Origin of the sequence: Bacillus cereus group sp. MYBK14-1, assembly GCF_051916885.1 — a bacterium.
GTDB lineage: Bacteria > Bacillota > Bacilli > Bacillales > Bacillaceae_G > Bacillus_A > Bacillus_A cereus.
This window is the reverse complement of record NZ_JBQAHM010000003.1, coordinates 343990-400461: the sequence shown is the minus strand read 5'-3', so window position 1 is coordinate 400461 and position 56472 is coordinate 343990. Positions and strand designations below refer to the sequence as shown.

Below are 56472 nucleotides of genomic sequence, written 5' to 3'. Positions count from 1 at the left end.
AACCGTAGCGGGTGTCATTTTATCAGGTTGCAAAGAATGTGAAATGGAAAGAGTGCAAGAAAATAAAGAGATGATTGAAGAGCTGAGCGGGGTACCAGTTTTAGGATTATTACCATTCTTTGCAGGTGAGTTTACGAAAGAAGAAGTATTAGAATCTGCAAAAGAACATATTATGATTTCAAAATTAGAGGAGTTTATCCAAAATGAATCAAACGTGGCGGGCGCACCTTCAATGTAAATTACAACAATTACATGAGGAAGGGCAGTATCGTGATTTGCATGTAACAGAGAAGGCAGAAGAGACTTGGCTTATTCGAGATAAAAAAAGGATGTTAAATTTAGCGTCAAATAATTATTTAGGGTTAGCTGGAGATGAAAGGTTAAAAGAAGCTGCTATTGCCTGTACAAAAAGATATGGAACTGGAGCGACTGCCTCTCGTCTCGTTGTAGGAAATCATCTATTATATGAAGAGGTTGAGAGAAGCATATGTGACTGGAAAGGTACTGAAAGAGCTTTAATTGTAAATAGTGGGTATACGGCAAATATAGGTGCCATATCTTCTTTAGCCTCTCGGCACGATATTGTTTTTAGTGATAAGTTAAATCACGCAAGTATTGTTGATGGAATCATATTAAGCGGGGCAGAGCATAAAAGGTATCGTCATAATGATTTGGATCATTTAGAGAAGTTGTTGAAAATGGCTTCGCCTGAAAAAAGGAAATTAATCGTAACAGATACCGTTTTTAGTATGGACGGTGATACTGCGTATTTGAGAGATTTAGTACAGCTGAAAGAGAAATACGGGGCAATCATTATAGTCGATGAAGCACATGCGAGTGGAATATATGGAATCGGCGGAGCTGGGTTATCTCATATAGAAAAAAATCTTTCTCAAAAAATTGATATACATATGGGGACGTTTAGCAAGGCTTTAGGGTGTTATGGTGCGTATTTGACAGGTGATGAAATTTATATAGAGTATTTACAAAATATGATGAGAAGCTTTATTTTTACTACAGCCTTACCACCAAGTACGTTAGGAGCAGTGCAAAAAGCAATTGAAATTGTAAAAGAAGATAACGAAAGAAGAGAGAACCTTATAGCAAACGGAGAATACTTCAGAACTAAATTAAGGGATGCTGGTTTTGATATTGGAAATAGTTCAACTCATATTGTACCGATTGTAGTCGGTTCAAATGAACATGCTTTACGGTTTAGTAAAAGGTTGCAAGAGGCAGGGATTGCGGCTATTGCAATTCGTCCGCCAACTGTGCCGGTTCATAGTTCTCGAATTCGCTTTGCAGTTACATCGCAACATACAATAGCTGATTTAAAATGGGCTATTGACCGAATTATCCACATTGCGAAAGAAGAGGAGCTTTTCGTATGAATGAGCTAAAGATTATTTTTATCCCCGGATGGGGAATGGAAGAGAATATTTGGGATTTAGTACTTCCGTATTTTAAAGGATATTCTGTTCAATGCATAGATTGGCGTAATGTGAAAGAACGAAGTGAATTTGCGGAACGAATTATAGATGTAGCGCATAACGACAACGTAATTTTAGTTGGATGGTCACTAGGAGCGTTAGCAGCAGTTGAAGCTTATAAAAAGATTCAGGCAAAAGGCATCGTATTAATTGGTGGTACTGCTAAATTTACAAATACGAGCGATTACAGTAACGGATGGAATGCTTTGCATGTAGAACGGCTGAAAAGGAATTTGGCGAGAAGGAAAGAAGATACGCTCAAGCGGTTTTATGAAAATATGTTTACGAAAGATGAGCTAAAAGAGAATAAAAACTTTGAAGACATTGTAGACCGTTTTAAAGGTGATTCTATTCAGTCTTTACAACTAGGTTTAGATTATTTAATAGAAACAGATATGAGAGAAGAACTAAAAGAAATTAAAGTACCTATACTACTTATTCACGGAGAACAGGATGTAATATGCCCATTGTCTGCGGCACGTAGTATGACGGAGAATAGCAGCAGCGAGCTGAAAGTAGTAAGTGAAGCAGGGCATGCATTATGTGTGACGAATTTTGAATATTGCGCAAATGAGATAATTCAATTTGTAGAGGGGATACGACATGATCAACAAAACGTTACTACAAAAACGGTTTAATGGGGCAGCCGTATCTTACGATCGATATGCAAATGTACAAAAAAAGATGGCACATTCATTACTTTCAATCTTAAAGGAACGATATAGTGAAACGGCATCAATACGTATTTTAGAACTAGGATGCGGGACGGGGTATGTAACAGAGCAATTATCAAAGTTATTTCCGAAATCACATATTACAGCAGTTGATTTTGCTGAAAGTATGATTGCGATTGCGCAAACTAGACAAAATGTAAAAAATGTAACGTTTCACTGTGAAGATATTGAGCGATTACGATTAGAAGAATCATATGATGTCATTATTTCAAATGCTACATTTCAATGGTTAAATAATTTACAACAAGTGTTAAGAAATTTATTTCAACATTTGTCTATAGATGGGATATTACTCTTTTCAACGTTTGGACATGAAACATTTAAAGAATTGCATGCTTCGTTCCAACGTGCGAAAGAAGAAAGAAATATAAAAAATGAAACATCGATTGGTCAACGTTTTTATTCAAAAGATCAGTTGCTTCATATATGTAAGATAGAAACAGGGGATGTGCATGTTTCTGAAACATGTTACATAGAGAGTTTTACAGAAGTTAAGGAGTTTCTGCATTCTATTCGAAAAGTAGGAGCAACTAATAGCAATGAAGGATCATATTGTCAAAGTCCCTCACTCTTTCGTGCGATGCTACGCATATACCAAAGAGACTTCACGGGAAATGAAGGGATAATGGCAACGTATCATGCTTTATTTATACATATAACAAAAGAGGGGAAGAGATGAAATGAAACAAGTACAAACAAAAAGGGATTGGAAAAAACTTGCATACGACGTAGTGGAAGAGAAGATGATTACAAAAGAAGATGCAATAGCGATATTAGAAGCTGATGATACAGAAGTTTTAGAAATTATGAATGCGGCTTACATTATTCGCCATCATCACTTTGGTAAGAAAGTAAAATTGAATATGATTATTAATACGAAATCTGGATTATGTCCTGAAGATTGTGGATATTGCTCACAGTCTATTATTTCAGAAGCACCGATTGATAAATATGCATGGTTAACGCAGGAGAAGATTGTAGAAGGGGCACATGAAGCAATACGCCGTAAAGCAGGTACATATTGTATTGTAGCGTCTGGTCGTCGTCCGACGGATAAAGAGGTAAATCACGTAATTGGAGCAGTTAAGGAAATTCGTGAAACGACAGACTTGAAGATTTGTTGTTGTTTAGGTTTCTTAAATGAAGATCAAGCAGGACGTTTAGCGGAAGCAGGCGTGCACCGTTATAACCACAACTTAAATACACATGCAAATAATTACGATAGTATTTGTTCAACTCATACGTATGATGATCGTGTTGATACAGTTCAAAAAGCAAAACAAGCGGGCATTTCCCCATGCTCTGGAGCGATTTTTGGCATGGGAGAAACAATTGAAGAGCGTGCTGAAATTGCATTTGAATTACAACGTATAGATGCAGATTCTATCCCTTGTAATTTCCTTGTTGCTGTAAAGGGGACACCTCTTGAAGGGCAAAAAGAGTTAACGCCAGTAGAATGTTTAAAAGTACTGGCAATGATGCGTTTTGTAAACCCGACAAAAGAAATTCGTATTTCAGGAGGACGTGAAATCAATTTACGTTCTGTACAGCCAATCGGTTTATTTGCAGCAAATTCTATTTTTGTCGGGGACTACTTAACGACAGCTGGACAAGAGCCGACTGCAGACTGGGGTATGATTGCAGATTTAGGATTTGAAATTGAAGAGTGTGCATTATAAGATAGATGAAAAAGCAAACTTGTAAAAGGGTTTGCTTTTTTTGTAAATAAAATGTAATAAATAGTTGTGAACGCCTGTTACTATTGGTTTTTGAACGAAAAAAAGAATTTTTGTGAACGAATTTTCCAAGCCCTAGTTGTACATAGTAAATATGTAATTTATATTGGGTTGGAGGATTTTACATGTACAAATACATATTAGCGATTATGACTTGTTTAATTTTAATAAAAGCAATAAGTTCTGATCCAGTTAAGGCTGCTGAAAATCCTGAACAAAAAGAGATGCAACAAAGAATCGAACAACACTTTCGAACGAAAGCTGAACATTTTGGATTGAAAACGGAAGGAAAAGATTTAAAGGAAGTTAGAAAAGAAATTACTATTATAGAAGAAGCGAAAAAAAGAGAGAATGTATGGAGAACAGCACAAGCTCTTCATATAAAAACAGAAGGAAAAACGATGAATGAATTAATAAAAGATGTACAAAAAAAGGTGAAAAAATAAAAAGAGGCCGTAGCCTCTTTTTTTATGCCCATTGTTTTGATAAGTGAGCCATTTCAATTGCAGCAACAGCTGATTCATATCCTTTATTACCAGCTTTCGTACCTGCGCGTTCAATCGCTTGTTCAATTGTTTCTGTCGTTAATACGCCGAAAATAACTGGGATGTCCATTTGTAGTGATAAAGACGCAACACCTTTTGCTACTTCATTACAAACGTAATCGTAGTGAGTTGTAGCACCTCGGATTACAGTACCTAATGTAATAACAGCATCATACTTTCCGCTACTAGCCATCTTTTTAGCAATTAAAGGAATTTCAAATGCACCAGGAACCCAAGCAACATCAATATCATTTTCTTCTACACCGTGACGCTTTAATCCGTCTAAAGCGCCGCCAAGTAACTTACTTGTAATAAATTCGTTAAAACGTCCAACAACAACTCCAACTTTTAATCCTGTACCAACTAAATGACCTTCGAATACCATAATAAATCTCTCCTTTAATTATAAGTTTAGTAAGTGTCCTAATTTGTTTACTTTCGTTTGTAAATACGATTTATTCTCTTCTTTTGCTGGCATTTGCAACGGTACACGCTCGACTACTTCTAAATCGTAACCTTGTAAGCCAGCAATTTTTCTTGGGTTATTCGTTAATAATCGTAAACTTTGTAAACCTAAATCTTTTAATATTTGTGCTCCGATACCGTAATCACGAAGATCAGCAGGGAAGCCGAGTTTTTCATTTGCTTCTACAGTATCGAATCCTTCTTCTTGTAATTTATAAGCACGAAGCTTATTAAGAAGCCCAATGCCTCTTCCTTCTTGTCTCATATAAAGAAGAACACCTTTTCCTTCACGCTCAATTTGAGCAAGTGCTGCATGGAGTTGTGGTCCGCAATCGCAGCGATGTGAACCGAATACATCTCCTGTTAAGCATTCAGAATGAACACGCACAAGTACCGGTTCACCTATTGAAATATCACCTTTTACAAGTGCGATATGTTCTTTCGTATCTAATGAGTTAGAATAGCCAATTGCGTGGAAAGTACCGAAATCTGTAGGTAATGTAATTTCCACCTCTCTCGTCACAAGTGTTTCATGATGGCGGCGGTAAGCAATTAAATCTTCTATTGTAATCATTTTTATATCAAATTGTTTTGCGCATTCTATTAAATCAGGTACACGTGCCATCGTGCCGTCCTCGTTTATAATCTCGCAAATAACTCCAGCTGGTTCGGCACCGCATAGCTTCGCTAAATCAACAGCAGCTTCTGTATGACCTGCACGACGCAGGACACCGCCTTCTTTCGCAATTAATGGAAAGATATGTCCAGGTCGATTGAAATCAGCGCCTTTTGATGCGGGGTTTAACAATTCTTGTATCGTAGTTGCACGTTCGTGAGCGCTAATCCCTGTTGTTGTAGAAACATGGTCAATGCTCACTGTAAACGCAGTATGATGTGAATCTGTATTATGAGATACCATTGGTTCTAATTGTAGACGTTCTGCGTACCCTGCTGTAATCGGTACACAAACGAGACCACGGCCATGTGTAATCATAAAATTAATTGTTTCTGGTGTAATGTACTCTGCTAAAGCAATAAAATCGCCTTCATTTTCTCGGTTTTCATCATCACATACGATAACGACTTTACCTTGTTTTAAATCTTCTAGAGCTTCTTCAATACGATGAAACATTGTGCTTCCCCCTTATAGAAATCCGTTTTCTTGTAAAAAGCTTTCGGTCATTGAACCTACTCGTTTTGTAGGTTTAGTAATAAAGCGTTCGATATATTTACCAATCATGTCACACTCAATGTTTACGATATCTCCGGCATTTTTTTCTCCAATGACAGATTCGCTTACTGTGTGCGGGATGAGTGAAATCGTTATGGAAGATTCGTCTATATCAAATATCGTTAAACTCGTTCCATCAACAGCAATGGACCCTTTCTGCAAACAATAGCGCAGCAGTTCATCAGAAATTGCTATTTTGTAATAGACGGCATTGTAATGTTGTTTTTTATTTAAAATCGTTCCGATGCCATCAATATGTCCTGAAACGAAATGTCCACCGAATCGTCCATTTGCAGCCATTGCTCGCTCTAAATTTACTTTAGAGTGCGGTTTAAGCATGCGAAGTGATGTCGACTGCATCGTTTCAGGCATTGCATCAACTGTAAATGAAGTAGTTGTAAAGCTTGTTACAGTTAAGCAAATACCGTTAACCGCGATACTATCACCTAAGTGAACATCTGATAAAATTTTCTTTGCATGAATCGTTAATTTCATCGCTTCTCCGCTTTGTTGCATGTTTGCTATCGTTCCTAATTCTTCTACAATTCCTGTAAACATTTCGTCACCTCGTTTCGGGCATTCGCAACGATTTTTATATCATCACCAATTTGTTTCATCTCTTGAATTTTCAAGGAAAGCGCATTTTGTAATTTTGAAAAACCATTTCCTCCAAATAAAGTAGGAGCATCTTTCCCACCAATTAATTTCGGACTTATATAGGTTACAATTTCATTAAAATTGTTTGTTTTTAAGAAACTTGCATGAATCGATTGGCCACCTTCAACGAATAGAGAAAGAATTTGTTTCTCTCCAAGAAAGGAAAGAAGGTCCTCGATTTCTATATGTTTCGTTTCCATTTGGAATATAGCTATATTTTTAGATTCATAAGAAGATATCTTCTCTTCCTTTACATCCTTACCGACAATAATCCATGTCGGTGCTAAACCATCTGTTATAACATGAGAAGATGGTGGCGTTCGTAAATGGGTATCTAAAACAACGCGAATAGGATGTTTCCCACCATTTGGAATTCTTGTTGTTAAATGAGGATTATCAGCTATAACTGTATTCACTCCAACAAGAATTGCATCATGTGTATGGCGATATTGGTGAACATCAGCACGTGCTTCTTCACCTGTAATCCACTTACTTTCACCAGTTACAGTTGCTGTTTTTCCATCTAAGCTCATCGCTGTTTTGATTGTTACAAAAGGGCGCTTCGTTTTCATGTAGTGAAAAAAGTAGCGATTTAATAAAACTGCTTCTGCTTCAAGAACACCGGTCGTTACTTCAATTCTAGCTTCCTCTAATCTTCTTTTTCCGTTACCAGAAACGAGCGGATTACAATCGAGAGTAGCAATTACAACACGCTTAACTCCTTTTTCGATGAGCAATTCACAACAAGGTGGTGTTTTTCCAAAGTGGCTACACGGTTCCAGTGTTACATAAACGGTAGCGTCTTTGGCGTTCTGACCAGCCATTTGAAGGGCATGAACTTCTGCGTGTTCTTCACCAGCTCGTAAATGAGCCCCCATACCAACGATGTTTCCATCTTTTACAACAACAGCACCAACCATAGGATTTGGACTTGTTTGTCCTGATGTCCCTTCTGCTAACTGCAGGGCAATCCTCATATATTCTTGATCTGTCATTTTCTTCACCTCTCCTAAAAAAATCAAAAAACCCCAAGGATTTAATATCCTTGGGGTTTGGGAGACGTGATTTCTAGAAATATAGTTTGAATACGAAAGCATAGGAAAGAAACCTAACGATAATTGATATTTCTGCATAAGGAAAAAACCTAGCAAAATATCGAATTTTTAAACGCTAGTTGTCTCTTTTTATTTCAGTATAAAAAATAAGTATAGAAAATTAAACATATATAAAGAATCAAAATGAATCTTTAAAAATATGCATACTGAAATAAAAGTGTATTCACTATATAAAAAACTAGAAACATATCCTTCTCCCATCCAGACTATACTGTCGGCCCTAGAGTTTCACTAGATCCACCGTTTTCGAGTTGAAAACGGGTCACGGACTTAGAAGTTTTCACTTCATCACCGCCGGTTGGGAATTTCACCCGACCCCGAAGGATGCTGTTTGCTCAAATTATAGCACAAAAAAAATAAAAGGCTAGTAAAAAATATTCGAATGTGAAGAATTGTGTGAAAATATATGCAGGCTGGAATGGAAATAAAAGTATTAGAAATGTTGTAAGGAGAAGGGATATAACGGAGTTGCTAAAAAGAAAAAACATGCACAAAAAAATGTGCATGTCACATGTAAAATTATTCTGCCTCTGGTGCTCTAACAACAGACTCGAATTTACCTTTATGCGAAGCGTCGCAATAAGGCATATTTTTTGATAAACCACAACGGCATAAAGAAAATGCCGGTTTTGCTGGGAATACATTCCCTTGTGAGTCGACTAATTCCACGTCCCCTGTAACGCGAAAAGAGCCATTATCATTTACTTTAATTTGTACTTTTGCCAACGTTATCCCTCCTTCCCAAACGCTTAATTTCATCATATAATCAAGGGAAGTGCTTGACAATATAAAAAGAGCACTTTGTTTGAGAAAGAAGAGAGTGTTATAATAGTTTTCATAACTGACTAGAGTAAGGTGACGAGAGATGGATAAACAATTACATACATTACGAAACATTGCAAATGAGCGCACGTGGGCATCATTTTTGAATGATAATCATCCATATAGTTTGTTACATTGGTCCATTGCAGGTGTAGGGCAAGAGGCAAAGGATGTTTGGTTACTTCAAGATGAAGTAACATTTCAAACGACAGAATTCCCAACGTTAGATGATGCAATGCAATGGATTTCTGAAAATATGGAACAAGTTACAGACGTTTTAGCGCAATAAAAAACAGGCTTATGCAAGCCTGTTTTTTGTTTCTTTCACATATGTGTTTAAAAATTGATCGACGGCTGCTTCGTACTCTTCTTTATTTTCGTTATAAGAGCAAGCGTGTGCACCGTGTTCTGCAATATAAAGCTGCTTATTATTTTCTTTCGCTTCATATAACGCTTTTGTCATATCAGCTAAAATATAGTCGTCATCTTTACTATGAATAAAGAGAACGGGATTGTTAATGTTTTTTATACAGTCGATTGGTGAAACTTCACGAATTGTATAACCGTCACGAACTTTCAAAAATGCGTTTGCTAAAGGTAATAAAGGCCATTTTGGTAAATGGAATTCAACCTTTAAACGGTGCTGTAATTGTCCGTGAAAATCAGAGAAAGGACAATCTGCAATATAGAAATCAGCACCATCTTCTACAAGTCCTGCGTATTGAAGAAGTGTTGCAGCTCCCATAGATTCACCATGAATACCAAGTGTAATATTGGTGCCAAAACGGTTTTTTAGCCAGTCAACTACGGATTTTAAATCATGTTTTTCATAGTATCCATAGCTTGTTGTTTTTCCGCCAGTTTTACCATGACGACGATGATCGTAAATGAGGACGTTATATCCCCTTTTTAAGAATAAGTTTGCATATTTTACAGAGTTTATTTTATTTACAGTTACACCGTGGCAAAAAACCATAAACTTATTGGTGGAATGACCAGCAGGAATGTAATATCCGTGAAGGTCGTATCCGAATTGTGAAGGGATATGAATTTCTTCTTTATGAAGAGCATCAAAATCCTCTATACGAAAATGTTTTTTCGTTTCTCTTTCGAGTACTTCTTCCTCTGTTTTTTTCTTTAAGTACATCACTTTATTTGTAAAGAAAATCCCAAGGGCAGTTATTGCACCTAGTATAGTAAACAATGCTGCAAAAAAACGTTTCATACTTTACCTCATCCTCCAAATACCGTTACATGTGATACACTTATATTGTATCACAATGATATAAAAGGGGAGAAATAGGAAATGCTGCATATACAAAAAATTACGCCAGCGATGAAAGAAACAATCCGAATGTTCATGTGTGAGAACTGGGGAAGTTCATTGATGGTTTCACGTGGTAAGGGACATCAGTTAGAAGAGTTGCCAGGATTTGTTGCGCTCTCAGATGACAGAATAATCGGAATTATAACGTATGAAGTGACCGGAAATATATGCGAAATTGTATCGCTAGATAGCTTTGAAGAAAGAAAAGGAATAGGGACGAAACTTGTGGATTGTGTATTACAAGTTGCAGAAGAAGAACGGTGCAGACAGGTTTGGCTTATTACAACAAATGATAATATGAATGCGTTACGATTTTACCAACAACGTAATTTTGTAATGACTAATTTATATGTGAATGCGGTAGAGGAGGCACGAAAAATAAAGAAAGAAATTCCACGTATGGGATATGATAATATCCCAATTTTACATGAAATTCAGTTGGAGTATCGTTTAGTGAAATGATGTAACAATTTTCAGAAATGTGAGTTATTAATCTTGACGGATAGTGTAATTTAGGTTACCGTAAAATTGTAATCTATTACCATATTAAGGGGTGACGATGTGGCAACTATACGTGATGTTGCAAAATTGGCAGGTGTTTCAGTCGCAACCGTTTCACGAGTTATTAATGAAAAAGGATACGTTCATGAGGACACAGTAAAACAAGTAAAGGAAGCAATTGAAGAATTACGTTATAGGCCAAACAGTGCAGCGAAGCCACTATTTAAAGAGAGTTCAACGATAATTGCATTACTTGTAGATAATTTATGTAACCAATCAAACATCACTTTGCTACATTGTATTGAGGAAATAGCATATAAAGAAGGCTATCAAATCATTATTTGTAATATAGAGAATAAAGATAGATACATACATATGCTGAAGCAAAATAACATTGCAGGTGTTATTTTGACGAGAGCAGTTTTTAAAAGTGTAGGAGAAATTCCATTTCCGTTTGTTGTGATCGATGAGCAACAATCACATGGAAATTATTATGAAAGTGGACAGAGAGCTGTTTCTTTATTAAAAGAGAAAGGGTGTCACTTTCTTGCATATTTCGGTGAGGGAGAAGAAAGTGAAGAAATGGAAGATTATATAGCAGGGTTTTTAGACACTGTTTGGGATGAAGGAATCTCTTATCGAGAAGAATGTGTACAAGGGTATACAAATAAACAATTTATTACATTATTGCAAAACAATCCGTATATAGATGGAATTGTAGCCTCAAGTGATCAGATTGCTATTGAGTTAATTCGGTCAGCGAGATTTCTAAATATACATATACCAGATAAATTAAAAATTGTTGGACCGAATGGGAGTATAGAGTGTGAATGGATAGGTTCATCACTACCGACAATTGAAAGCTATGTCAAAGATAACGGAAAAGTAGCTTTTCAACAATTAAAAGGAAAAATAAAAAAGTAAAAGGTGCGTTTTATACGCACCTTTTTATAATGTAATTGCGGCAATAAAGCCAAATATAAGTAACGGTATATTGTAATGTAGAAAAGTGGGTACACATGTATCCCATATATGATGGTGCTGACCATCAGCATTTAAACCGGATGTTGGTCCAAGGGTACTATCCGATGCTGGAGATCCTGCGTCACCTAGTGCTCCGGCTGTACCGATAATTGCAATTGTGGCCATTGGACTAAATCCAAGCTGAATGCAAAGAGGTACAAAAATGGTTGTTAAGATAGGGATGGTTGAAAAGGATGAACCAATTCCCATCGTAACGAGAAGTCCAATAACGAGCATAAGAAATGCAGCGAGTGGTTTGTTATTTCCGATTATATGTGCACTCGTTTGCACTAGAGATTCAACATGTCCTGTTTTTCGAAGAACAGCGCCGAATCCAGCGGCAGCAATCATAACAAAGCCAATAAAGGACATCATACGCATTCCGCTTGTTAATATCGCATCTGCTTCTTTAAGTGGTAGACTGCCACTAACTGATAAGACGATAATACCTGCTAAAGCACCGAAAATCATTGATTCTGTTGTTAATTGAACAGTTAATGTAGCAATGATAGATAATAACCCGAAAGTAATGCTACGTTTTGTATAGGGAACGATTTCATTTTCGGTAGTATGAATTTGTTCTGTTTCATACGTACGAGGTTTTCGGTACGTAATGAATACCGCTACACATAATCCAATAATCATACCGATTGCTGGAATAGTCATTGCTTTTGGAATAAGTGTGACATCAAATGTAAGGCCGCTTTGCGCAGCGTTGGTTTGCAATACGTCATGATAAATTTTTCCGAACCCTGCAGGGATCCACATATAAGGAGTAATCAATCCAAATGTAATAATACATGTGACAAGTCTGCGATCCACTTTCAGCTCATTTAATACTTTTAAAAGTGCTGGAATTAAGATGGGGATGAAAGCAATGTGAACAGGAATCACATTTTGTGAGAAACAAGCCATCGTTAAAATAATGAATAAAATAAGTATTTTAGAATAAACTTGTTTTTTCGTGTCTTGTTCATTGCCAATCCATTTTAATGCAGTTTGAATCATAGCATCTGGAAGTCCTGTTTTGGAAAGGGAAATAGCGAAACCACCAAGCATTGCATAACTTAAAGCGATTGGAGCACTGTTTCCAAGACCAGTTGTAAAAGTGTTAATCGTTTCTGAAATACCGAGTCCGCCGATAAGTCCGCCTGTTAAAGCTCCAACAATGATGGCGACAATGACCTGGACACGTAACAAACTAAGCAATAGCATAATTGCTACTGCGACGAGTACAGCGTTCATAATAAATGTAATCTCCCTAAATTTTTATTCTGTTAAGACAAGTAAATATGAAACATTTTGCTATGTTTATACATACTTGCGACATATTATTATAAAATGTTTTCTATGAAATGTAAAAGAGCCTTTTGTTACTAATGCTGAAAAGCTAGCTCTTGTTTAATTGATTGTAAAGAATTAGCGAATAATTCTGGTTCTTCTAAATCAGGAGAATGTGCTGAATTTGGGAACCAAATCATCTTTTTTATAGGCGCTTCAATAATATCGCAATATTCCTGAACGAGTGCATAAGGAGTTTGATAATCATAGCGACCAGAACAAAAATAAACTGGAATAGATAAACTTGAGATAGAAGAAAAGAAATCGATTGCCAGCATTTCTTCCCATAAAATGCCAGATTTTAAATTTCCTGCGAGAAACTTGAACCAATCTAATAGCGTATATTCGGGAGAAAAGAAACCTTTTCGTATGAAAGAAAAGGAAGATCCGTTTTGGATTGCGCCTCCAAATGTGCCAAGCCACTTTCTTTGAATAATGAGACGTCTCGTATCTAAAAATGGTGGTTTGCCTAATTTTAAAAGGGAAGCTAATGCTTTTTTATGATCATGTTTTTTTGCAGAATGAATTAAATGTTGATATAGCAATTCTTCATTTTGTTTCATATGTACAATTTGCCCAATACCGATGTAAGCCTCGATATACTTTGGATATTGATGTGCTATGTTAAGCCCAATAATACTTCCCCAAGAATGACCAGCGAGAAATAGTTTTTGTTTGTTGAACTTTTTAAGTACATATTGAATCACTTCTTTTGCATCGGAAACGAATTGTTCGATTGTGAAATTTGCTCCGAAATCTTTCATTGAAAAGGATTTACCAGCTCCGCGCTGATCCCAATTAATAACAATAAATTGCTTCTCTAATTCTTTTTGAAAATGGCGAATAAATCCGATTTGTGCCATCCCAGGTCCGCCGTGACAGCATAATAAAATAGGTTGCTCTACGTTTTGTCCACGCATAAGGAGAGTTTGTTTTCGATTATTAATTATAACGCTTTCTATCGTAGCGATACTATTAGGAATGAGTTGTTTGTTTTCGTTATAGAACTGAGGGGTGTAGCTACGAAAAAGCATATTGAAAACCTCCTTTTGTGAAATCGTATGAATCGCACAGGCTATTCATTTTGCATATACTGTTAGAAAATCATTGTAACATACCATACTAGTGTCATTTCAACACGGGAGGAGGGAAATTGTGACGATTGGAGAAATTATAGATGGTTTAAATAGACGTGAATCCATCGCTATTATAGCAAAACGTCTTGAAATAAGCCCGTATACATTATCGAAGAAATTAAGATTGATTGGATACGAATATGATGGAGAGCAGAAGAAACGTATTTTTGTAGGAGATGGAGAAGAACCACGTCACTTACAACTCCAAGAAGCGACCGCCCTTCAATATGAGAAAACAGATTATCAATTATTAATTTATGAGCAATTACAAAGCATTTATGAGTTATTAAGAAAAAGAGAAGAAGTAATTGCACCAATTGTGAGTAAAAGTACAGAGAAAAAGAGACGAACCTTTTCTATTAATACAGAAATATTAGCAAGATTGGACCTTATATCAGAATCGAAAGGAATTCAAAAATCTAAACTTGTAGAAGAGGCGTTGCAACAATTTTTACAGCAATATGAAGTTGACAAAACATCACATTTTGATAACTAAAGAAAAGGATACTATGTTCATTAGAAGAACGAGTATCCTTTTTATGATGTATATTACGTATAAAATAGAGGATCAGTACAAATCCTTTATACGTGAAAAATGAAATTTATTATTAGAGAAACACTTAATTTACTTTTTGAATTCTTCCATCAATAACTGGCTGAATTGGTTCTTTTAATTGTTTTACGTAATTGACTAACGCTTCAAAGTCGTTTGGCCCAGTTTCTGCATTTTTACCATTTTTAAATGATACGAATCCATCACCGCCAGAAGCTAAGAAGGCATTTGCAACTACGCTATACGTTGTAGATGGAGATAATTCTTCTCCGTTTGTTAAACGTATATTTGTAACTTTTTCACCGTTTGGTTTATTTGCATCCCACGTATATTGAATACCTGAAATTTGAAGCATTCTTGTTGTTCCTTTTTGCCATTGCTGATTTAAAATATCGCGAATGTCTTGACCTGTTAAATCTACTTTAATCAATTGATTTCCAAAAGGTTGAATGCCGTATAACTCACCCCACGTAATATCACCAGCATCTAAGTCATTACGAATGCCACCAGGATTCATGAGGGAGATTTGAGTTTGCATCGTTTGACGCTGAGCATCGGCAACTAAATTTCCAAGAGTGGACTCACCAGCATCATTTTGTTTACGGTCGATAGGTGCTGTAGATTTTCCGACCACTTCATTTACAAGTGGTGCGATTTTTTCTTTATATTGATCTAGTTTTTTCTTTACTTGTTTATCAGGTTCTACACCTTCATGATACGTTGTAACAACTTCAGCTTTTTTCTTTACAATATCCTTTGTTTTACGATCAATTGTTACATCGACGTCTGAGAAAGCCATTCCGTATGAATTTGCTTGGACAATTAGTTTATTGTTTACTGTACCATTTACATACGTATGACTATGTCCACCGAAAATAACATCAACTTCTGGGTCTGTTTCATTTGCAATTCGAGTAAGATCGCCATTTGTTACCCCAGACTCATCGGTTGTTCCACCGACATGAGCAAGAACGACGATAGATTTAACGCCGAGGCGTTTTAATTGTTGTGTTGATTTATTAATTGCTTCTACTTCATCAGTAATTTGTACATTGTTAAGCATCGTAGGCATAACGACATTTGGTGTATCAGTTGTAACAACCCCAATGAATCCTACAGGAACACCATCTACCATTTTTACAGTAAATGGTGGTAAAAATAAGCGGCCAGTTGATTTGTTATAGAAATTAGCAGCTACATAGGGGAAGTTAGCCCCTTTGAAATTTCCTGTTTTTTCATGATATCCACCGTAAATGAGGCGTTTCATTTCATCAATGCCTTCATCAAATTCATGGTTCCCGATTGTACCGACATCAAATTTTAAGTCATTTAAAAATTCAATCGTCGGTTCATCTTGTAATAATGCTGAAACTGGTGGACTAGCTCCGACGATATCACCAGCATGTACGAGAAGTGTATTAGGGTTTTGTTTTTTATGTTCTTTTAAATAAGTAGCTAAGTAATCAGCGCCACCAGCTTCTTTATTATTGATTTTTTTAACAGTATCTAGTTGTCCATGGAGATCATTAATACCAAGCATTTGTACGTCTATGTAGCGGTTTTGTTCAGCTGGATTCTGAGATGGGGGAGCGGCAAATACGCTTGAAAAAGTAATGGTGCTTAAAACAGCAACGGCAGGAATAATTTTTTTCCACATAATATAATTCTCCTTTTTTATAATCTGACATCATACGACATAATTTTAATAGATTCATAGGATTATAGCTACATAAAAATTTAGTCTTTTCGAAAAATTAACATATTTACAAAAAGTGAATAATAGAGTAAAGACCCTTTTTTATTGTCGATTTCATTGTGTATCTACTATAATGGAGAAAAAAGTAAAAGGTGAGTAGCATGAAGAAAAAGAAACAAAGACAAATGCAAAGACAATCACAAGTGAATCAACCAAAGAAAGAAACACTTACATTAGGCGATCAATTAAATGATTCACTCATGCAACAATTAAAGAGTAAGAAGAAAGAGTTGCAAGTGAGGGAAGAGGAAAAAGAGGCAGCTGAACTGGAAAGAAAGCGCCAAGAACAAAAAGAACGTGAAAAGAATAAATCATTTGAAGAACTGCTAAGTGAAAGTAACCTTACTTGGAAAGACTTTAAATAATAAAAAAATGATCAGTGAAATACCACTGATCATTTTTTGACGAGCTTGTAAGAAAAGGGGAGTTAGAATGAGAAAAATTGTCGTTGTTCCACATGAAAACCATTGGAGTGAAAAATTTCAAATGGAGGCTAAAAGATTAAAATCAGCGATGCCAGAAACGGTAAAAATTTATCATATTGGAAGTACGTCAGTTCCCGGACTGGCAGCTAAACCTATTATTGATATGATCATGGAAGTAGAAAATATCGAAAGAGTAGATGGGTGGAATGAACGATTTATAGAGCTTGGTTACATCGTAAAAGGGGAAAATGGTATTTCAAGACGCCGATATTTTATTCATGGAACTGAAGAAAAACGCTCGTATCATTTACACGTGTTTGAAAAAGGAAATCCAGAGATAGTAAGGCATTTAGCATTTCGTGATTATATGATGGCTCATTGTGAAGAAGCAGAGGCATATGCAACCTTAAAGAAAGAATTAGCCGAAAAGTATACATATGATGGCGCGTTATATACGGAAGGAAAAAATGAGTTTGTGCGCAATGTGGATGAAAAAGCGAAAGAATGGAGAAAAAATAACGTGAATGAATGAGTTCACGCTATTTTTTAGCTATATAAAAGTGTTATGTAAACTGTACGTATGTTTTGACTTTTGGGATGAATCTTGTTGAAATAAAATTGTGGCTTATAAAAAATGTAACAATGAAAGGGAGACGACTGTGCATATTCCAACAACTACACTTCATAATGGCGTGAAAATGCCGATGATTGGTCTAGGCGTATATAAAGCGAAAGAAGGAGACGAAGTAAAGCAAGCAGTAAAAACAGCGTTAGAAGTTGGATACCGTTCGATTGATACAGCAACTGTATATGAAAATGAAAGCGGTGTCGGAGAGGCGATACGTGAATCAGGAATTCCAAGAGAAGATATATTTATTACAACAAAAGTATGGAACGACGATCAAGGATATGAGGAGACACTCGAGGCGTTTGAAAAGAGTTTGAAAAAATTACAAATGGACTATGTAGATTTATATTTAATACATTGGCCGGTAAGAGGGAAGTATGTTGATACGTACCGAGCTTTAGAGAAATTGTATGAAGAAGGTAAAGTGCGTGCGATTGGTGTTTCTAATTTTCATAAACATCATTTAGAACTATTATTACCAAATTGCAAAGTGAAGCCGATGGTAAACCAAGTGGAACTTCATCCGATGTTGACGCAATTTGAGTTGCGAAATTATTGTCAAGATGAGCAAATTCAAATGGAAGCATGGAGTCCGTTAATGAGGGGCGGAGAAGTATTCCAGCATCCAATCATTCAGGCTATTGCTAACAAATATGAAAAAACACCTGCACAAGTTATATTAAGGTGGGATATTCAAAGCGGGATTGTTACAATTCCTAAATCTGTTACACCATCTCGTATTAAAGAAAACTTTACTATTTCTGATTTTGCACTAACTGAAGAAGAGATACGTCAAATTAACACGTTGAATCGTGATTTACATGTAGGAACGAATCCTGATAAATATGATACGTTATAAAAAAGACTGTCTCCTAATACTGGAGACAGTCTTCTGTTTTATCGGTAATTCGATATTTTTAACGATGCAAAGCATATGTGTCATATTTAACAATCTTTTGAAGTTGTATATATTCTTCTTTCGTTAAAGGTAACTGTTGACTAGCTCGTATATTTTCCTGTAATTGTTGAAGAGAGCTTGCACCAGGTATAACAGCTGCAACAGTCTTATTATGTAAGCAATATTGAATAGCTGTTCCTGTTAAAGAGCGTTCTCCAATCATTTCTTTTACACTTGCTAGAGTTGCATGTAATTCATCGTAAGAATAAGAGAGATAATCCTTTTCCTTTACTCTTTCTATCTTTCTTGCATTATTGTCAGTTAAAATTCCTTTTGCAAGTGGCCCGCGGGCAATGACGCTAATTTGGTGTTCATTTAGAAGGGGGAACCATTCTTCTGGACGACGATTTAAAAGGTTATATTCCATTAGTACACTAACGATGTTTGAGCGTTTTGCATATTCACGAACGACATTTGGGCGTATAGAAGAAATACCGTAATGGCGAATAATACCTTCCTTTTTCAATTCTTCAAAAGCTTCAATTGTTTCATCTATTGGATCTTCAATTGTTCCGCCATGAAGTTGGTAAAGGTCAATATAATCAGTTTGAAGTCTACGTAAACTTTCCTTTACTTCAGTCTTTATGTAAGCTTTAGAAGGATCCCAAGACCAGCCATTTTTTTCTTCTGTCCAACGATTTCCAACCTTCGTTGTAAGTACAATTTGGTCTCTTCTTCCCTTCAAGGCTTTTCCAACAAATTCTTCATTTAATCCGTAATCATATAAATCTGCTGTATCAAAAAAATTAATTCCTAAATCGATCGCTTCATCGATAATATGCATAGCTTCTGTTTCAGATGTACCGAGAGACATACAGCCAAGGCCCATTTCTGTAACAAACAAATCTGAGTTTCCTAATTGACGTTTTTTCATAGGTCAACCTCCTTACCTTTATTGTACGAGAGGGAAAAGAGGTTGACAAACGTTTACTTTCCGCTTCGCATTAACTGCCCGTAAAAGCATGATTAATGTTTCACTTTATTTGCTGTAATCCACTCTTGTACAGTTGTATACTCTTTGCTATATTGCTTTAGCTTATGGCGAATTTGCCATGCTTTTCCGACTAAAGTGACGCGATTTGGTAAAATATAAACTTTCATTTCTATCACGCTCCTTTCAATGTGGTAAAATGTATGAGGAAAGAATAGGAAATAGAACAGGGAGATGAAGTAGTATGAGTAATCTTGCAGAGAGAACAGTAAAAACTGAGCCAATTTTTGATGGTAGAGTTATAAAAGTTCGTGTTGATGATGTAGTATTACCAAATGGAGCAATGAGTAAACGTGAAATTGTAAATCACCCTGGTGCAGTTGCTATTATTGCTATTACTGATGAGGGGAAAATTGTGCTTGTTGAGCAGTATCGTAAAGCACTTGAAAAGGCGATTATAGAAATTCCGGCTGGCAAGTTAGAACCTGGTGAAAAACCTGAGGTAACAGCAGTTCGTGAATTAGAAGAGGAAACAGGATATGTATGTGAAAATATGGAGCTCATTACTTCTTTCTATACATCTCCAGGATTCGCAGATGAAATTTTATATGTATATAAAGCGACAGGTTTGACAAGAAAAGAAAATAAAGCTGAGTTAGATGAAGATGAGTTTGTGGAATTAATGGAAGTATCGTTAGAAGAAGCGATTACTCTTATGAAAGATCTTCGTATTCATGATGCGAAGACGATGTTTGCAGTACAATATTTACAACTACAAAAATAAACACTCGCCAAAGGCGAGTGTTTTTTAATTGATTTTTGCATATACACGTGCATCACGTAAGCTACCATCTGGTGCTAGGAAGTCATTTTCCATTGTCCCTTCTAGAATGAATTCTAGACGTTCTGCTAAGCTACATGCATTTATATTTGTTGCATCAGTACGAATTTCAATTCTTCTAGCGCCTAGTTTATCAAAGGCGAACTGAATTGCACCTTTAACAGCTTCGGTCATATAGCCTTGTTTTGTATAGGCACTATGTAGCCAGAAGTGAAGTGAAAACTTTGGAATATCCCAGTTTTCAGGCTTTAGTGTAATTGCTCCGATGAATGTACCAGATACTTTATCGTATAAGTGAAAATCAAGTGTTTCACGAAGTAAAAACTGTCCGTGAGCTTCGCGAACAATTTCTTCAGCACTCTCTTCTGTTTCAGCGTTAATTGGTATCCACGGTACTAAGTCTTCTAGAGAAGCTTGGATTGCTTCATATACTTCTGCACCATCACCTGGAAATGGTTTACGAACTTGCAAGCGTTCAGTTTGAAATAATGTTGGAAAATCTAATAATAATGGTTTCAAGAGAAATCCCTCCTATTCTCTACTTTTTAGTTTAGCAAAGTAGAGCGGAATTTCAATGTTAATTCGTCATACTTTTTTCTTTCTTTCATACATTTTTAATAAGAGTGTGAACGGAGGGAAGAAAAATGTGGCGAAAAAATTGGCAAGACCGTGTAATGTCTCACATACAGGAAAACTCTTCATTATATATATTTAACGCTGTTTTATTATTGATGGGAGTAATATTCGGAGCCATTCTCGTGAATAGTTTACAAATCAATCAAAAACAAGATTTATCATTTTATTTACAACGTTTTTTTGGACAAGTCTCTAAAGGAGAATTTGCCATTGCGGGCGAAATGTTTCGAGAAAGTTACTTTTCGCAATTAAAATACATCGGATTTATTTGGATTTTAGGAATTTCAATTATTGGATTACCACTTATTTTTATTTTATTATTTGTAAAAGGAGTTGTCGTTGGATTTACAGTTGGTTTTTTAGTAAGTCAGCATGGATGGAATGGACTATTATTAGCATTTGTATCTGTTTTGCCACAAAATTTAATTATCATTCCAGTCTTTCTCGTTATGACAACCATTGCTGCAAGTTTTTCTTTACGGATGATTAGGCATCAATTTATTAGAAAAATAACCGAGCCACTATTACCATTATTAATCCGTTATACATGCTTCTTTCTCGTAATTGGAGTGGTGTTAGCACTTGCTTCTAGTGTGGAGGCTTACGCATCACCAGTTTTAATGAAAGAAGTCGTTGAGGCTATTAATAAAAAATAAATACTTTTTGAGAATAATTATCAATTTGTTTTTATTGTTTTTTCTTTTGACAGAAGCCCTTCTTCTGATATAATGGTGTAAGAGTGGCGAGGAGGGAGTAGTACCGAATGGAAGAAAGAATTGAACGAATTAAGAAGCAATTACATGCAGCGAGCTACAAATTAACACCGCAACGTGAAGCAACAGTTCGTGTGCTGCTAGAAAATGAAGAAGATCATTTAAGCGCAGAAGATGTTTACCTCCTTGTAAAAGAAAAGTCGCCAGAGATCGGATTAGCAACCGTCTATCGAACTTTAGAACTATTATCTGAGTTAAAAGTTGTCGATAAGATTAACTTCGGAGACGGTGTTTCACGCTATGACTTACGCCAAGAAGGTGCGCAGCGTTTCCACCATCATTTGATTTGTACACAATGTGGTGCTGTACAAGAAATACAAGAAGATTTACTTGGTGAAGTGGAAAGGAAAGTAGAACGAGACTGGAGCTTTAAGGTGAAAGATCATCGTTTAACATTCCATGGGATTTGTAAAAATTGTCAAGAAAATGAAACGGATGAAAAATAACCTTTTCCTATTTATCTAGGAAGAGGTTTTTTATTTGAATAAGGTATAAATTGGTGAAAGCTTGGCATATGTTGTAATAACTTATATTTTGGAGGAATTTACAATGCGCCGAGCTTTAAAATTAACTTTTGATGGAATAAAAGTATTTTTATTATTTACAAGTTGTACGATTTTGTTTTATTTCGCTATACTATGGATAAATGAAGAATATGAAAGCTATCATCGTTATGAAAAACCTAAAGAAGAGACTGTAGAAAAAGTATCAGGGAATGAAGAACCGGCAAAGGATGCTTTCGTAAATAGAATGATGTTTTTCTATGAAAATGGGGAGTAGTGTAGAGTGGAAGATCAATTAAAAGATTTTATTCATTATATGGTTGTCGAAAAAGGATTAGCAAAGAATACAGTAGTATCTTATGAACGGGATTTAAAAAGCTACGTAAAGTATTTGCAAAATGTGGAACAGACGAAAACTTTTCATGAAGTGACCCGTTTACACATTGTTAACTTTTTGCAGTATTTAAAAGAGAACGGAAAATCTTCGAAAACATTGGCGCGTCATATCGCATCAATTCGTTCGTTCCACCAATTTTTACTTCGTGAACGAGCGGTAGAACACGATCCATCCGTACATATTGAAACGCCACAAGGGGAACGGAAATTACCAAAGGTATTATCAGTTGATGAAGTAGAGGCGTTACTTCAAACACCAAAAATGACAAGTGCTTTTGGTATTCGTGATAAGGCGATGCTAGAGTTACTGTATGCGACAGGACTTCGTGTTTCAGAATTGATTGCACTCAATTTAGAAGATGTACATTTAACGATGGGATTTGTTCGTTGCATAGGGAAAGGGAATAAAGAAAGAATTATTCCACTAGGAAGTTTAGCAACGGAAGCGATTCAAAAGTATATTGAAAAAGGAAGAAGAGAATTAATGGGGAAAAAAGTAGTAGATGCACTCTTTTTAAACCATCATGGTAATCGATTATCAAGACAAGGATTTTGGAAAATATTAAAACGATTAGCGAAAGAGGCAAATATTGAAAAAGAACTTACACCTCATACGTTGCGTCACTCGTTTGCTACGCACTTATTAGAAAATGGAGCAGATTTACGTGCTGTACAAGAAATGCTTGGACATGCAGATATTTCAACTACGCAAATCTATACGCACGTTTCAAAAACTAGATTAAAAGATGTATATAAACAGTTTCATCCGAGAGCATAGTTACTATGCTCTTTTTTTCATAGATTAAGAGGGGAAGACCGTTTCACAGAAACTTCACAAACATTTCGTATATTGTTTTCAGCAGAAGACTAGAATATTACAATGTATTTCCTCTATACTAAATAAAGTATAAAGGAGGAAATGATGATGAAAAAACTGATTATAACTTTATTTATCGCGATGCTAGCGTTGGCTGGCTGTAATACAAACAAAGAAGAACCGAAAAAAGAACAGAAACTTGAAGCTGTAAAAGTAGCAGTCCAAACAAATCCGAAAGAAATTAAACCAGGTGAAAAAACAGAAGTACAAGCACTTGTTACACAAGGGAAAGAAAAAGTAACGGATGCCGATGATGTAAAGTTTGAAATTTGGAAAGATGGCGACGAAAAGCACGAGATGTTAGATGGTAAGCATAAAGGAAAAGGTGTTTATGCAGTAGAGAAAACATTCGAAACGGATGGAGTATACCATATTATTGCTCACACAAATGCACGTGAAATGCACGTTATGCCAGAAGTGAAAGTTGCTGTAGGAAATGCGAAAGTAGAAGATGCGAAAAAAGAAAATAGTGATCACAGTGCAGGACATGGAGATCATAAAAGTGACACAATGATCCATCTTATGGCTGGAGACATAAAGGCAAATGCTGAATCTACAATGAAAGTTCATTTAAAGCAAAAAGAAGAAGCATTAACTGGTGCTGAAGTACAACTAGAGATTTGGAAAGATGGTGTTGAAAAACACGAATTTATTCCAGCGAAAGAAGGGAATAAAGGAGAGTATGAAACGAAACATACTTTCAAAGAGAACGGTGCTTACAAAGTGAAAGTACATGTAAGAAAAGGCGAATTGCATGAACATAAAGAAGAAACAATAGAAGTAAAATAAAAAGTAGCTCTTTAGAGCTACTTTTTATTTTTAATATGAAGAAATAAATCATAAAAAAATTAGCACTTCGTTGCAGAATGGATTACAATAGAAGTGTGAAGAAAATGAGAAATTCTACGAAAATGTATTAAAAAGAAAGCGTAAACATGTTATGATATCAGTATCAGATGTCTGACATCTGACTTAGAAAAAACTAGAAATGTTTTTGAATCGTTTCAAGTAAACGAAATAGGTTAGAAAATGATTTAAAGAAGTACTGTTTGACAATGAGAATTCTTTTGGATAACAGTTTCACTTTATAGCGTTTTGAACATACTACAAGAAGTAGAACTGAACTTATAGGAGGTCGCAGTTATGAATAAATATAAACGTATATTCCTAGTCGTAATGGACTCTGTGGGAATCGGTGAAGCACCAGATGCTGAGCAATTTGGTGATCTAGGATCTGACACAATTGGTCACATTGCTGAACATATGAATGGGTTACAAATGCCTAACATGGTGAAATTAGGTCTTGGTAACATTCGAGAAATGAAAGGTATCTCTAAAGTAGAGAAACCACTTGGATATTACACAAAAATGCAAGAGAAATCTACTGGTAAAGATACAATGACAGGTCACTGGGAAATCATGGGCCTTTACATTGATACACCATTCCAAGTGTTCCCAGAAGGATTTCCGAAAGAATTACTTGATGAATTAGAAGAAAAAACAGGCCGTAAAATTATCGGTAATAAGCCAGCTTCTGGAACTGAGATTCTTGATGAACTTGGTCAAGAGCAAATGGAAACAGGCTCTTTAATCGTTTATACTTCTGCTGATAGCGTATTGCAAATTGCAGCACACGAAGAAGTAGTGCCACTTGATGAGTTATATAAAATCTGTAAAATTGCACGTGAATTAACATTAGATGAGAAATACATGGTAGGTCGTGTTATTGCTCGTCCATTCGTTGGTGAACCTGGAAACTTTACACGTACACCAAATCGTCATGACTATGCATTAAAACCATTCGGCCGTACAGTAATGAACGAATTAAAAGATAGTGACTACGATGTAATTGCTATTGGTAAAATCTCTGATATTTATGATGGTGAAGGGGTAACTGAATCACTTCGTACGAAGTCTAACATGGATGGAATGGATAAGCTTGTAGATACATTAAATATGGACTTTACAGGTCTTAGCTTCTTAAACTTAGTTGACTTTGATGCATTATTCGGCCACCGCCGTGATCCACAAGGATACGGAGAAGCTCTGCAAGAATATGATGCACGTCTTCCAGAAGTATTCGCAAAACTAAAAGAAGATGATCTATTATTAATTACAGCAGACCACGGTAATGATCCAATTCACCCTGGTACTGACCATACACGTGAATATGTACCATTATTAGCATATAGCCCAAGCATGAAAGAAGGCGGACAAGAGTTACCACTTCGTCAAACATTTGCTGATATTGGTGCAACAGTAGCAGAAAACTTCGGTGTGAAAATGCCAGAATACGGAACAAGCTTCTTAAACGAGCTAAAGAAATAGGGGGATAAACAAATGAATCGTGAACTTATTACAAAATCAGCTTCATACTTAAAAGAGAAATTTCAAGAGACACCACAAGTAGGACTAATCCTTGGATCAGGACTAGGTGTATTAGCAGACGAAATTGAGAATGCAGTAACAGTACCTTACAGTGAAATCCCTGAATTCCCAGTATCAACTGTAGAAGGCCATGCAGGTCAACTAGTATTTGGTACACTTCAAGGTGTAACAGTAGTAGCAATGCAAGGACGTTTCCACTTCTATGAAGGATACGACATGCAAAAAGTAACATTCCCAGTTCGTGTTATGAAAGAACTAGGTGTAGAAACAGTAGTTGTAACAAACGCAGCTGGTGGTGTAAATACATCATTTGAGCCAGGCGATCTTATGTTAATTTCAGACCACATTAACTTCATGGGTACGAATCCATTAATCGGACCGAATGATTCTGAAATGGGCGTACGTTTCCCTGATATGTCTACATCATATACAGTAGAACTTCGCGAAATGGCGAAACAAGTTGCAGCAGACTTAAATATTAAAGTACAAGAAGGTGTATACGTAGGAATGACAGGTCCTGTATATGAAACACCTGCTGAAATTCGTATGCTTCGTACACTTGGCGGAGATGCAGTTGGTATGTCAACAGTACCTGAAGTAATTGTAGCGCGTCACGCTGGTATGAAAGTATTAGGTATTTCTTGTATTTCAAATATGGCAGCTGGTATTTTAGATCAACCACTTCACCACGATGAAGTAATTGAAACGACAGAACGTGTTAAAGCTAACTTCTTAGCATTAGTAAAAGCAATCGTAAAACAAATGAAGGGGTGACTTCACAATGAGAATGGTGGACCTAATTGCAAAAAAACGTGACGGACATGCATTAACGACAGAAGAAATTAACTTTATTGTTGAAGGATATACGAATGGTGATATTCCTGATTATCAAGTAAGTTCACTTGCAATGGCAATTTTCTTCCAAGATATGAACGATCAAGAGCGTGCTGATTTAACGATGGCAATGGTAAATAGCGGTGATACAATCGACTTATCGGCTATTGAAGGTGTAAAAGTAGATAAGCATTCAACAGGTGGTGTTGGTGATACAACGACACTTGTATTAGGTCCATTAGTAGCTGCTTTAGATGTACCAGTAGCGAAAATGTCTGGACGCGGTTTAGGACATACTGGTGGTACAATTGATAAATTAGAAGCAGTTCCAGGATTCCATGTGGAAATTGAAAACGATGAATTCATGCGTCTTGTAAATGAAAACAAAATCGCTGTTATCGGCCAAAGTGGTAACTTAACACCTGCTGATAAAAAGCTATATGCACTTCGTGATGTAACAGCAACAGTAAACTCAATTCCGCTTATTGCAAGTTCGATTATGAGTAAAAAAATTGCTGCTGGTGCAGATGCAATTGTTCTTGATGTAAAAACTGGAGCAGGTGCATTTATGAAAACGGATGAAGATGCAAAACGTTTAGCAGAAGCAATGGTACGTATCGGTAATAACGTTGGTCGTAATACGATGGCAGTTATTTCTGATATGAGTCAACCACTCGGTGAAGCTATCGGTAACGCATTAGAAGTTCAAGAAGCAATTGATACATTACAAGGTAAAGGGCCGAAAGATTTAGAAGAGCTATGTTTAACACTTGGAAGTCAAATGGTGTACCTTGCTGGACAAGCTTCATCTTTAGAAGATGCACGTGAAAAGCTAATTGAAGTAATGAACAACGGAAAAGCGCTAGAATCATTTAAAACGTTCTTATCAGCGCAAGGCGGTGACGCATCTGTTGTTGATGACCCTTCTAAATTGCCACAAGCACAATTTAAAATTGAAGTGGAAGCGAAAGAAGACGGATATGTATCAGAAATCGTTGCAGACGAAATCGGAACAGCAGCAATGCTTTTAGGAGCAGGACGTGCAACGAAAGAGTCTGAAATTGATTTAGCAGTTGGTCTAATGCTGCGCAAAAAAGTAGGCGATAGCGTGAAGCAAGGTGAATCTCTCGTTACAATTTACGCAAACCGCGAAAATGTTGAAGATGTAAAAGCGAAAATTTATGAGAACATGAAGATCTCTAAAGAACACGTAGATGCACCAACTTTAGTACACGGTATCGTAACGAAGTAATAAAAAAAGCTGAGGAGATTTCTCCTTGGCTTTTTTTACTATTTTTTGTTTATAATAATAATGGGTGAAATTATGATTAGAATTTGTGCAGTAACAAAAACAGATGAAGTATTATATGATGTTTCTCTAGAAGAAACAAAGAAAGACCATATTGTATGGTATTGGCTAGATTTATATAAGCCAACGAAAGAAGAGTATACATATATTCTGCAAGACCATTTTAAGTTCCATCCCCTTGCAATTGAAGACTGTCTAGAATACGTACAGAGGCCAAAAGTTGATTTTTATGATGGATATAACTTTTTAGTTCTTCACGCGTTTGGAGAAGATGGGCTAGAACCACATGAAATTGATTTGTTTGTTAGTGATCGCTATATTGTTTCTTTCCATTTTTCTCATAATAATGCAATTGAAAGAGTATGGAAAACACTTGGTGAGAAGAGGCGGATTAAGAAAGGACCTTTACATGTAGCACATACGATCACTGATCAAATTGTAGATGATTATTTCGCACCTGTATATTACATTGAAGATCATTTAAATGCGATTGATGATAATTTAACAGGTGAGACAGCAGGAGCCGTACTAGAAGAAGTATTTGATATTAGGGCAGATTTATCTAAGTTAAGACGTACAATTATTCCAATGCGTGATTTATTGTATCGTATTTTGAATTCCACTCGTTTTTACGGTATAAGTGATCATGAGATTTATTTTAAAGATATACATGATCATTTACTTAAACTTACGGAAATGATTGAGGCAAGTCGAGAGTTAACGGCGGATATTCGGGATAGTTATTTTTCATTAAACTCACATCATATGAATAACATTATGAAAACATTAACTGTATTCTCGACTATTTTCATGCCATTAACATTTATTGCGGGAGTATATGGAATGAACTTTACGCATATGCCAGAGCTTGGTGGACAATATAGTTATTTTATTTGTCTTCTTCTAATGGCATTAATTGGCGGCGGAATGATGGCCTGGTTTTATAAAAAAGGATGGTTTAAGTAAAAAAACACCGAGGATTTCCTCGGTGTTTTTTTTCAACCAATAGCATGTAATACAAACATAGCTAAGAATAAGCATGTAATGATATACATAGATGGTGCGACTTCTTTACGCTTTCCAAGAGCAACTTTTAAGATAGGGTAAGCAATAAATCCGAACGCAATGCCATCAGCGATACTATATGTGAGCGGGATCATGACGATAATTAAGAACGCTGGAAATCCTTCTGAAAAATCGTTCAGAGGAATTTGCTGAATGCTTGTAATCATCAGGCCGCCAATAATAATTAAGATTGGTGCAATGGCACTATCAGGAATTAGTTTGACAAACGGAAGTGCAAACAATGATGCAAAGAATAACAACCCCGTAACGATAGACGTCAGACCTGTCTTTCCGCCTGCAGTAATACCTGCGGCACTCTCTACTGTTGATACGGTAGGGCTTGTGCCAAATAGACCACATGTCATTGCTGAAATTGCATTGGCTTGGTAAGCACGTGGGAATTTACGGTCATCTTCTAATAAACCGTGCAGAAGTCCCATGTTCTCAAAAATAAGCACCATGCTTAAGGAGAATGTTGCAATCCAAAACGGTAAGGAAGAAAGTTTGCCAAATGACATAGCTCCAAACACATCGCCGTAATTAGCGAATGAGAATGAACTATTTCCGATTTGACTTGTATCAACAAGGCCAAATAGCCATGCAATACCAGTTCCTATTGCAATCGTCCATAAAAAGTTTCCACGTACGTTACGAATAAATAGTACAAGTGCAACGATAAGAGTAAGCACGGTCGCAAGAACGACAGGGTTACTTAATTTACCCATTGCAACAGCAGTATTTGGGTTCGAAACGACTAAGCCACCTTTTTGCAATCCGATAAACGCTAAAAATAATCCGATGCCGACAGTAATTGCTTCCTTTAATGACTTTGGAATTGATACTGATAGCACGCGAGCGATTGGTGTAAAAGCGGCAATTGCAAAAATAATACCAGAGATAAAGACAGCAGCCAATGCTTCTTGCCAAGTTAGTCCAAGCGTATGCACAGCTGTGTACGTGAAGAATGCATTTACACCCATACCAGGGACAAGAATAGCAGGTGCATTTGCCCAAAATGCCATGAGTAGACATCCGACAAATGAACTGAAAACAGTTGCTAAAATTCCAGCTTCAAGAGGAATGCCAGCATCGGATAAAATTGATGCATTTACAATCATAATATATACGATCGTGAAAAATGACGTAACTCCAGCTAAAACTTCTTGTTTTGGTGATGTTTCGTGTAAACCTAATTTAAATGTTCTTTCAAGTATTCCTTTCATGTTAAACCTTCTTTTTCATATCCCTCTCCCACCCGTGATATCTCTTTCGTAAGAGCTCACCGTCCTTTATTATATCAGAACATCATGTTTTTACAACAAGGAAAATGATAACGTTTACTTATAAATGAAATTATTTATAAATACGTAAAAATTGCCCGTATTGTTGAAATAATTTCTAACTCTCCCGATTGAATGGGTGGAGCTGCTTGCGCATGTAAAGTAGCATAAGACGTAACCTCCCTTGGTAATTGGGCAGATTCTTCAACGAATGAGAGGGGAACAGGATTAATATTTAAATTATATGTACTCGCAATAGCACGAGCTTTTTCTACTGCTTGGTGCAGAGCTTGAATGAGAGCTTGCTCATAATATTTATTTGGATGAGATACTCGGAAACGTAAACCTTTTGCTACATTTGCACCATTTGAAACGGCTATATCATATACTTCCCCAGCTTTTTGTACATTTAAAACGGTAATTTCATACAAATGCTCCACGCGGTATCCTTGCAGCAATGCTTTATCATTTACATATTCGTATTGAGGAGTAATTGTATAAGAAATCGTCTCTATATCTTTATCGGCAATACCAAGCTGTTTAAGTGCATCCAGCAATTGTTTGGATTGCACTGCATTTTCTTCTTGAGCCTGTTTTACATTTTTATCATCTGTTCGAATGCCGAGTGTTAATATAACAACATTCGGTTTTGCTTTTACAACACCTTCTCCTTGTACAGTAATAGTAGCTTCTTTACCAGTATTAGCAGTGCGTACGTTGTGTAAATAAGGATTCATTCCACCCTGCATTTTCCATCACCATCCTTTTTATATGTATATGTGTGAACAAAAAAGAAATTTATATGAAAAAAGTTACATAAATGAGAATGTTGAGGAAAGAAAGCATATACAACATAGGTATTTATAGATTATAATATGTGTAAATATGATAAAAAAGGGACGAGGCTATTGAACGAAAAAAGAGAAACGCTGATTTTAGATTTATCTGCATCATTTCGAAAAATGATACGTTTATTACAAAATGATATTAATACACGTTTTGCAGAACATATGCCATATAATGAATTTTCTGTATTACGTGCGTTATTTTTAAACAGTCCACAGATGGCTTCGCAAATTGCGAGTGAAGTAAACGTAACCTCCAGTCATATTACAGCTGTTACAGATCGTCTCGTACGAAAAGGATTAGTAGAAAGAAAACGTTCTAATTCAGATCGTCGAATCGTGTACTTAGAAATTACAGAGCACGGAAGAGAAGTAACTGAAAAACTTGAAGCTGTGCGTAAAGAATATTATAAAGAGAGATTTAAAGGTTGGAGCGACCAAGAAATAGAAATGGTCTTAGAACTATTTGGCCGCGTATTATAATAAATGAGGATAGGAAGCGAAAGCATTCCTATCCTTTTTCTTTTGAATAAAAATATTTTGAAACTCCGATACTTTAATTAAAAGATCGGAGGAAAGATTATGAAATATATTGCTGCACTTACCATTTTATTTGGTGGTTTTTTCTGTTTTCAAACATTCACGTACGCAGATACGCCTATCCAAGTAGTGCGAAAAGAAGTGAAGTACATTGAAAATGATAATACAGTCTTATATTCGAAATTATGGGTTCGTTCTATGCAAAACGCAGTATTATTCCACCATAGCGATAATATTCGTAATCGGGACACATTACGTAATGTAACAAGTTCATCGCTTGTTAAAGCGAAGCAACTATCTTTTCAGAAAGCAGCACTTTATATACCGAGACTATCGCAATACGTATCAAAAATAGGGAAAGAAAACATTCAAGTGTACTACATTGCGATTCACTATAATGTGAAAAAAGAAAATGCATATCAATTAGATGGCATGAACTATTTTCTACAAGTATTCGTAAAAGAGCGTGGGGAATGGAAAATTGCCGAAAGTGTAGTTGCCCCGACAGAGCAAATTGCGCAAAATGGTGATGGATTTGGAATGAAAGAAGAGATGGTGTATGGGGATAGGAGAGAGAATGTGAAATAACCTCTTTATTTAGATAGGGATATATAATAAAAAGCATTGCTCTTGTGCAATGCCTTTTTATTTAGTTCATATAAGAGTTAAATAATTCATAACATCTTTCTTTTGTCATTGTATGACTTTTTTTGTCAGCTTCTATTAATGCCATTGTTACGTGTTTATAGTTTCACATCTATAATGCTTTTTGAAACATGTATTCATTACCTTAATGTATGTTTATTTCCCTCCAAAAGCAAACTTCAATTTTAATAGACGTGTAAAAATGAAGTAACTTATGATAGCGAATAGGAAAAATCCAACATAATAAGACAGAAGTGCATCTCGTCCGCCTAATATTCTACCGCCAAGCAGTCCGAAGCATAGAACAGTGCAAATCATGAACCATTTTTGCAAGTTAGGAAACAATAGTATTTTTCCGTTTTGTTCGTTTGGTGTACGTGTGTATAGAAAGGTTGCCATTGATAAAAAGATAATGATGTAAGCAAATGGTGTTAATAGTGTCCAAGGAGAAGGTACAGAAGTATGCTCCATTGGATTGTCCTGTGGTACACTAGAAAGTTTATTGCCATAGTCATCAAATGTTTCTATCGGGTGATAATCATAAGTAATAGAAAAAGATTCTAATGGTGAAATGATATCTATATGTTGTAAGTACTCATGAGTACGTTGCTCTATTTCTCCCATTGCATCTAAAGACCATTGTGTATGGGAATAAATGAATCCGGAAATTAACAATCCAAAACCGTATGGTAAAAATAATAGAATGATAGTTAAACTACTTTGAGAGAATATATGTCCAGTAATGGTTCCAATAAATAAGGTGAATGTATAAATAGCGATAAGTACAACGGTAGCATATAGAAAGTAACTATAGAACGGAGTAAAGATTTGATACTCATTGTGAAACGACATGTTCTTTATTCCGTACATGCTAATCCAGCAAACAATTTGCACTGTAATAATATTCAAAACACCAAGCCACCATTTTGTTAAAAAAATATCTTTTCGTTTAAAAGGCATCGAGAAGAGAAAATCAGTTGATTGATTGTTACGTTCCCACCCAATTAAAAGACAAGCAAGTGCAATAAGAGTAACTCCTTGAAAGAGGACGGCACCATCAGATGCGTGAAAATAGTAGGAGTAGTAATATGCATAGTCATCAAACTTCATTTTTGATTGTTTTAGCTGCATTTGCGCTTCTTGATAATATTTATAAGGTAGTTGATATAAACTAATTAACCAAAATAATAGAATTATATATTTTCCTTGCTTCCATTGCCTTATCCATAAAGCTTTATGAAACATGTGAATCCTCCTCAAACGTTGTGATAAAAATATCTTCGAGCGACATGGCTAATTCCTCAATGAGCAGTGGTTGTTCTTTATAAAACTTCTCGAGTGTTGTAGCCACATTTCCCTCAATTAAGATTGTATATACTTTTCCCGTTTGATTTAATATTTTAATATTGCTTAAGTTTTCTAGTTTTTGAGGTAATGAACGCTCGTAAGCTACTTGTATTTTTGCAAATCGTGATTTTGCATCGTCTAGTGATGTAATAGACGAGATAGTATGGCCTTTTAATATAATGATTGTATCTGCAATTTGTTCCACTTCATCTAAATGATGGGTAGATATGAAAATGGTAATCTCTTTTTCTGCAACTTCTCCAACGAGAAACTGTAAAATTTTCCTTTTTACGATAGGATCAAGTCCATTTGTCGGTTCATCTAAAATAATATATTCTGCCTGTGCAGCAACAGCTAAAATGATGGCGAGCAGTGCTTTCATGCCTTTTGAATAGCTACGAATTCGTTTGTTTGGTAAGTTAAAACGTTCTAATAGTTCGTAGAAATATGGTTCATCAAATGCGGTATAAACTTCTTTATAAAACTTTACGATTTCTTTTACTGTATAACCGTTCAGTATGTTAGTAGAATCCGGAACATATACGATTTTTTGTTTCGTTTCAGGATTTTTATGGATGTCGATATCCTCATATGTAACAGTTCCCTCGTCTGGGTCTAAAATGCCGACTATCGTTCGTAATAAAGTTGTTTTTCCCGCGCCGTTTCTTCCAAGTAATCCGATGATACTCCCTCTTTGCAATGTGAAAGAAACATCGTCTAAAATCGTTTGATTATCAATTGTTTTCTTCAGGCTTGTCACTTTCAGCATCTGTATTTCCTCCAATCTCTTTATAGTATGAATCTATCCAATCATGAATTTTATCTTTTGGAACACCAAGATAAGAGGCTTCTAATAGTAATTGATGAAATTGCTTTTCAACCATAGCGATTTTCCTTTCGTCTAATGTTGGGGTAATCGATTGGGATACAAATGTTCCTTTTCCTCGTAACGTTTCAATAATTCCTTGTCGCTCTAACTCTTGATACGCTTTACTCACTGTATTTGGATTTATAACGAGTAAAGAAGCGAGTTCGCGTACAGAAGGAAGTTTATCACTTGGAGCCAACATGTTTTTCAATACGAGTTCTTTTATATTTTGAACAATTTGTTCCCATATCGGAGTGTTGCTTCTTGGGTCAAGTTGAATATGCAAGAGCAATGTCTCCTTCCTCATATGTATTAAGTGTACTACTATGTGTAATACATTTAATACAATATAGGGGACGAATGTATTTGTCAACTGAAAATAATAGAAAAAATTGGTATTAAAAAAAGGAGAATTGGAAAAAATAGGTCTGATATAGAATGGAGGGTTAGTCATGAAGCGAGTTTTTGGAATACTTGTTTGTTTCATGTTATTGCTTTCTGGAACTTCAGTGAGTTTTGCGCAATCTGAAAAAACGAAGCAGGAGAAAACAGAAGAAACAACGCCGAAGTTAGCGGAACAAGCGTCGTCAGCAATCGTAATTGAGCAAGATACAGGTAAAGTTTTATTTGATAAAAACCCAAATGAAAAATTACCACCTGCTAGTATGACAAAGATTATGACAATGCTTTTAATTATGGAACAAGTTGAAAAAGGAAAACTAAAACTGACCGATAAAGTTAGAGCGAGTGAACATGCAGCTTCAATGGGTGGATCGCAAATCTTTTTAGAACCTGGGGAAGAGATGACTGTAAATGAGATGTTAAAGGGTATTGCAATTGCATCTGGAAATGACGCATCTGTTGCGGTAGCCGAGCATATCGCAGGTTCAGAAGAAGGATTTGTAAATATGATGAACAAAAAGGCGAAAGATTTAGGGCTGAAAAATACACATTTTCAAAACCCAACAGGTCTTCCGGCCAAAGACCATTATTCGACAGCAAATGATATGGCTATAATGGCGAGAGAATTGATGAAGTATCCACTTATTCGTAAATACACAGGTAAGTACGAAGATTATTTACGTGAAGATACGGATAAAAAGTTTTGGCTCGTTAATACGAATAAGCTAGTACGTTTTTATCCTGGCGTAGATGGAGTAAAAACAGGTTTTACGACAGAAGCGAAATATTGTTTAACAGCATCGGCTGAAAAAAATGGCATGCGTGTCATTTCAGTTGTCATGGGAGCACCAACATCAAAAGAACGGAACAACCAAGTGACGAAGCTTCTTGACTATGCATTTGGACAATATATGACAAAGAAATTGTATACGCGTGGCGAAAAAATTAAGACAGTTCAAGTAGGGAAAGGGAAAAAAGAAAAAGTAGATTTAGTTGCATCAGATAATGTTTCTCTTCTTATGAAGAAGGGCGAGAATATGGACAAGGTAAAACAAGAAGTAATTGCTGAAAAGAAAGTAAAAGCACCGATTAAAAAAGGTGACGCGCTTGGTACACTTGTTATTAAAAAAGATAAAGATGTTTTATTAAAACAAACAATTGTAGCAAAAGAAGATGTTGCTGCAGCGAGCTGGTGGGAGTTATTTAAAAGAAGTTTTGGGATGTTTTCAACATCAAAATAGCGGCAAATATTTTGCCGCTTTTCTATTCGTATGTAAGTGAATAATGCTGAAAGGTTTCACTTTATGACGAAATAGTTCTTCTTTTGTCAGCAGGAAGGATTCTTATTTTGTATCACGAAAATCTTTATGTATGTGAATAAGTAAAGTTTGAGCATAAGGAGGAAATCGTGTGAGTCTTTCCATGCAATTAGAAGTAAAACGTGACGTCCTATGTGTGAGACTAGAGGGTGAATTAGATCATCATACGGCTGAAGAGTTGCGAACGAAAGTAACAGATATGATTGAGACACATGGTGTTCATCATATTGTTTTGAGCCTAGAGAACTTATCTTTTATGGATAGTTCTGGTCTAGGTGTTATATTAGGCCGATATAAACACGTAAAGGGATTAGGTGGAGAAATGGTTGTTTGTGCAATTTCACCGCCTGTTAAGCGTTTATTTGAAATGTCGGGCTTATTCAAAATCGTTCGCTTAGAAGAAAGTGAAGCGCACGCGCTCGCGACGTTGGGGGTGGCATAGATGAGAAATGAAATGAACCTTCAATTTTCAGCATTAAGTCAAAATGAATCGTTCGCTCGCGTTACTGTGGCGGCTTTCATTGCACAACTAGATCCAACGATGGAAGAATTAACGGAGATTAAAACAGTTGTGTCAGAAGCGGTTACAAATGCAATTATTCATGGATACGAAGGAAATGCAGAAGGTATTGTTTATATTTCTGTAATTTTGGAAGAAGCAATGGTGAAACTCACGATTCGAGATGAAGGGATTGGAATCTTTAACTTAGATGAAGCGAGACAACCCCTTTTTACAACTAAACCTGAATTAGAGCGTTCCGGAATGGGATTTACTATCATGGAAAATTTTATGGATGAAGTAGAAGTTATTTCAAACGAATCTTTCGGGACAACAATCCATTTGACAAAATACTTATCAAATAGTAACGCTCTATGCAATTAAGGAGAATAGCCTATGGACATAGAGGTCAAAAATGAGAAGAAGAAACCTCAGTTAAAGGACCACGAGCTAAAAGCGTTAATTCAAAAAAGTCAAGATGGAGATCAACAAGCGAGAGATACAATCGTTCAAAGTAATATGCGCCTTGTTTGGTCGGTTGTACAGCGGTTTCTTAATCGAGGATACGAACCAGACGACCTATTTCAAATTGGATGTATTGGGCTCTTGAAATCGGTAGATAAATTTGATTTATCTTTCGACGTGAAATTTTCAACATATGCAGTTCCAATGATTATTGGTGAAATACAACGTTTCTTACGTGATGATGGATCAGTGAAAGTTAGTAGGTCTTTAAAAGAAACAGGAAACAAAATTCGAAAGATGAGAGATGAGCTTTCGAAAGAATTCGGAAGGGCTCCAACGATTAATGAAGTGGCAGAGGCACTAGAACTAACGCCAGAGGAAGTTGTGCTAGCACAAGAAGCGAGCCGGGCCCCTTCATCTATACATGAAACTGTATATGAAAACGATGGAGATCCAATCACTATTTTAGATCAAATTGCAGATCAATCTGAAACGAAATGGTTCGATAAAATTGCTTTAAAAGAAGCGATTAGAGAACTAGATGAACGAGAGCGCTTAATTGTATACTTGCGTTACTATAAAGATCAGACACAATCAGAAGTAGCAGAGCGCATAGGCATTTCGCAAGTACAAGTTTCAAGACTTGAAAAGAAAATATTAAAACAGATGAAAGATCGAATAGACGAATAATTGTCTATTCGATTTTTTTATGCTGTTAATAGGAGAGAGATGTTAATTTTCTCAAAAATTAACAGAATTTATTGATAATTTAGTTAATTTAAAATATAATCCAAGTATGAACTTGTCATAAAGGGGGAAGGAAACATGGAAACGAGGCAACAATGGGGAACGAGAGCTGGATTTATTTTTGCAGCGGTCGGATCTGCCGTTGGATTAGGAAACATATGGCGTTTTCCTTATACAGCGTATGAAAATGGAGGAGGAGCATTCTTTTTACCGTACTTATTTGCATTATTAACGACTGGTATTTCATTGTTAGCGTTTGAGTTTGCCCTTGGTCATCGTCATCGTGGTTCAGCACCACTTACATTTTTCCGTATTAGCCCGCGTGCCGAATTTATTGGATGGTGGCAAATGTGCGTAACATTTATCGTTTCAACATATTATGCAGTGATTATTGCTTGGTCTATATCGTATACATACTTTGCAATTACTGGAGCATGGGGAAAAGACACGCAATCATTTTTATTTAAAGAGTACTTACATGTTGCAGATAAGCCAGGACAATTTGGAGGACTTGTACCGGAAGTATTAATTCCGTTAGCTCTCGTTTGGATTATTGTGCTTGGCGTTGCATTTAAAGGAGTTAAAAAAGGAATCGAAGTTGTTAACCGTATATTTATTCCTTTATTAGTTGTTATGTTTCTTATTATCGTCGTTCGTGCAGTGACGATGGAAGGCGCTATGCAAGGACTAGATGCATTCTTTAAACCAGATTGGAGTCGTATTTTTGATGGGAAAGTATGGCTTGCTGCTTATGGTCAAATATTCTTTAGTTTATCTTTAGCATTTGGAATTATGATTACGTATTCTAGTTATTTACCGAAAAACTCGGATACAACAAATAATGCCTTTATTACTGGATTTGCAAACTCAGGATTTGAATTATTAGCAGGTATTGGGGTCTTTGCAGCTCTTGGATTCATGGCAAATAATATGGGAGTACCGGTTGATAAAGTAGCAAGTGCTGGCGTTGGGCTTGCGTTCGTAGTATTTCCACAAATTATTAATGAATTGCCGATGTCACCGTTGTTTGGTGTATTATTTTTCTTATCGTTAACGGTTGCTGGAATCACCTCACTTATTTCACTCGCAGAAGTATGTTTTGCCGCTGTATCTGAAAAATTCAGTTTAAGTCGGGAAAAAACCATTGGAATTATGGGAACCCTTCTCGTGTTAGTTTCTCTTGTATTTGCAACACGTGGTGGGCTTATGTTCTTAGATGTTGTCGACTATTTCGCTAATAATTTCGGATTAATTACAATTGCACTTGCGGAAGTAGTTACGATAGGGCTCATTTTACGTCGTTTACCAGTTTATCAAAATCATGCCAACTTTGTATCTGATATTAAATTAGGAATGTTTTGGAGAGTGAGTTTACTCGTTATTACTCCACTTATGTTAGGGTATATGCTAATTGATGGTACAATCCAAAATATTAAAAAGAATTATGGAGATTATCCGACTGAGTTTGTTGTAACGTATGGTTGGTCGATAGCAGCAGCATTCCTCATAGTTGCAATAATCATTGGCCTGAAAAAATGGGATGCACAAATTCATTCGGATTCTGCCAAGCTTGAAAAAGAATGGAAAGATCGAGGTGTTTCATAATGAGTGGATCAGCGATTATGATGATGGTTATTGGAATAGTAGTCATTTGGGGAGGGCTTGCATTAAGTATTGCAAACTTATTTAAGAAAAAGGCATAAGTAAAAAACATCTGTACCGAAATGGTGCAGATGTTTTTTTATGAAAAAATTGTATTAGAAAAAAATTCAATAACCATACTACAACTACGAGGAAGAGTGAAGGGGTGAATGAAAGTTGGAACAAACGATTTATATTAAAATGCGCAATCGTTTAAAAGTTTCTCCTACTTATGAAGTAAAGCTGGGCGATGTTGCTCAACTTGCCGGAGATTCTTCCGTAGTTGAGTTGTTACAAAATGAGATAGTTTACAAAATAACAGCGCATGATAAGACGCATGTTGTAATTGATGTTATGAAAGTAATTGAGATTATTCAACAGAAAGCATCTCATGTACAAATTAATTTACTCGGTTCTGGACAAACTCTTGTTGAAATTATATACGAAAAAAAGAAGACACACCCAATTTTTTTCGGGCTTGTATGGCTGTTACTGTTCATTGGAGCGGCCCTTGCGATCATTTATTTCCATGAAGATGTAAGTATGCAACAAGTACATCAACGGTTATATTACATGATTACTGGAGAATTTAATGCACAACCACTTTTATTTCAAATTCCTTATTCTTTAGGTCTTGGCTTAGGGATGGTTTTATTTTTTAATCATGTATTTCAAAAGCGAATTAATGAAGAGCCGAGTCCGTTAGAAGTTGAGATGTTTCAATACCAACAGTCACTTGATCAGTATGTAATCGTTAATGAAAACAAGGATAATATGAAACAACTTGCCGATGATTGAGTCTGGATTTGTTATTTTAATTGGTTTAGCTGGAGGGATTGCGGTAGGTAGCGGATATGTCGCATTTTTAGCTGTACTTGGTATAATCCCCCGTTTAGCTCAATTAACGAGAAGTGGAAAGCATATTCAATATTTTGAGTGGGCAGTCATTGCAGGTACTTTAACAGGGGCTTGGTGCAGTTTGAAAAACATTACATTTCAAACGTCGCAATATTGGCTCGTTATATTAGGGATATTTTGTGGCACGTTCATTGGAATGCTTGCTGCGGCATTAACAGAGGTGTTAAATGTTCTACCTATTTTAGCGAAACGAGTAGGGATAGAGGGGAAGATTATTGTTTTACTCGTTGCTCTTGTACTTGGGAAAGTAATAGGATCGTTGTTTCACTGGATTTATTTCGTAAAGTAGGAGGCAGTATATAAATGACAAGTCAGAAATTGAGGGATGATTACATAAATAAAGTGAAGGAGTATCATCCAAAGCCAAACTATTTACTAAATTGTATCAAAGCATTTCTTGTAGGTGGACTCATTTGCACAGTTGGAGAAGTATTGATGAAATTTTATATACATTATTTTCACTTCAGTGAACAAGAGGCAGGAAACCCAACTGTTGCAACCCTTGTTTTATTATCCGCGATTTTAACAGGGTGTGGTGTATATGATAAAATCGGTCAATTTGCTGGAGCAGGATCAGCGGTACCGGTAACAGGATTTGCAAATTCTATGGCGAGCGCTGCCTTAGAACATAAGAGCGAAGGGGTTGTTCTAGGGATTGCTACAAATATGTTTAAACTGGCAGGAAGTGTGATTGTATTTGGGGTCGTTGGTGCATATATCATTGGGTTAATAAGGTATACCTTTAAAATTTTTATGTCTTAAAGGAGGGGCTAGTATGAGGTTGACCGGAAAACAAACGTGGGTATTTCAAAATGACATATATGTGAATGCAACGGGTACTGCTGTCGGTCCGAAAGAAGCTGAGGGCCCTCTCGGGAAAAAATTTGATATTTCATATGATGAATTGCATTGTGGAGAAGAAAATTGGGAGCTTGCCGAACGAAGATTAATGTCAGACTCAATTCAACAAGCAGTGCAAAAAGGGAATATAAAAACATCGCAAATTGATTTTTTTTTAGCAGGAGATTTATTAAATCAAACAGTGACAGCAAATTATGTTGCGCGTAAGTGGGGCATTCCTTTTTTAGGAATGTTTAGCGCTTGTGCGACGTCTATGGAGACTTTAGCAGTTGGCTCAGCTTTTATAGACGGTGGATTTGCAAATCGTGTCTTAGCTACAGTAAGTAGTCATAATGCAACGGCTGAAAGACAATTTCGCTATCCAACAGAGTACGGTGGACAAAAGCCAGGGACAGCAAATTCAACTGTGACTGGTGCAGGATCTATATTAATTAGCAATGAAAAAAGTACAATTAAAATTACGTCGGCTACAATTGGAAAAGTGCAAGATTTAGGAATTACAAATCCTTTGGATATGGGGGCAGCGATGGCACCTGCTGCTGCTCATACAATTCAACAACATTTTGAAGATTTAAGAAGAAGTGCCGATGATTATGATTTGATTGTTACGGGTGATTTATCAGCTGTTGGGACGCCGATTGCGAAACAACTTTTACTTGAGGAAGGTTATGATCTTGGGCATATATACAATGATTGTGGATTGATGATTTATGAATCAAGTCAAGAAGAAGTGTTTGCAGGTGGTAGTGGTTGCGCTTGTTCAGCAGTTGTCACATATGGTCATTTATTACAAGAGATGCAAAAAGGGAATTTACAACGAATTTTTGTCGTTGCGACTGGTGCATTATTAAGCCCGATGATGATGCAACAGAAGGAAACGATTCCAACAATTGCACATGGTGTCGTATTTGAGAGAGTTAAAGGAGAGTGAATTGTGGATTTTATATATGCATTTCTTGTAGGTGGAGTTATTTGTTTAATTGGGCAACTATTGTTAGATTTTGTAAAGTTAACACCAGCTCATTTAATGGCAACTTTTGTAGTCATCGGAGCAATTTTAGATGGGTTTGGATTGTACGATAAACTAATAAAGTTTGCAGGTGCTGGAGCAACAGTCCCTATTACAAGTTTTGGACATTCACTATTGCACGGAGCAATGCATGCAGCAGAAAAACATGGATATTTAGGAATTGGTATTGGCATGTTTAGTTTAACGTCTGCGGGCATTTCCGCAGCGATATTGTTTTCGTTTTTTATAGCACTTATATGTAAACCGAAAGGATAAATCAAATGAGACGAAGGGTTGTTTTGGTCACAGATGGAGATGAATATGCAAAGCGGACAATTGAGCTTTTAACGAAGGAATTTGGGGGAAGGTGTATTTCAGCATCACAAAGTAATCCAACCAAATTGACAGGGAAAAAAGTTGTTGAGCTTATTATGCAAACGCCATATGACCCTGTATTTGTCATGTTTGATGACAGTGGATTTATTGGAGAAGGATCTGGTGAAAAGGCTTTAAAATATGTGGCTACCCATAAACAAATTGATGTGCTCGGTATTTTAGCGGTAGCGTCTAATACGCATCATTGGGAATGGGCACGTGTAGATGTAAGTGTAGATCGGAACGGGAATTTAACCGAATACGGTGTTGATAAATTTGGACTTCCAGATGGTGAAATTGGCAGAATTAGCGGGGATACAATTTATTGTTTAGATGACTTGAATGTTCCTGTCATCGTTGGAGTCGGTGACATTGGTAAGATGTGTGGAAATGATGAATGGGAGAGGGGATCACCTATTACGAAGAAAGCAATTCAATTAATTTTGGAAAGGAGTGGTTTTTATGACGAAGCCTAAAAAAGTGGATATCCCTATATCAACTTTCATAAGTGACAATGAAAATTATTTAAAGCAGACAGTTGGACTAGGCGTTACATACGATGTTGGCATTCGTAAATTTCAAATTTTGAATAAAGAAATTGGTGTGTTATTTGTAAACGGACTTTGTGATACAAATTATATTATCCCTATTTTAGAAGAAGCGGTGGATACAAATGAGATAAGGGATGTAGAAGAAGATACAGTGAAGCTTTTAGAGAATCGCTTAATCCATCAACAAGTAAGTAAAGTGAAAACGATGGATGAGGTAATGCTCCAAGTATTATCAGGACTCATCGTGATATTTGTGGAAGGTGAAACGGAAGCGTTCGCAATCGATGTTCGTAGTTATCCAGGGCGAACGCCGACAGAACCAGATACCGAAAAGGTAGTACGCGGTGCAAGGGATGGATTTGTTGAAAATATCGTTGTAAATACAGCATTAATCCGTAGAAGAATTCGAGATCCACGTCTTCGAAATGAAATGGTTCGAGTAGGAGATAGATCACAAACGGATATTTGTATTACATACGTTCAAGATGTTGCAAATCCAGATTTAGTAAAGATTATAAAACAAGAATTAAATAACATCGATGTAGATGGAATTACGATGGCGGATAAAACAGTAGAAGAATTTGTTGTAAAGCAAAGCTATAACCCATTCCCACTTATTCGATATACAGAAAGGCCAGATGTAGCAGCAAATCATCTACTAGAAGGACATGTGTTAGTACTTGTTGACACATCGCCAAGTGCTATGATTACACCGACAACATATTTTCATCATTTACAGCACGCGGAAGAGTTTAGACAAAATCCAGCTGTCGGTACATTTTTACGCTGGGTGCGCTTTTTAGGTGTTATATTCTCGTTATTTTTATTACCATTTTGGTTAGTGTTTGTATTTGATCCAACTCTTTTGCCAGCAAATCTTGCTTTTATTGGACCGACTAAGATGACGCATTTACCAATTTTATTACAGGTGTTAATGGCAGAGGTCGGACTTGAGTTTTTAAGGATGGCAGCCATTCATACTCCAACGCCGTTATCGTCTGCAGCAGGGTTGATTTCCGCTATATTAATTGGTCAAATTGCAATTGATGTAGGTTTGTTTGTGCCAGAAGTAATTTTGTATGTAGCAGTTTCGATGATTGGTGCATATGCAACACCGAGTTATGAATTAGGATTAGGGAATAAGGTTGGGAAATTGTTTGTTATTATTTTAACAGGCCTCTTCCATGAGATGGGATTTGTAATTGGTATGACGATATTAATTTTATTTTTAACGTCTATAAAAAGTTTACAAACACCTTATTTATGGCCGTTTTTACCATTTGATTGGGGCGCATTAACAAAAATTTTACTCCGTCCAACGATGTCTAGTTTAAAAGTACGACCAAGTATTGTAAGACCTCAAAATGTAAAAAGACAAAAATAAACGGGATTATACACCCGTTTATTTTTTTTAGCAAAAATTTATTATTTTTTAACAAAAATCAAACATTTTTTGTGTACACTTAGAGTAGATATTGTGTATGGAAGGGGAAGAGGACATGATTAAATTATTTGTAAGTGATTTAGATGACACGCTCGTTTACGATGTGAATCATATGCAAAAAGAAGATGAACGTGCGCTGTGTTGGTTAGCTGAGAAAGGGACAAATATTTGTTTTGCCTCTGGCCGCTTTACACACAGAATTGATGAAGTTGTAAAAAGGTTTTCATTCCCATATTACACAACTGGCTTAAATGGAGCGACAATGTTGCTTCCGGATGGAAATTTATTTCATGAATCGAGTTTTGAAAATGTGGTTGCCCAGGAAATATATCGATATATACATAAAAAAGGACTAGCGGATATTGTTTGTGCAAATGAGCAGCGATATACAAAAAGGAAGAATGAACATCACCATAATTTTGAAGCGTATATGGGCGTGCATATCGCTGAAATTGAAGCGTTAGAAGAAGAGTTTGGTAAGACTGTACACCCTGCAAAATTGTTTGTTTTTGGAGAAGAAGAGAAAATTGTGACGTTAGATCAAGAGCTACGAGATATGTTTCAAGGCGAAGCGGAAGTTTTTATATCAGGTAAACGCTATGTTGATATTATGCCAAGAGGCGTGAGTAAGGGGAGTGCTCTAAAGCGACTAATGGACCATTTGCAAATTGAAGAAAATGAAGTTGCTTGTATTGGAGATTCTTTCAATGATATTTCTATGTTTGAAGTAACCCCGCATTCATTTACTCTTCATCATGCCCATCCATATGTAAAGGAGAAAGCAAATCATATAGTGCGTTCGGTTGAAGAGGCTGTTATGAAATTACCGTTACTTGTATAAAAAAGAAGCCCGTCACTGGCGGGCTTCTTTTTTACTTGAATAAAGATTTAACAAAATCAATGATACTTGAGAAGAAATCTTTCACTTTATCTAGAAAACTTTGTCCTTCTTCAGAACCTAAGAAGGCAGAAACGTGTTCTTTTGCTTTGTTTAATTGACTACCAACTTGATTCCAATCGATATTAAGATTTTTCATTTTATCAAATAACGATACTAAGTTATCTAACTGTTCATCTGTCAATGTAATGCCGAGTTGATCAGCAATTTTTTTAATTAATGAACGTAAATCTTCTGTTGTTTTTGGCTGTTCTTTTGCAATTTCTTCTTTAATTTTTGCAACAAGTTGAACTGCTTTTTCTTCACCAATTTTATCACCAAGCTGGGCTGTTTGTACCATTTCTTCATTCGCTACTTTTTTAACTTCTTCAGGAATTTGTTTATTGGACGCAGTTTCGTATGCTTTCATTAATCCAGTTAAAGCTGCAGTTCCTGAAACTTTAAAAGGTGCAGTAATTTGAATTTCTGCATCTTTTACACCTGCTGTAATCAAAGCGTTAGTGTACATTGCATCTGTTACCCAGTTAATGTTCTTTGATCGTACAATAAGACCAGATCCTGGTTTTGTGTATGTAATCATAGAAGAAGAAATTGCTCTCGTACCAATTTGTGCTTTTGGAACAATGCCTTCTAGAAATTTATGTTCTTCCGCATTAGATACAGTAATAATTGTAGCATCTTTCGGTGCTTTCATTTCTTTTAACAGATCTTGTTTTTGTTGTTCAGATAAGTTCTCTCCTAATGTAACAATTGATTCTCCCTCGATGATGTCTGCAAACGAAGCTGTTGGCATCATAAATACCGTTACAGCTAATAGCAGAGCTAGTAATTTCGTTTTCACGAAAAATCGCTCCCTTTCTCTTTCTAAAATTTTCGGGCAACAAAGTTATTATAGTATATATTTCTTATTTGTCACCTAGCTTTTTCCACATTTCAAAAAAGAAGTATCTAGATTGTCGGATTCTTTTTGTTTCTAGTCATGAATGTGGTAATATAGTGCTGAGATAGTTGAAAGGAGACATATACGTATGAAAACTTTAGGATACATATTAATGGAAAACGGTGAAAAAATCGACTTGGAATTTTTCCCAGAAGAAGCACCGAAAACAGTAGAAAACTTTAAAAAATTAGCAGAGCAAGGATTTTATGACGGTGTTACATTCCACCGTGTTATTCCTGGCTTCGTAAGCCAAGGTGGAGACCCAACAGGTACAGGTGCAGGTGGCCCAGGATACTCTATTCCATGTGAAACTGATGGAAACCCTCATAGACACCTTGTAGGATCACTTTCTATGGCTCACGCTGGCCGTAACACAGGCGGTAGCCAATTCTTTATCGTTCATGAGCCACAGCCGCATTTAGATGGTGTTCATACTGTATTCGGTAAAGCAACAAGCGGTATTGAAACAGTATTAAAAATGCGTCAAGGCGATGTAATGAAAGAAGTTAAAGTTTGGGAAGAATAAGGTAAGGAAAAAGAGAGCTTTTGCTCTCTTTTTTATTTTTAATGAGATTGAGTACTACTTCTACAGCTCATCATACAAGTAGTATTGTTGCTAAAATATATTGCTTGTGAGAACAAACCTTTAACCAATTACATAGAATACATTACATTATATGTTTCAATAAATATTTTTTGTTATATTAATTTTGCTAGAATTGTGCTGCTTTAGAGTAACTATAAATGAAGTGCTGTTGAATGATATGTTTCTTTCCATTCCATATAAAATTTTCTTTTTTTAACTCTATTTATTAAAGGAATAGTGCTGAAACATAGATTTGACTTTCTTCTTTTCGCTTTGTATGATTATCAAGTTGTTTTAGACTCTTCTCACTCTGTTGAAAATATTGTAAAATGAATGTGATATGAAAAGAGTGATTGAGGGGATTACTAGTTTGTAACTTTTGTAAGAAGGGATAAGGGTTATGTTAATTCGTTTTAAAAAAAGTTATGAAAAAATTGCAATGGGGCTTCTTTCGTTTATGCCAACTGAAAAAGATGTGAAAACATTACAATTGACAATGAAAGAATATGAAGCAAAAGATGATTGGCAATTGTATTTGTGGAAAGAAAATGAAGATTTTGTTGGAATAATGGGGATTGTAAAAAAAGAGAATCAAGTATTAGAAATTCAGCATTTGAGTGTGAACCCGTCTCACCGTCATGTGGGGATTGGGACGAAGATGGTTCAAGAGTTAAAGAGTAAATTTCTTGAGTTTACAATTTGCGGAAATGAGCAAACAGCAAGTTTTTGCGAAAAATGTAAAGGGCTAGAACAAAATATACATTCGTGAAAGCAGAGATAAGTAGTTTATTATCTCTGCTTTCTTTTTTGTAATTGTTCGTTTCGTTCAGTGATGACCTCTGTGCGATCACGCAAAGTGTGCTTGTTTATAATATATTCACCTGGGATAGCATTCAAGTCTTTCCAAGAGAGGTTTTGTTTTTGACATAACTCTATGCACTGCTTCTCTAACGATGAATCTGATAAGGGTAAAAATAAAGGTACAAAACGTTCTTTTTTATGGATAGATTGCAATCTTTCATTGAGCAAGGAAAGAAGTTGTACTTGATTAATTCCTAAACGTTGTAAAGGCACACCGCTTTTTTCTAAAATTGTAATTGCGCTTTTCATCATTTTTGTAGAACCATTCCAATTAGCACGTCTTTGGTGGTATAAAGAAACTGCAATTTGAATGAGACCAACTAAGTAATGATCACGATTACCTCTTGGTTTTGTCTTCCAATACTCTTCTAGTATTTCGTGGCATTCAAAATAGTCATAATCTCCATGGAAATGAATTAAAAATTGTATGTATTCGGTAGGATACATGTTTTCTCGCTCCTATCTAACGGTTATACATATAAGTGTATCATAGAAATATGAACAATAAACGACTAGGAGGTTTCCCCCTAGCCGTTATTGTTCATATTAGCAGAAGCAAGCTGCTCCTACAATAATTAGTAAAATAAACAGTACAACAAGTAATGCGAACCCACCGCTAAAACCACAATCAACGTGACCCATAGTTTTTTGACCTCCTACATTGTTCTTACTACACTGTTATCATATGAAGTGGTGGGCATGATGACATAGGCATCGGTCTATTTTTAATTAAATTTCTTAAAAAGGTTGGATAGAACATGAGTATGCTCTATACTTATGTTGTTATAGAAAAAATGTGGTGGGATGCTTTGTGCAATATAATTTTAAAGTAGAGGCTTTTGAAGGGCCGTTAGATCTATTGTTACATTTAATACATCGTTATGAAATTGATATATATAATATTCCTGTAGCAGATATTACAGAGCAATATTTATCTTATGTGCATACGATGAAAGAACTTCAATTAGATGTTGCAAGTGAGTATTTAGTAATGGCTGCAACGTTATTACAAATTAAAAGTAAGATGTTGTTGCCGAAACATGAAGAAGATGTACTTGATAACGGTGATGATTTTATAGATGATCCTCGTCAAGAATTGATGGAGAGGTTAATTGAATATAAGAAATATAAGCAAGTTGCTACTGAGTTAAAAGAAAGAGAACAAGAAAGAGCACAGCTATATACACGTCCACCAATTGACTTTACATCGTTGCAACAAGAAGAGGAGACAAGCTTACCTCTTGATGTTACGTTATATGATATGCTAGCAGCATTTCAAAAATTAATGCGCCGTAAAAAGGCAAAAAAACCTGTAACAACACGTATTACTCGTCAAGAAATACCAATTGAACAGCGAATGACTGATATTTTAAAACAGTTAAAAATAAAGGGTGGTCGCCAAAGTTTTTATGATTTGTTTGTTGATGATGAACGTGAAATAATGGTTGTAACATTTTTAGCAGTTCTGGAACTTATGAAAAATCAACAAATCATAATTGAGCAAGAACATAATTTTGATGAAATTTTCGTATCAAGCTCTAATAAATCTGCATAGAGCAAGTATGTGAAAATGGGATAGCAACATTTTATCTCATGCTATGTTTTAATGTATCGTTTGGAACAAGAGAAAAAATATTGAACCGAACGCATTAATTGTGATTCGGTTTTTTGATGTGTATTTTTATGAGAAAATAGAAGGAAGGAGCTCGTGAAATGGATAGGAAAGAACAAAAGTCAATTATTGAAGGCCTTTTATTTGTTTCTGGTGATGAAGGGATTTATCCAGAACAAATAGCGAAAGTTCTTGAAATTGAAATGAATGAAGCAATTAATATTTTAGAAGAAATGCAACAAGAATGTGAAGGTGCAAACCGTGGTTTGCAAATTGTACAGTATGCAAAAGTATATCGTTTTGCTACAAAGAAAGAACATGCTTCATATTATCAAAAATTAATAGATACACCAACAGCTGCTTCACTCTCACAAGCTGCCCTCGAAACGTTAGCGATTGTTGCATATCGCCAACCAATCACAAGGACTGAAATGGAAGAGATTAGAGGAGTTAAAACTGATAAGGCGTTACAAACGTTGGTTTCACATTTACTTATAAAAGAAATGGGAAGAGCAGAAGGACCAGGGCGTCCTATTTTATACGGAACAACAAAAGAATTTTTAGACACATTTGGATTGAAAACATTAGATGATTTACCACCGCTTTCTGAAGAGAATGAACAAATGAATGAAGCAGATTTATTCTTCGGTTCCTTACAAGAGATATCGAAATAAAAGCTTAGCATTTTGCTAAGCTTTTTTTGTATATCAATTATTTACAGTGCCATACTAAATGAAAAAAGGAGACGAGTTATGAGAGGTATGCGGATTATTTTATTATTAGTTTCTGTTTTATTATGTTTTTCTTTAAATAGCGCATCAGCTAAAAGGTATATGATGTCCATTCATACTACGTCTCCTTTACATATGCATCGGCAACATCTTAGTAAAATGAAAGTGAGCTTTTTAAAAGTGGGGCAAGGTGACGCAACACTTATTATAATGCCAAATGGACAAACAATGTTAATTGATGGAGGACCTTATGAAGCAGGAGAGGTTATTATTCAGAAATTAATTGAGAAAGGGATTAATCATTTAGATGTAATTGTCAGTACGCATCCCGATATGGATCATATAGGGGGGTTAATTCCAATTGTAGAGCAAATGCCGGTATCGCTTATATTAGATAGCGGAAAAACATATAGTTCTCTTACTTATCATACGTATCGGAATAATATAAAAAAAAGAGGGATACCTTTCGTTTCAGTAAAGGAAGGACAATATATACCGCTGGATCCACATGTTTCTATACAAGTATTAAACAATGGGAAATCAAAAGATGAAAATAATGAATCCTCAATTGTTTTAAAGGTGCGATATGGAAAAGCGGATTTTTTATTAATGGGTGACGCGGATGTACGGACAGAACATGAAATATTAAAACAATTTGATGTCCATGCAGATGTGTTAAAAGTGGGGCATCACGGCTCATATACTTCAACAAGTGAAACGTTTATAAAAAAAGTGGAACCGCAGTTTGCTATTTTGTCGTACGGGAGTAGTAATCCGTATGGACATCCTCACCAAAGTGTAGTGAAACGCTTAAAAAGGCACGGTATAATGGTATATAGAACGAATAAAAGTACAGTAGAAATGGAAACAGATGGTGAACATATTATGTTAGAGTCTAGCGGGTTAATGCCATTATTGAAGTGATTTCTATATTAGGGGGCGATACTGTCCCTTTTTGGAAAAATGAATAATATATATTATAATTATAAGAGACGTAAGAAATTTCCTTTTCTGTTGAATAAAAAGGAAATTTTATTAGAATGTATAGACAACTACTCGTGTGTATATTAAGATGGAACTAGGCGAATAAGGTAATAATAACAAGTAGGTAATTCATGGGAAAGGATCGATGAAAATGAAAACGCAAATTGTCATCAATGCCAAAATTTACACAGGTCAAGAAATAGTGGAAAACGGATTTATTCGTTACGCAGAAACCATTAAAGAAATTGGTTTGATGGCTCAATATGTACCACAAGAAAATGAAACTGTTTTTGATGCTACAGGGAAGATTGTAATTCCAGGTATGATCGATGTTCATATTCATGGTGGATACGATATTGATGCGATGGATGCAAATAGCGATGGGTTAGTAACTCTAGGTAAAGAAATGTTAAAAGAAGGGGTTACAACTTACTTCCCAACAACAATGACACAAGCTCCAGAGGCAATTGAAGCAGCGTTAACTGCTGCAAAAGAAGCAAAAGAAAAAGGAGCGCATTTCGAATATATTCACTTAGAAGGACCTTATGTTTCAAAGAAACGTGCAGGTGCACAACCACTTGAACATATCGTTCCTGCAAATATTGAGCAATTTAAACAATGGCAAGAAGCAAGTGGGAATTTAATTAAATTAGTAACATATGCACCAGAAGAAGAGGGAGCATTAGAGTTTGAACAATATCTTGCTGAAACTGGTGTAGTTGGCACAATGGGGCATACAGATGCAATTGATGGGCAACTAAAAAATAGAAAAATTACACATGCAACACATTTATACAATCAAATGCGTGGATTACATCACCGTGAACCAGGAGTTGTTGGTCATGTGTTATTAAATCCAGATGTAATGGTTGAAGTAATTACAGATGGTATTCATATTCACCCTGATATGGTGAAATTAGCATATAAGTTAAAAGGACCAAAAAAAGTAAGTGTTATTACTGACGCAATGCGTGCAAAAGGTCTTGAAGATGGATTATATGAGCTTGGCGGACAGCCAGTACATGTAAAAGATGGTAGTGCTCGATTAGAAGATGGAACGTTAGCTGGTAGTATTTTAAAAATGGATCAAGCTTTCCGAAATGTAATTGAATTTACAGGTTGTTCAATCGAAGATGCAGTACTGATGACATCAGTTAACCAAGCAGAAGAGTTTGGATTAAATAATAAAGGTGCATTAGCGGTAGGAAAAGATGCAGACTTTGTTGTGATGAATGAAGATTTACATGTATATGATACGGTTCGTTTAGGAATTCATATGAAGGAAGGGAAGTAATTAAATGAATATTCTTGTTGTAAAAACTCCAGAAGAACTAGCAGAAGCAGGTTATAAATTAATTGAAGAAGTTGTAAAAACAAAAGAAAATCCAACATTAGGAATGGCTACAGGAAGCTCTCCATTAGGTATTTATGCAGAAATGCGAAAAAATAAACTTGATACAAGCCGTGTAACCACTGTAAACTTAGATGAGTACGTAAATTTACCACATGAAGATAAAAACAGCTATCACTATTTCATGCAAGAACAGTTGTTTGATCATCTTCCATTTAAACAAACTTATGTACCAAACGGGATGGCAAGTGATTTAGAGGAAGAGTGCAAACGTTACGAGAGCATTCTAGCTGCTAACCCAGTTGACCTACAGATTCTTGGAATCGGTGAAAACGGTCACATCGGATTTAATGAGCCAGGAACACCGTTTAATTCTCCAACAAACATTGTTGAATTAACAGAATCTACACGCCAAGCAAACCTTCGCTTCTTCGAAAAAGAAGAAGATGTGCCAACTCATGCGATTACAATGGGAATTGGAAGCATTATGAAAGCGAAACAAGTTCTACTTGTTGCTATGGGTTCTAAAAAGGCAGAAGCTGTTAAAGAATTATTGCAAGGTGAATATAGTGAAGAGTGTCCGGCTACAGTTTTACAACGTCATCCGAATGTAACCGTAATCGCTGATCAAGAAGCTCTATCTTTATGCAGTGAGGCGATTGCTGATGAACATCGACAAGTATTCACCATTTCCGATCTATTATCAGATTCAAGAGTGGGTGAAACAGCTAATTGAGGACGGCGAATGGAAGCCGGGAGATAAAATCCCATCTGAGAATGAACTTTGTGATAAGTTCGAAGTGAGTCGAATGACAATCAGACAGGCGATTAATAATTTAGTGGAACAAGGCTATTTATATCGGAAGCGTGGAATTGGAACATTTGTCCAACTTCCGAAAGTGGAACAAAAATTGCAAGGAATGACGGGATTCACAGAAGACATGATTTCTCGTGGGATGAACCCAAGTAGTCAATTACTTAGTTTCCGCCTAGTTCCAGCTACTGCTAAAATAGCAGACCGGTTGAGAATACAGGAGGGGGAATCGGTTTATGAAGTGAGGCGTATTCGCTTAGCTGATGATGAACCGATTGCTTTTGAGACGACATATTTGTCGCCAGCTCTTGTAAAAGATATTAACGAAGAGATATTGCAACAATCTTTATATGAACATTTAGAGAAAAAACTGGGCTTTAAACTTGTTAGCGCTACTCAGTCAATTGAAGCTTCCGTTGCGACGGAAAATGAAGCTGAACATCTGCATATTCCTAAAAAGGCGCCTGTACTTGTAATGCGTCAATGGTCATATTCAGAAGGTGAGGTACCGCTAGAGTACGTGAAATGTATTTATCGTGGAGATCGTTATAAATTTATTACGAATATCGCACGTAACAAATAGTATATTTCAGTTTGTGAAGTACAGTGGAATTGAAAATGGTTAACATGTAAAGAAATAAAAATACGACTCATCCTTATAAGGAATGAGTCGTATTTTTATTATGAGCAATTACGTGGTTAACAGCATCTTTGACGTGATTTACTACATAGTGAGCGTGATTTTTTACTGCATCATCTGCTTGTGACATAGCAAAACTGTGAGGAGTTAAAGAAAACATAGGAATGTCATTGTAAGAATCCCCTATACAAGCAATTTCCTCAGGTTTTATTTGAAACTCATTTAATAAAACAGAAATGGCAGAGCCTTTACTAACATTCGGTGGCATTACATCTAAACATTGTTCTGCTGAGATGAAAGTACTAACTTTCCCGTGGAATTTTTCATCAATTTTTTTCTGAAGGAGTTGTAAGCTCTCCTTTGTTCCGCCGACAGAAATTTTATTTGGGAAAATTGTATCATCAATCTTCTGTAGTAAGTTTGGTTCTTCAACAGAAGTCATAGTTACTTGTTGTTCAAGTTCTTGAATAAAAGGTGTTTTCTCTTCAATGTAATAATTATGCTCATCACTTACATAACGGAAATAAGGCTCTTCATTCGTCATAGCTAACAAATCGGGAAGTATGCTGGAATCAAAAGTTGCAGATAATAGTTGTTTATTTTCATGTGTATATACAAAAACACCATTTACACTAATACGATGAAAATTTGTATTTACAGCTTTCATTAAGTCTGCAATTTCATTATCAAGTCTTCCGGAAGCGAAGCAAAGAATAACATTTTGTTCGGCAAGGCTGCGCAGTGCCGCAACATCTTGTTCATCAATAAGACCTCCGTGTTGCATCATTGTACCATCGATATCACTTACAAACATTTTAATCATGCTGTTATCTCCTTTCTATGTACAGTTGCTCTTACATTATACGCATCATATATAAACATGTCTAAAAAATGAATTTTTATTAAATGGCAGATGTTTTACATTGACGACAAAGAAGAATATTCTGTAACATAAAAGTAGGCTATTTAAGTACGAGGGTGGTGTTATATGAGTAATTATCTAGAAATTAAAAAAGTTTTAAATAATAATGTCATCATTGCTAGCCATCCGGAACACGAGGAAGTAGTAGTGATTGGTAAAGGAATTGGATTTGGGAAAAAAGCGAAAGATGTATTGGAGCAAGAACAAATCGAAAAAATGTTTGTCTTAAAAAATGAACGTGATCGTGAACAATACAAATTATTAGTGCCGCATATTAGTGAAAAATTAATTGAATTGATGAACGATATTATGCTGTACATTCAAGGAAAAGCGAAATCTCCACTAAATGAACATATTCATATTGCGTTAACAGATCATATTTCATTTGCGATTAAAAGGTTAAAACAAGGACTTACAATTGATAACCCTTTTTTAGTTGAAACAAAAATGCTCTATCCAGAGGAATATGAAATTGCGGAAGGTGTTGTAGAACTTTTAAATTCTCGTTTGCAAATTACATTGCCTGAAGGAGAAATTGGTTTTATTGCACTGCACATTTACAGTTCGCTTACAAATTCTGATTTATCTTCAGTTAATCAAAACTCCCGTCTCATTGCACAACTTGTATCTTTAATTGAGACAAACTTACAAATTACATTAGATCAAGAGAGCATTCATTATTTACGTCTTATTCGTCATCTTCAATATGCTATTGAGAGGGTGAAAAAAGGAGAAAAAGTAGAGGAATCGCAAAGTTTTGCTGATTTATTAAAGGCGGAGTATCCAGCTTGCTATAACTTGGCTTGGAAGCTAGTTAAGGTCATGCAAAAAGAGTTGCAACTACCTGTATATGAAGCTGAAAGTATTTATTTAACGATGCACTTGCAACGCTTAGTAAAGGCAGAGCATGTGTAAAAAGCCATATATTTTTGTCTAAAATGAAAACGTTAAAAAAAATGATTGAATCGCTTACAATAGTTATGTATAATAACTATTGCAAAGTTATACAAATTTCGACAAACACATTAAGGTGAGTAACGAAAACGTTTGCCTTAATTATAGTGAACTTATACGTAAACCTATTTTTGACACGTGTTACTGATTCGATCAGGCATGAGTGGAGAAAAGTAAGGAATGTAAGCTAGAGAAAGGGATATACTACCCTTTGTATAGCTATCGTTCTATCTTTTTTTCCTCATGTCTTTTTGGCGTTTGTCGGAAGGTATCAATATAGATAAGAGAGGAAGGGTTTCCATGTTTAAGAAGATCTTTGGTGTTCTTCAAAAAGTCGGAAAAGCGTTAATGCTTCCAGTAGCGATTTTACCGGCGGCAGGTATTTTACTTGGATTTGGTAATGCATTTCAAAATCCACAGTTAACAA

The 56472-nt window shown here is 35.9% G+C and carries 70 protein-coding genes and 1 riboswitch (2 of these 71 cut by a window edge); of the genes, 49 read left to right on the top strand and 21 right to left on the bottom strand.

The features are described from left to right. From bioD to ACTFR3_RS11660, 6 genes are all read left to right on the top strand, one after another. Positions 1-238, top strand: the final stretch of a protein-coding gene (gene bioD / locus ACTFR3_RS11685; protein WP_025687583.1) for a dethiobiotin synthase. The gene continues 491 nt to the left of window position 1, outside the view; 238 of the gene's 729 nt are visible here — the last part of the coding sequence; its start codon lies off the left edge, out of view; it ends in the stop codon at positions 236-238. Further along, positions 204-1391 (top strand): 8-amino-7-oxononanoate synthase, encoded by a 1188-nt coding sequence (bioF, locus tag ACTFR3_RS11680; RefSeq protein ID WP_025687582.1) that lies wholly within the window; start codon positions 204-206, stop codon positions 1389-1391. The genes bioD and bioF overlap by 35 nt, the downstream gene beginning before the upstream one ends. Then, positions 1388-2128, top strand: a complete 741-nt coding sequence (locus ACTFR3_RS11675) for an alpha/beta fold hydrolase (protein WP_001004172.1) — start codon at positions 1388-1390, stop codon at positions 2126-2128. The genes bioF and ACTFR3_RS11675 overlap by 4 nt, the downstream gene beginning before the upstream one ends. Beyond that, on the top strand, positions 2094-2903 hold the full coding sequence (gene bioC / locus ACTFR3_RS11670) for a malonyl-ACP O-methyltransferase BioC (protein WP_440044431.1): 810 nt from the start codon (positions 2094-2096) through the stop codon (positions 2901-2903). Before ACTFR3_RS11675 ends, bioC begins: the two co-directional genes overlap by 35 nt. A 1-nt stretch (position 2904) precedes the next feature. Beyond that, a complete protein-coding gene (gene bioB, locus ACTFR3_RS11665) occupies positions 2905-3903 on the top strand; it encodes a biotin synthase (RefSeq protein ID WP_000815856.1) in 999 nt (332 codons plus the stop codon). Positions 3904-4085: 182 nt separating this feature from the next. Beyond that, a complete protein-coding gene (locus ACTFR3_RS11660; RefSeq protein ID WP_000280032.1) occupies positions 4086-4406 on the top strand; it encodes a hypothetical protein in 321 nt (106 codons plus the stop codon). 22 nt (positions 4407-4428) lie between these two features. On the opposite strand, the gene ribH is transcribed toward ACTFR3_RS11660, so the two are convergent. From ribH to ACTFR3_RS11635, 5 genes are all read right to left on the bottom strand, one after another. Further along, on the bottom strand, positions 4429-4890 hold the full coding sequence (gene ribH, locus ACTFR3_RS11655) for a 6,7-dimethyl-8-ribityllumazine synthase (protein ID WP_000230895.1): 462 nt from the start codon (positions 4888-4890) through the stop codon (positions 4429-4431). 18 nt (positions 4891-4908) lie between these two features. Next, positions 4909-6102 carry a bifunctional 3,4-dihydroxy-2-butanone 4-phosphate synthase/GTP cyclohydrolase II gene (gene ribBA, locus ACTFR3_RS11650; protein ID WP_000468981.1) on the bottom strand — a complete coding sequence of 398 codons (1194 nt, stop codon included), beginning with the start codon at positions 6100-6102 and terminating at the stop codon, positions 4909-4911. A 12-nt stretch (positions 6103-6114) separates the two neighbouring features. After that, the gene (gene ribE / locus ACTFR3_RS11645; RefSeq protein ID WP_000493910.1) at positions 6115-6759 is read right to left on the bottom strand and encodes a riboflavin synthase subunit alpha; all 645 of its coding nucleotides are present in this window, start codon (positions 6757-6759) and stop codon (positions 6115-6117) included. After that, a complete protein-coding gene (gene ribD, locus ACTFR3_RS11640; RefSeq protein ID WP_000131986.1) occupies positions 6741-7853 on the bottom strand; it encodes a bifunctional diaminohydroxyphosphoribosylaminopyrimidine deaminase/5-amino-6-(5-phosphoribosylamino)uracil reductase RibD in 1113 nt (370 codons plus the stop codon). The genes ribE and ribD overlap by 19 nt, the downstream gene beginning before the upstream one ends. A 305-nt stretch (positions 7854-8158) precedes the next feature. Next, positions 8159-8302, bottom strand: a riboswitch (FMN riboswitch). A gap of 190 nt (positions 8303-8492) precedes the next feature. Beyond that, positions 8493-8699 carry a CDGSH iron-sulfur domain-containing protein gene (locus ACTFR3_RS11635; RefSeq protein WP_001151582.1) on the bottom strand — a complete coding sequence of 69 codons (207 nt, stop codon included), beginning with the start codon at positions 8697-8699 and terminating at the stop codon, positions 8493-8495. Positions 8700-8838: 139 nt separating this feature from the next. Between ACTFR3_RS11635 and ACTFR3_RS11630 the strand changes: the two genes are divergently transcribed. Further along, positions 8839-9084: a DUF2552 family protein gene (locus ACTFR3_RS11630; RefSeq protein ID WP_000360793.1), complete on the top strand. Its 246-nt coding sequence runs from the start codon at positions 8839-8841 to the stop codon at positions 9082-9084. A gap of 9 nt (positions 9085-9093) precedes the next feature. Here the strand turns inward: ACTFR3_RS11630 and ACTFR3_RS11625 are convergent, their stop codons facing one another. Beyond that, positions 9094-10020 carry an alpha/beta hydrolase gene (locus ACTFR3_RS11625; protein ID WP_000819234.1) on the bottom strand — a complete coding sequence of 309 codons (927 nt, stop codon included), beginning with the start codon at positions 10018-10020 and terminating at the stop codon, positions 9094-9096. 81 nt (positions 10021-10101) lie between these two features. Here ACTFR3_RS11625 and ACTFR3_RS11620 point away from each other — a divergent pair, with 81 nt between their 5' ends. After that, on the top strand, positions 10102-10584 hold the full coding sequence (locus ACTFR3_RS11620) for a GNAT family N-acetyltransferase (protein WP_440044430.1): 483 nt from the start codon (positions 10102-10104) through the stop codon (positions 10582-10584). A 99-nt stretch (positions 10585-10683) separates the two neighbouring features. Continuing rightward, on the top strand, positions 10684-11547 hold the full coding sequence (locus tag ACTFR3_RS11615) for a LacI family DNA-binding transcriptional regulator (protein WP_025687580.1): 864 nt from the start codon (positions 10684-10686) through the stop codon (positions 11545-11547). Positions 11548-11571: 24 nt separating this feature from the next. Here the strand turns inward: ACTFR3_RS11615 and ACTFR3_RS11610 are convergent, their stop codons facing one another. Both ACTFR3_RS11610 and ACTFR3_RS11605 read right to left on the bottom strand, forming a co-directional pair. Further along, the gene (locus ACTFR3_RS11610) at positions 11572-12891 is read right to left on the bottom strand and encodes a Na+/H+ antiporter family protein (RefSeq protein WP_000994816.1); all 1320 of its coding nucleotides are present in this window, start codon (positions 12889-12891) and stop codon (positions 11572-11574) included. 131 nt (positions 12892-13022) lie between these two features. Further along, a complete protein-coding gene (locus tag ACTFR3_RS11605) occupies positions 13023-14021 on the bottom strand; it encodes an alpha/beta fold hydrolase (protein WP_199630699.1) in 999 nt (332 codons plus the stop codon). 121 nt (positions 14022-14142) lie between these two features. On the opposite strand from ACTFR3_RS11605, the gene ACTFR3_RS11600 reads away from it, so the two are divergent. Further along, positions 14143-14619, top strand: coding sequence for a ribbon-helix-helix domain-containing protein (locus ACTFR3_RS11600; protein WP_000151931.1), 477 nt, complete (start codon positions 14143-14145; stop codon positions 14617-14619). 124 nt (positions 14620-14743) lie between these two features. Here ACTFR3_RS11600 and ACTFR3_RS11595 read toward each other — a convergent pair whose 3' ends face one another. Beyond that, positions 14744-16333, bottom strand: coding sequence for a bifunctional metallophosphatase/5'-nucleotidase (locus ACTFR3_RS11595; protein WP_000265551.1), 1590 nt, complete (start codon positions 16331-16333; stop codon positions 14744-14746). Positions 16334-16533: 200 nt separating this feature from the next. Between ACTFR3_RS11595 and ACTFR3_RS11590 the strand changes: the two genes are divergently transcribed. The 3 genes from ACTFR3_RS11590 to ACTFR3_RS11580 all read left to right on the top strand — a co-directional run bounded on the left by ACTFR3_RS11590 (position 16534) and on the right by ACTFR3_RS11580 (position 18344). Beyond that, a complete protein-coding gene (locus ACTFR3_RS11590; RefSeq protein ID WP_000727561.1) occupies positions 16534-16797 on the top strand; it encodes a YqkE family protein in 264 nt (87 codons plus the stop codon). Between the two features lie 67 nt (positions 16798-16864). Further along, positions 16865-17389 (top strand): GrpB family protein, encoded by a 525-nt coding sequence (locus tag ACTFR3_RS11585; protein WP_001227190.1) that lies wholly within the window; start codon positions 16865-16867, stop codon positions 17387-17389. Positions 17390-17516: 127 nt separating this feature from the next. Next, a complete protein-coding gene (locus ACTFR3_RS11580; protein WP_000547993.1) occupies positions 17517-18344 on the top strand; it encodes an aldo/keto reductase in 828 nt (275 codons plus the stop codon). A gap of 58 nt (positions 18345-18402) precedes the next feature. Here the strand turns inward: ACTFR3_RS11580 and ACTFR3_RS11575 are convergent, their stop codons facing one another. After that, on the bottom strand, positions 18403-19317 hold the full coding sequence (locus ACTFR3_RS11575) for an aldo/keto reductase (protein ID WP_000747210.1): 915 nt from the start codon (positions 19315-19317) through the stop codon (positions 18403-18405). 92 nt (positions 19318-19409) lie between these two features. Then, positions 19410-19544, bottom strand: a complete 135-nt coding sequence (gene mciZ, locus ACTFR3_RS11570) for a Z-ring formation inhibitor MciZ (RefSeq protein ID WP_000870302.1) — start codon at positions 19542-19544, stop codon at positions 19410-19412. A gap of 74 nt (positions 19545-19618) precedes the next feature. On the opposite strand from mciZ, the gene ACTFR3_RS11565 reads away from it, so the two are divergent. After that, on the top strand, positions 19619-20158 hold the full coding sequence (locus ACTFR3_RS11565; protein WP_000067042.1) for an NUDIX hydrolase: 540 nt from the start codon (positions 19619-19621) through the stop codon (positions 20156-20158). Positions 20159-20182: 24 nt separating this feature from the next. Here ACTFR3_RS11565 and ACTFR3_RS11560 read toward each other — a convergent pair whose 3' ends face one another. Then, the gene (locus ACTFR3_RS11560; protein ID WP_000803479.1) at positions 20183-20734 is read right to left on the bottom strand and encodes a GNAT family N-acetyltransferase; all 552 of its coding nucleotides are present in this window, start codon (positions 20732-20734) and stop codon (positions 20183-20185) included. A 155-nt stretch (positions 20735-20889) separates the two neighbouring features. Between ACTFR3_RS11560 and spoIIM the strand changes: the two genes are divergently transcribed. The 9 genes from spoIIM to corA all read left to right on the top strand — a co-directional run bounded on the left by spoIIM (position 20890) and on the right by corA (position 28897). After that, the gene (spoIIM, locus tag ACTFR3_RS11555; RefSeq protein WP_013142149.1) at positions 20890-21507 is read left to right on the top strand and encodes a stage II sporulation protein M; all 618 of its coding nucleotides are present in this window, start codon (positions 20890-20892) and stop codon (positions 21505-21507) included. 107 nt (positions 21508-21614) lie between these two features. Next, positions 21615-22070 carry a ferric iron uptake transcriptional regulator gene (gene fur, locus ACTFR3_RS11550; protein WP_000392657.1) on the top strand — a complete coding sequence of 152 codons (456 nt, stop codon included), beginning with the start codon at positions 21615-21617 and terminating at the stop codon, positions 22068-22070. Between the two features lie 103 nt (positions 22071-22173). Then, positions 22174-22404 (top strand): YqzK family protein, encoded by a 231-nt coding sequence (locus ACTFR3_RS11545; RefSeq protein ID WP_001250432.1) that lies wholly within the window; start codon positions 22174-22176, stop codon positions 22402-22404. A gap of 6 nt (positions 22405-22410) precedes the next feature. Further along, entirely contained in the window at positions 22411-23301 is an 891-nt protein-coding gene (gene xerD / locus ACTFR3_RS11540) for a site-specific tyrosine recombinase XerD (RefSeq protein WP_000390088.1), read from the top strand. A 147-nt stretch (positions 23302-23448) separates the two neighbouring features. Next, positions 23449-24189 carry a FixH family protein gene (locus ACTFR3_RS11535; RefSeq protein WP_000733456.1) on the top strand — a complete coding sequence of 247 codons (741 nt, stop codon included), beginning with the start codon at positions 23449-23451 and terminating at the stop codon, positions 24187-24189. 354 nt (positions 24190-24543) lie between these two features. Beyond that, positions 24544-25728, top strand: coding sequence for a phosphopentomutase (gene deoB / locus ACTFR3_RS11530; protein WP_001046079.1), 1185 nt, complete (start codon positions 24544-24546; stop codon positions 25726-25728). Positions 25729-25740: 12 nt separating this feature from the next. After that, positions 25741-26562: a purine-nucleoside phosphorylase gene (locus ACTFR3_RS11525; RefSeq protein WP_001078446.1), complete on the top strand. Its 822-nt coding sequence runs from the start codon at positions 25741-25743 to the stop codon at positions 26560-26562. A 7-nt stretch (positions 26563-26569) separates the two neighbouring features. Then, on the top strand, positions 26570-27874 hold the full coding sequence (locus ACTFR3_RS11520; protein WP_001243069.1) for a pyrimidine-nucleoside phosphorylase: 1305 nt from the start codon (positions 26570-26572) through the stop codon (positions 27872-27874). Between the two features lie 60 nt (positions 27875-27934). Continuing rightward, entirely contained in the window at positions 27935-28897 is a 963-nt protein-coding gene (corA, locus tag ACTFR3_RS11515; protein WP_002026281.1) for a magnesium/cobalt transporter CorA, read from the top strand. A 32-nt stretch (positions 28898-28929) separates the two neighbouring features. On the opposite strand, the gene ACTFR3_RS11510 is transcribed toward corA, so the two are convergent. Further along, positions 28930-30219, bottom strand: a complete 1290-nt coding sequence (locus tag ACTFR3_RS11510) for an NCS2 family permease (protein WP_000676248.1) — start codon at positions 30217-30219, stop codon at positions 28930-28932. A gap of 134 nt (positions 30220-30353) precedes the next feature. Beyond that, on the bottom strand, positions 30354-31025 hold the full coding sequence (locus ACTFR3_RS11505; protein ID WP_001161449.1) for an SIMPL domain-containing protein: 672 nt from the start codon (positions 31023-31025) through the stop codon (positions 30354-30356). A gap of 159 nt (positions 31026-31184) precedes the next feature. Between ACTFR3_RS11505 and ACTFR3_RS11500 the strand changes: the two genes are divergently transcribed. Together ACTFR3_RS11500 and ACTFR3_RS11495 are read left to right on the top strand one after the other, a co-directional pair. After that, positions 31185-31604, top strand: coding sequence for a MarR family winged helix-turn-helix transcriptional regulator (locus ACTFR3_RS11500; RefSeq protein WP_001003307.1), 420 nt, complete (start codon positions 31185-31187; stop codon positions 31602-31604). A 99-nt stretch (positions 31605-31703) separates the two neighbouring features. After that, positions 31704-32249, top strand: a complete 546-nt coding sequence (locus tag ACTFR3_RS11495) for a hypothetical protein (protein WP_440044429.1) — start codon at positions 31704-31706, stop codon at positions 32247-32249. 213 nt (positions 32250-32462) lie between these two features. On the opposite strand, the gene ACTFR3_RS11490 is transcribed toward ACTFR3_RS11495, so the two are convergent. The 3 genes from ACTFR3_RS11490 to ACTFR3_RS11480 are packed head-to-tail and all read right to left on the bottom strand — an operon-like array spanning position 32463 to position 34807. Continuing rightward, a complete protein-coding gene (locus ACTFR3_RS11490) occupies positions 32463-33551 on the bottom strand; it encodes an ABC transporter permease subunit (RefSeq protein WP_048655586.1) in 1089 nt (362 codons plus the stop codon). Further along, positions 33541-34422: an ABC transporter ATP-binding protein gene (locus ACTFR3_RS11485; protein WP_439962054.1), complete on the bottom strand. Its 882-nt coding sequence runs from the start codon at positions 34420-34422 to the stop codon at positions 33541-33543. The genes ACTFR3_RS11490 and ACTFR3_RS11485 overlap by 11 nt, the downstream gene beginning before the upstream one ends. Beyond that, complete coding sequence (locus ACTFR3_RS11480) at positions 34388-34807, bottom strand: GntR family transcriptional regulator (RefSeq protein WP_078439079.1); 420 nt, start codon at positions 34805-34807, stop codon at positions 34388-34390. The genes ACTFR3_RS11485 and ACTFR3_RS11480 overlap by 35 nt, the downstream gene beginning before the upstream one ends. A gap of 166 nt (positions 34808-34973) precedes the next feature. Here ACTFR3_RS11480 and dacF point away from each other — a divergent pair, with 166 nt between their 5' ends. The 14 genes from dacF (at position 34974) to ACTFR3_RS11410 (ending at position 45593) form a co-directional block, all read left to right on the top strand. Beyond that, positions 34974-36164, top strand: a complete 1191-nt coding sequence (dacF, locus tag ACTFR3_RS11475; protein ID WP_000831998.1) for a serine-type D-Ala-D-Ala carboxypeptidase DacF — start codon at positions 34974-34976, stop codon at positions 36162-36164. A gap of 169 nt (positions 36165-36333) precedes the next feature. Beyond that, on the top strand, positions 36334-36684 hold the full coding sequence (spoIIAA, locus tag ACTFR3_RS11470; protein ID WP_000059135.1) for an anti-sigma F factor antagonist: 351 nt from the start codon (positions 36334-36336) through the stop codon (positions 36682-36684). Next, a complete protein-coding gene (spoIIAB, locus tag ACTFR3_RS11465; protein ID WP_001243398.1) occupies positions 36685-37125 on the top strand; it encodes an anti-sigma F factor in 441 nt (146 codons plus the stop codon). 12 nt (positions 37126-37137) lie between these two features. Further along, a complete protein-coding gene (gene sigF / locus ACTFR3_RS11460) occupies positions 37138-37896 on the top strand; it encodes an RNA polymerase sporulation sigma factor SigF (RefSeq protein WP_000350729.1) in 759 nt (252 codons plus the stop codon). Positions 37897-38031: 135 nt separating this feature from the next. After that, a complete protein-coding gene (locus ACTFR3_RS11455; protein ID WP_000450086.1) occupies positions 38032-39558 on the top strand; it encodes a sodium-dependent transporter in 1527 nt (508 codons plus the stop codon). After that, positions 39558-39656 carry a methionine/alanine import family NSS transporter small subunit gene (locus ACTFR3_RS11450; protein WP_000016826.1) on the top strand — a complete coding sequence of 33 codons (99 nt, stop codon included), beginning with the start codon at positions 39558-39560 and terminating at the stop codon, positions 39654-39656. The genes ACTFR3_RS11455 and ACTFR3_RS11450 overlap by 1 nt, the downstream gene beginning before the upstream one ends. 115 nt (positions 39657-39771) lie before the next feature. After that, on the top strand, positions 39772-40392 hold the full coding sequence (locus tag ACTFR3_RS11445; RefSeq protein ID WP_000438369.1) for a stage V sporulation protein AA: 621 nt from the start codon (positions 39772-39774) through the stop codon (positions 40390-40392). Then, complete coding sequence (gene spoVAB / locus ACTFR3_RS11440) at positions 40385-40801, top strand: stage V sporulation protein SpoVAB (protein WP_078439078.1); 417 nt, start codon at positions 40385-40387, stop codon at positions 40799-40801. The genes ACTFR3_RS11445 and spoVAB overlap by 8 nt, the downstream gene beginning before the upstream one ends. Before the next feature lie 14 nt (positions 40802-40815). Next, entirely contained in the window at positions 40816-41274 is a 459-nt protein-coding gene (gene spoVAC, locus ACTFR3_RS11435; RefSeq protein ID WP_211477808.1) for a stage V sporulation protein AC, read from the top strand. A gap of 13 nt (positions 41275-41287) precedes the next feature. Next, entirely contained in the window at positions 41288-42304 is a 1017-nt protein-coding gene (gene spoVAD, locus ACTFR3_RS11430) for a stage V sporulation protein AD (protein ID WP_440044428.1), read from the top strand. 3 nt (positions 42305-42307) lie between these two features. Then, the gene (gene spoVAE, locus ACTFR3_RS11425; RefSeq protein WP_000345916.1) at positions 42308-42658 is read left to right on the top strand and encodes a stage V sporulation protein AE; all 351 of its coding nucleotides are present in this window, start codon (positions 42308-42310) and stop codon (positions 42656-42658) included. 5 nt (positions 42659-42663) lie between these two features. Continuing rightward, the gene (locus tag ACTFR3_RS11420) at positions 42664-43233 is read left to right on the top strand and encodes a stage V sporulation protein AE (RefSeq protein WP_001254415.1); all 570 of its coding nucleotides are present in this window, start codon (positions 42664-42666) and stop codon (positions 43231-43233) included. After that, positions 43220-44692, top strand: coding sequence for a spore germination protein SpoVAF (spoVAF, locus tag ACTFR3_RS11415; protein WP_000165595.1), 1473 nt, complete (start codon positions 43220-43222; stop codon positions 44690-44692). The genes ACTFR3_RS11420 and spoVAF overlap by 14 nt, the downstream gene beginning before the upstream one ends. 97 nt (positions 44693-44789) lie before the next feature. Continuing rightward, on the top strand, positions 44790-45593 hold the full coding sequence (locus ACTFR3_RS11410; protein ID WP_440044427.1) for a Cof-type HAD-IIB family hydrolase: 804 nt from the start codon (positions 44790-44792) through the stop codon (positions 45591-45593). A gap of 31 nt (positions 45594-45624) precedes the next feature. On the opposite strand, the gene ACTFR3_RS11405 is transcribed toward ACTFR3_RS11410, so the two are convergent. Continuing rightward, positions 45625-46491: a DUF1002 domain-containing protein gene (locus ACTFR3_RS11405; protein WP_000850515.1), complete on the bottom strand. Its 867-nt coding sequence runs from the start codon at positions 46489-46491 to the stop codon at positions 45625-45627. Between the two features lie 187 nt (positions 46492-46678). Here ACTFR3_RS11405 and ACTFR3_RS11400 point away from each other — a divergent pair, with 187 nt between their 5' ends. After that, a complete protein-coding gene (locus ACTFR3_RS11400) occupies positions 46679-47116 on the top strand; it encodes a peptidylprolyl isomerase (RefSeq protein WP_000853782.1) in 438 nt (145 codons plus the stop codon). Between the two features lie 460 nt (positions 47117-47576). Next, a complete protein-coding gene (ribT, locus tag ACTFR3_RS11395) occupies positions 47577-47945 on the top strand; it encodes a GNAT family N-acetyltransferase RibT (protein ID WP_000908401.1) in 369 nt (122 codons plus the stop codon). A 20-nt stretch (positions 47946-47965) separates the two neighbouring features. Here the strand turns inward: ribT and ACTFR3_RS11390 are convergent, their stop codons facing one another. Beyond that, the gene (locus tag ACTFR3_RS11390; protein ID WP_000283597.1) at positions 47966-48484 is read right to left on the bottom strand and encodes a DUF309 domain-containing protein; all 519 of its coding nucleotides are present in this window, start codon (positions 48482-48484) and stop codon (positions 47966-47968) included. Positions 48485-48583: 99 nt separating this feature from the next. Then, entirely contained in the window at positions 48584-48679 is a 96-nt protein-coding gene (locus ACTFR3_RS11385) for a YjcZ family sporulation protein (protein ID WP_000510194.1), read from the bottom strand. Positions 48680-48848: 169 nt separating this feature from the next. Here ACTFR3_RS11385 and scpA point away from each other — a divergent pair, with 169 nt between their 5' ends. The 6 genes from scpA to phnF all read left to right on the top strand — a co-directional run bounded on the left by scpA (position 48849) and on the right by phnF (position 54112). Next, positions 48849-49592: a segregation/condensation protein A gene (scpA, locus tag ACTFR3_RS11380; RefSeq protein WP_001199753.1), complete on the top strand. Its 744-nt coding sequence runs from the start codon at positions 48849-48851 to the stop codon at positions 49590-49592. Between the two features lie 158 nt (positions 49593-49750). After that, entirely contained in the window at positions 49751-50323 is a 573-nt protein-coding gene (scpB, locus tag ACTFR3_RS11375) for a segregation/condensation protein ScpB (RefSeq protein ID WP_000375168.1), read from the top strand. A 78-nt stretch (positions 50324-50401) separates the two neighbouring features. After that, complete coding sequence (locus ACTFR3_RS11370; RefSeq protein ID WP_001214830.1) at positions 50402-51304, top strand: ComEC/Rec2 family competence protein; 903 nt, start codon at positions 50402-50404, stop codon at positions 51302-51304. A 211-nt stretch (positions 51305-51515) separates the two neighbouring features. Further along, complete coding sequence (nagA, locus tag ACTFR3_RS11365) at positions 51516-52658, top strand: N-acetylglucosamine-6-phosphate deacetylase (protein ID WP_006928115.1); 1143 nt, start codon at positions 51516-51518, stop codon at positions 52656-52658. Positions 52659-52662: 4 nt separating this feature from the next. Next, on the top strand, positions 52663-53451 hold the full coding sequence (gene nagB / locus ACTFR3_RS11360; RefSeq protein ID WP_001024210.1) for a glucosamine-6-phosphate deaminase: 789 nt from the start codon (positions 52663-52665) through the stop codon (positions 53449-53451). Then, the gene (phnF, locus tag ACTFR3_RS11355) at positions 53381-54112 is read left to right on the top strand and encodes a phosphonate metabolism transcriptional regulator PhnF (protein WP_021727649.1); all 732 of its coding nucleotides are present in this window, start codon (positions 53381-53383) and stop codon (positions 54110-54112) included. Before nagB ends, phnF begins: the two co-directional genes overlap by 71 nt. Positions 54113-54185: 73 nt before the next feature. Here the strand turns inward: phnF and ACTFR3_RS11350 are convergent, their stop codons facing one another. After that, positions 54186-54992 carry a Cof-type HAD-IIB family hydrolase gene (locus tag ACTFR3_RS11350; RefSeq protein ID WP_000594248.1) on the bottom strand — a complete coding sequence of 269 codons (807 nt, stop codon included), beginning with the start codon at positions 54990-54992 and terminating at the stop codon, positions 54186-54188. A gap of 165 nt (positions 54993-55157) precedes the next feature. Here ACTFR3_RS11350 and glcT point away from each other — a divergent pair, with 165 nt between their 5' ends. Both glcT and ptsG read left to right on the top strand, forming a co-directional pair. After that, positions 55158-56006 (top strand): glucose PTS transporter transcription antiterminator GlcT, encoded by an 849-nt coding sequence (glcT, locus tag ACTFR3_RS11345; RefSeq protein ID WP_086403787.1) that lies wholly within the window; start codon positions 55158-55160, stop codon positions 56004-56006. Between the two features lie 339 nt (positions 56007-56345). After that, on the top strand, positions 56346-56472 hold the beginning of the coding sequence (gene ptsG, locus ACTFR3_RS11340; protein WP_000473178.1) for a PTS glucose transporter subunit IIABC. It continues 1937 nt past the right edge of the window; only the first 127 of its 2064 coding nucleotides appear in the window; its start codon is at positions 56346-56348; its stop codon lies off the right edge, out of view.

Excerpts from the sequence above, each read along its gene's own strand:
- fur (WP_000392657.1), top strand. The coding sequence starts at position 21,615 with ATGGAAGAAAGAATTGAACGAATTAAGAAGCAATTACATGCAGCGAGC.
- nagA (WP_006928115.1), top strand. The coding sequence starts at position 51,516 with ATGAAAACGCAAATTGTCATCAATGCCAAAATTTACACAGGTCAAGAA.
- spoIIAB (WP_001243398.1), top strand. The coding sequence starts at position 36,685 with ATGAGAAATGAAATGAACCTTCAATTTTCAGCATTAAGTCAAAATGAA.
- ACTFR3_RS11590 (WP_000727561.1), top strand. The coding sequence starts at position 16,534 with ATGAAGAAAAAGAAACAAAGACAAATGCAAAGACAATCACAAGTGAAT.
- deoB (WP_001046079.1), top strand. The coding sequence starts at position 24,544 with ATGAATAAATATAAACGTATATTCCTAGTCGTAATGGACTCTGTGGGA.
- ACTFR3_RS11575 (WP_000747210.1), bottom strand. The coding sequence starts at position 19,317 with ATGAAAAAACGTCAATTAGGAAACTCAGATTTGTTTGTTACAGAAATG.
- nagB (WP_001024210.1), top strand. The coding sequence starts at position 52,663 with ATGAATATTCTTGTTGTAAAAACTCCAGAAGAACTAGCAGAAGCAGGT.
- ACTFR3_RS11490 (WP_048655586.1), bottom strand. The coding sequence starts at position 33,551 with ATGTTTCATAAAGCTTTATGGATAAGGCAATGGAAGCAAGGAAAATAT.
- spoVAD (WP_440044428.1), top strand. The coding sequence starts at position 41,288 with ATGAGGTTGACCGGAAAACAAACGTGGGTATTTCAAAATGACATATAT.
- spoVAC (WP_211477808.1), top strand. The coding sequence starts at position 40,816 with ATGACAAGTCAGAAATTGAGGGATGATTACATAAATAAAGTGAAGGAG.
- ACTFR3_RS11450 (WP_000016826.1), top strand. The coding sequence starts at position 39,558 with ATGAGTGGATCAGCGATTATGATGATGGTTATTGGAATAGTAGTCATT.
- ACTFR3_RS11485 (WP_439962054.1), bottom strand. The coding sequence starts at position 34,422 with ATGCTGAAAGTGACAAGCCTGAAGAAAACAATTGATAATCAAACGATT.
- ACTFR3_RS11510 (WP_000676248.1), bottom strand. The coding sequence starts at position 30,219 with ATGAAAGGAATACTTGAAAGAACATTTAAATTAGGTTTACACGAAACA.
- phnF (WP_021727649.1), top strand. The coding sequence starts at position 53,381 with ATGAACATCGACAAGTATTCACCATTTCCGATCTATTATCAGATTCAA.
- ribH (WP_000230895.1), bottom strand. The coding sequence starts at position 4,890 with ATGGTATTCGAAGGTCATTTAGTTGGTACAGGATTAAAAGTTGGAGTT.
- ACTFR3_RS11595 (WP_000265551.1), bottom strand. The coding sequence starts at position 16,333 with ATGTGGAAAAAAATTATTCCTGCCGTTGCTGTTTTAAGCACCATTACT.
- ACTFR3_RS11400 (WP_000853782.1), top strand. The coding sequence starts at position 46,679 with ATGAAAACTTTAGGATACATATTAATGGAAAACGGTGAAAAAATCGAC.
- ACTFR3_RS11495 (WP_440044429.1), top strand. The coding sequence starts at position 31,704 with ATGAAATATATTGCTGCACTTACCATTTTATTTGGTGGTTTTTTCTGT.
- ribBA (WP_000468981.1), bottom strand. The coding sequence starts at position 6,102 with ATGTTTCATCGTATTGAAGAAGCTCTAGAAGATTTAAAACAAGGTAAA.
- spoVAF (WP_000165595.1), top strand. The coding sequence starts at position 43,220 with ATGACGAAGCCTAAAAAAGTGGATATCCCTATATCAACTTTCATAAGT.
- spoVAB (WP_078439078.1), top strand. The coding sequence starts at position 40,385 with ATGATTGAGTCTGGATTTGTTATTTTAATTGGTTTAGCTGGAGGGATT.
- ACTFR3_RS11605 (WP_199630699.1), bottom strand. The coding sequence starts at position 14,021 with ATGCTTTTTCGTAGCTACACCCCTCAGTTCTATAACGAAAACAAACAA.
- ACTFR3_RS11620 (WP_440044430.1), top strand. The coding sequence starts at position 10,102 with ATGCTGCATATACAAAAAATTACGCCAGCGATGAAAGAAACAATCCGA.
- ACTFR3_RS11390 (WP_000283597.1), bottom strand. The coding sequence starts at position 48,484 with ATGTATCCTACCGAATACATACAATTTTTAATTCATTTCCATGGAGAT.
- sigF (WP_000350729.1), top strand. The coding sequence starts at position 37,138 with ATGGACATAGAGGTCAAAAATGAGAAGAAGAAACCTCAGTTAAAGGAC.
- ribT (WP_000908401.1), top strand. The coding sequence starts at position 47,577 with ATGTTAATTCGTTTTAAAAAAAGTTATGAAAAAATTGCAATGGGGCTT.
- bioB (WP_000815856.1), top strand. The coding sequence starts at position 2,905 with ATGAAACAAGTACAAACAAAAAGGGATTGGAAAAAACTTGCATACGAC.
- ACTFR3_RS11520 (WP_001243069.1), top strand. The coding sequence starts at position 26,570 with ATGAGAATGGTGGACCTAATTGCAAAAAAACGTGACGGACATGCATTA.
- glcT (WP_086403787.1), top strand. The coding sequence starts at position 55,158 with ATGAGTAATTATCTAGAAATTAAAAAAGTTTTAAATAATAATGTCATC.
- ACTFR3_RS11535 (WP_000733456.1), top strand. The coding sequence starts at position 23,449 with ATGAAAAAACTGATTATAACTTTATTTATCGCGATGCTAGCGTTGGCT.
- bioC (WP_440044431.1), top strand. The coding sequence starts at position 2,094 with ATGATCAACAAAACGTTACTACAAAAACGGTTTAATGGGGCAGCCGTA.
- dacF (WP_000831998.1), top strand. The coding sequence starts at position 34,974 with ATGAAGCGAGTTTTTGGAATACTTGTTTGTTTCATGTTATTGCTTTCT.
- mciZ (WP_000870302.1), bottom strand. The coding sequence starts at position 19,544 with ATGAAAGTTTATATTTTACCAAATCGCGTCACTTTAGTCGGAAAAGCA.
- ACTFR3_RS11565 (WP_000067042.1), top strand. The coding sequence starts at position 19,619 with ATGAGTAATCTTGCAGAGAGAACAGTAAAAACTGAGCCAATTTTTGAT.
- ACTFR3_RS11660 (WP_000280032.1), top strand. The coding sequence starts at position 4,086 with ATGTACAAATACATATTAGCGATTATGACTTGTTTAATTTTAATAAAA.
- ribD (WP_000131986.1), bottom strand. The coding sequence starts at position 7,853 with ATGACAGATCAAGAATATATGAGGATTGCCCTGCAGTTAGCAGAAGGG.
- ribE (WP_000493910.1), bottom strand. The coding sequence starts at position 6,759 with ATGTTTACAGGAATTGTAGAAGAATTAGGAACGATAGCAAACATGCAA.
- spoIIM (WP_013142149.1), top strand. The coding sequence starts at position 20,890 with ATGTCTCACATACAGGAAAACTCTTCATTATATATATTTAACGCTGTT.
- ACTFR3_RS11545 (WP_001250432.1), top strand. The coding sequence starts at position 22,174 with ATGCGCCGAGCTTTAAAATTAACTTTTGATGGAATAAAAGTATTTTTA.
- ACTFR3_RS11385 (WP_000510194.1), bottom strand. The coding sequence starts at position 48,679 with ATGGGTCACGTTGATTGTGGTTTTAGCGGTGGGTTCGCATTACTTGTT.
- corA (WP_002026281.1), top strand. The coding sequence starts at position 27,935 with ATGGGTGAAATTATGATTAGAATTTGTGCAGTAACAAAAACAGATGAA.
- ACTFR3_RS11410 (WP_440044427.1), top strand. The coding sequence starts at position 44,790 with ATGGAAGGGGAAGAGGACATGATTAAATTATTTGTAAGTGATTTAGAT.
- ACTFR3_RS11585 (WP_001227190.1), top strand. The coding sequence starts at position 16,865 with ATGAGAAAAATTGTCGTTGTTCCACATGAAAACCATTGGAGTGAAAAA.
- ACTFR3_RS11630 (WP_000360793.1), top strand. The coding sequence starts at position 8,839 with ATGGATAAACAATTACATACATTACGAAACATTGCAAATGAGCGCACG.
- ACTFR3_RS11370 (WP_001214830.1), top strand. The coding sequence starts at position 50,402 with ATGAGAGGTATGCGGATTATTTTATTATTAGTTTCTGTTTTATTATGT.
- ACTFR3_RS11625 (WP_000819234.1), bottom strand. The coding sequence starts at position 10,020 with ATGAAACGTTTTTTTGCAGCATTGTTTACTATACTAGGTGCAATAACT.
- ACTFR3_RS11455 (WP_000450086.1), top strand. The coding sequence starts at position 38,032 with ATGGAAACGAGGCAACAATGGGGAACGAGAGCTGGATTTATTTTTGCA.
- ACTFR3_RS11420 (WP_001254415.1), top strand. The coding sequence starts at position 42,664 with ATGAGACGAAGGGTTGTTTTGGTCACAGATGGAGATGAATATGCAAAG.
- ACTFR3_RS11610 (WP_000994816.1), bottom strand. The coding sequence starts at position 12,891 with ATGAACGCTGTACTCGTCGCAGTAGCAATTATGCTATTGCTTAGTTTG.
- ACTFR3_RS11505 (WP_001161449.1), bottom strand. The coding sequence starts at position 31,025 with ATGCAGGGTGGAATGAATCCTTATTTACACAACGTACGCACTGCTAAT.
- scpB (WP_000375168.1), top strand. The coding sequence starts at position 49,751 with ATGGATAGGAAAGAACAAAAGTCAATTATTGAAGGCCTTTTATTTGTT.
- bioF (WP_025687582.1), top strand. The coding sequence starts at position 204 with ATGAATCAAACGTGGCGGGCGCACCTTCAATGTAAATTACAACAATTA.
- ACTFR3_RS11350 (WP_000594248.1), bottom strand. The coding sequence starts at position 54,992 with ATGATTAAAATGTTTGTAAGTGATATCGATGGTACAATGATGCAACAC.
- ACTFR3_RS11525 (WP_001078446.1), top strand. The coding sequence starts at position 25,741 with ATGAATCGTGAACTTATTACAAAATCAGCTTCATACTTAAAAGAGAAA.
- ACTFR3_RS11675 (WP_001004172.1), top strand. The coding sequence starts at position 1,388 with ATGAATGAGCTAAAGATTATTTTTATCCCCGGATGGGGAATGGAAGAG.